This window comes from Actinomadura physcomitrii, from assembly GCF_008923205.2.
Lineage (GTDB): Bacteria > Actinomycetota > Actinomycetes > Streptosporangiales > Streptosporangiaceae > Spirillospora > Spirillospora physcomitrii.
In genome coordinates this window covers 1-56,798 of sequence record NZ_WBMS02000048.1, presented here as the reverse complement: position 1 = coordinate 56,798, position 56,798 = coordinate 1, and the positions used below count along the sequence as shown (strand labels likewise).

The following is a 56,798-nucleotide window of genomic DNA, read 5'->3' as shown; positions in this document are numbered from 1 at the left end:
GAGGCCCACCCGGTACTCGACGATCTGGAAGCACGGCCCGCCGGGCGCGTCGACGGCGCAGCTGCGGCCGGTGCGGCTGTCGTCGCCCGGCGGGGGGCGCGGGAACGCCAGCGGCGGGCGGCCCTGCATCCCGCTGCTCGCCGCGACGACGCGGTGCCGGCCGTCGACGACCTGCGCGAGCGTGTCGTCCACCGGGTAGATGCGCGGGACCGGCAGCGCGCCGGCGTGGATCAGCGTGGAGATGCGCCGGCCCTCGCGGGACAGCTCCTCGCCGAGGTCGCCCTTCACGTCCTGCCTGATCAGCACCGCGAAGATCAGGTACAGGACGGTGGACAGCAGGAACGCCGCGAGCGCCGCCGTCACCGTCACCCGGAACCGGACCCGCGAGCCGTGCAGCGCGACCCGCCACACCCAGCGGGTCAGGACCGCTGCGGCACGGCGGAGCCGAACACCGATGACGACCTCCCGGGTATGTTGCCGATACCCGGTGTTTCTTACCTGAGCAGGGCAAACGCGACCGTGGGCGGCGGGTAAAAGATCGGTCGCCCCGCCAGCCCCCTGCCCGTCAGTCCTCCAGCCCCCAGCGGCGGCGGACGGCCCGGTCCAGCACCCCGAACAGCTGGTCGATGACGATCCCGATCACCAGGATGACGATCATGTAGGAGATCATGTCGGCGGTGTTGTTGAACTCGCGGGCCTGCGACAGCAGCACGCCCAGCGAGGTGGTGCTGCCGATGATCACCAGCAGCTCGCCGGCCATCAGGCTGCGCCAGGCGAACGCCCAGCCCTGCTTGAGCCCCGCGATGAACGACGGCAGCGACGCGGGCAGCACCAGGTGCCGGTACAGCAGGAGCCCGCGCAGCCCCATCACCTTCCCGGCGCGCAGCAGGATCGGCGGGGTGTAGTCGACGCCCGCGATCAGCCCGTTGGCGATGGACGGCGCCGCGCCGAGCACCACCACGAACAGGATCGCGCTCTCGCTCAGCTTGAACAGCAGGATGGCGAGCGGGAACCAGGCGATCGACGGCATCGTCTGCAGCCCGGTGATCAGCGAGCCGAACGCGCGGCGCAGCACCCGGAACTGCGACACGAGCCCGCCGATGACGACGCCGACCGCGATCGACAGCGCGAACCCGATGATCGCGCGCCGCATCGTCAGCGCGACGGCCTTCCAGAACCGCGACGAGGTGACCTGGTCCCACAGCACCGGGAAGGTGTCGCGGGGGCCGGGCAGCACCCACGGCTCCTTCCAGCCGCTCCACACGACCGCCTGCCAGGCCAGCAGCGCGATCACGACGGCGGCGAGCATCGGCCAGGCGGCGGACCAGGTCCGCTGCGCCAGCCGCCGGCCGGTGCCGCCGCCGAGCTCCAGCGCGTCGAGGCCGGCGAGCTCGCGGTTCAGCCGGTCGGCCGCCGGCGCCTCGCCCGCGGCGGTGTCCGCGGCGGTGCCGGGCGCGGTGTCGGGCGGCGGGGCGTCGTTCCTGCTGGTCGTGTCATGCGCCATGGCGTCCGACCTCCTCGCGCAGCCGATCGGTGATGGCGGCGGCGAGCGAGGCCACCTCGGTGGAGTCGATCCGGCGCGGCCGGTCCATCGGGACGGGGAACTCCTCGACGACCCGCCCCGGCCGGCTGCTGAGCAGCACCACCCGGTCGCCGAGCCGGACGGCCTCGCGGACGTTGTGCGTGACGAACAGCACCGACAGGGCGCGCTGCCGCCAGATCCGCTCGATCTCGTCGTGCAGCAGGTCGCGGGTCATCGCGTCGAGGGCGCCGAACGGCTCGTCCATCAGCAGCACGGTGCCCTGCCCGCCGTCGGTGTCGTCCTCGGTGAGGGCCAGGGCGCGGGCGAGCGCGACGCGCTGGCGCATGCCGCCGGACAGCTGGTGCGGGCGCTTGCGCGCGAACCCGCCGAGGTGCACCGAGTCGAGCAGCTCGGCGGCGCGGGGCCGCCGCCCGGCGCGGGGGACGCCGCGCATCTTCAGCGCCAGCTCGATGTTCGCGGTGACGGTCAGCCACGGGAACAGCGCGGGCTCCTGGAACATCAGCGCGACCCGCGCGTCCTCGGTGTCGATCGTCCCGGCGCTGACCTTGTCGAGCCCGGCGACGAGGTTCAGCAGCGTGCTCTTGCCGCATCCGGACGCGCCGAGCAGGCAGACGAACTCGCCGGGCGCGACGTCCAGCGACACCTGGTCGAGCGCGAGCAGCCTGGTCTTGCCGGATCCGAACGCCTTGGAGACGCCACGGAGCCGGACCGCTGCCGCGGTCCGGCTCGGGGCGGCCGTAACGGCCTCTGTCATTTGTCGCTGACCTGTGCCTTCCCGCTCGCCTTGAGCACGTCGTTGAGGGGGCCGAGGCTGTAGATCCCGTTCAGGTCCGTCTTCTGCAGCAGCCCGATCTGCTCGGCGTGCTGGGCGCCCGCGGTCAGCGAGGAGGCGACCGGGTCGACGGTGAAGGTGATCGACTTGAACGCGGAGTCCAGGACGTCCTGCTTGAGCGGCTTGCCGCTCAGCTTGGTGAGCGCGTCGTTGGTGACCTTCTCGGCGTCGGCCTTGTTCTGGTTGATGTAGTCGGTGGCCTCGACGACGCCCTCCAGGAGCTTCTTCACCTCGTCCGGGTGCTTCTTCTCGAACTCCTGGCTGACGATCAGGTTGGTGATGACGAACTTGCCGCCGGGCCACAGCGACGCCTCGTCCAGCAGCTTGACGCCCTTGTCCTCGAGGATCAGCCGGGAGGCGTAGGGCTCGGGGACCCAGGCGCCGTCGATGGTGCCCTGCTGGAAGGTCTGCAGGGTCTGCGCGTTCTCCTGCGGGACGATCTTGACGTCGCCGCTGCCGTCCTTGTTCGCGGTGAGGCCCTGCTGCTTGAGCCAGTAGCGGACGGCGACGTCCTGGGTGTTGCCGAGCTGCGGGGTGGCGATCTTCTTGCCCTTGAGGTCCTGGGCGCTCTTGATCCCCGGCTTGACGATCAGCGAGACGCCGCCGGACGCCGCGCCGGAGATGATGTGCACCGCCTTGCCGTGGGACTGCGCCCAGGCGTTGATGGACGGGTTCGGGCCGACGAAGGTCGCGTCGAGCGCGCCGGAGAACAGCGCCTCGACGGCGGCGGGCCCGGCGTTGAAGGTCGCGGTCTTCGGCGCCTTGCCGAGGTGCTTGGCGAAGATCCCCTTCTCGACGCCGACGAGCGCGGTGGCGTGCGTGATGTTCGGGAAGTACCCGAGCCTGAGCTGGGCGTCCGCACCGGACTTCCCGTCGCCGCCATCGTCGCCGCAGGCACCGAGCGTCCCCGCGCCGGCCAGGACGATCAGTGCCGCGGCCGCCGCGCGCCATCGGAGTCTGCGATGCATTGTCACTTATCCCTACTTATCATGTGTGTTTGACGTGCTTAGTAGATAAGGTCGGCAATGATTCCGTCAAGTCGCTTGCGCGGCACGGTCGTGTAACGGCGGCCGCCGCCGAACGGCGAGCCAGTTGGGCGGCCCGGGGGGCGCGCGGGATAGGCTCGGTGACCGCACCATCTGTCCCGTACCACCAGGGGGTTGCCCGTGTCGTCCATCGAGGCCGTACTCGCCCGGGAGATCCTTGACTCCCGCGGCAATCCGACCGTCGAGGTCGAGGTACTGCTCGCCGACGGGACCGAGGCCCGCGCCGCCGTCCCGAGCGGCGCCTCCACCGGGCAGTTCGAGGCCGTCGAGCTGCGCGACAAGGACGAGCGGTACGGCGGCAAGGGCGTCCGCAAGGCCGTCAAGGCCGTCAACGAGACCATCGACGAGAAGCTCGTCGGCTACCCCGCCTCCGACCAGCGTCTGATCGACCAGCTGCTCATCGACCTGGACGGCACGCCGGCCAAGTCCGAGCTCGGCGCCAACGCGATCCTCGGCGTCAGTCTCGCCGTCGCCAAGGCCGCCGCCGACTCCGCCGGGCTGCCGCTGTTCCGCTACGTCGGCGGCCCGAACGCGCACCTGCTGCCCGTCCCGATGATGAACATCCTGAACGGCGGCGCGCACGCCGACAGCAACGTCGACGTCCAGGAGTTCATGATCGCGCCGATCGGCGCGGCGACCTTCGCCGAGGCGCTGCGCTGGGGCGCCGAGACCTACCACGCGCTGAAGTCGGTGCTGAAGTCGCGCGGGCTGAACACCGGCCTCGGCGACGAGGGCGGCTTCGCGCCCGACCTGCCGAGCAACCGCGACGCGCTCGACCTGATCGTCGAGGCGATCGGCAAGGCCGGCTTCACCCCCGGCCGCGACATCGCGCTCGCCCTCGACGTCGCCGCCAGCGAGTTCCACGCCGACGGCCAGTACGCCTTCGAGGGCACCAAGCGCTCGTCCGACGACATGGCCGCCTACTACGGCGAGCTGCTCGGCAACTACCCGCTCGTCTCCATCGAGGACCCGCTCGACGAGGAGGACTGGACGGGCTGGGAGGGCCTCACCGCCGCCGTCGGCGACCGCGTCCAGATCGTCGGCGACGACCTGTTCGTCACCAACCCCGAGCGGCTCGGCCGCGGCATCGAGGCCGGCGCCGCGAACGCGCTGCTGGTCAAGGTCAACCAGATCGGCACGCTCAGCGAGACGCTCGACGCGGTGTCGCTCGCGCAGACCAGCGGCTACCGCTGCATGATGAGCCACCGGTCCGGCGAGACCGAGGACACCACGATCGCCGACCTCGCCGTCGCGACCAACTGCGGCCAGATCAAGACCGGCGCCCCGGCCCGCAGCGACCGCGTCGCCAAGTACAACCAGCTGCTGCGCATCGAGGAGCTGCTGGACGACGCGGCCCGCTACGCCGGCGCCGCCGCGTTCCCGCGCTTCGCCGCGCAGGGCGCCTGACGGGCCGATGTCCCGGGACGAGCGGGACGACCCCCGGGGAGAGGACTCCCCGGGGGACGGCGCGTGCCGCACCAGCCCGGCGCTGACCGGCCGCGCCGCGATCCTCGCGGTGGTGATGTGCGCGATCGCGCTGAGCCTCGCCTACCCTGTGCGCGAGTACATCGCGCAGCGCAAGGAGATCTCCGATCTCCAGCGCGAGCAGGCCGCCGCACGTAAAAAGGTGGACGAACTCGCCCAACGCAAGCGGCAACTGGGGGACAAGTCGTACATTGAGCGTGAGGCGACGCGAAGGCTCCACTACTGCCGTCCGGACGTGACGTGCTACATCGTGCTGGACGGCGGAGGGGAAGACGGGCGCAAGGCCCGCAGCGACGGTCCGGCGAGCCGGCCGCCGTGGTATGAGACGTTGTGGCGGTCGGTGGAGACCGCCGACAGGCCGCGCTGATCCCGTTCCGCGGCGGGCGGCCGCGACCGGCGGGTGGGGCCGGGCGCGGACGGCCGGCGGCGCGGCAGGCCGACACGGATCGCGGGATCCGCGGGTGGGGACGAATGATCGACGAACGTTGCACAGGGGCATCCGGGGGAGCGCTCCCCAGGGCCGGGACCGGGACCGCCGCGACGGCCCGGACGGTCGGGGCGGCGGCCCCGGCGCGCGAGCCGGCGTCTGAACCGGCGTCCGAGCGGGACGTCGCGGCGGTGGCGGCGCAGCTCGGCCGCGAGCCGCGCGGCATCCGCGGGGTCGCCTACCGCTGCCCGTGCGGGCTGCCGGCGGTGCTGGAGACGGCGCCGCGGCTGCCCGACGGCACCCCGTTCCCGACGCTGTTCTACCTGACCTGCCCGAAGGCGGCGTCGGCGATCGGCACGCTGGAGGGCAGCGGCGCCATGCGCGAGATGCAGGCGCGGCTCGCCGGCGACCCGGCGCTGAAGGCCGAGTACACCGCCGCCCACGAGGACTACCTGCGGCGCCGCGGCGAGGCCGCCCGCGAGGACGGCATCGAGCCGCTGCCGGAGGGGATGCAGAGCGCGGGCGGGATGCCCGAGCGGGTGAAGTGCCTGCACGCCCTGGTCGCGCACGAGCTGGCGGTGCCGGGCGGCAACCCGTTCGGCCGCGAGGCGCTGGCGGCGCTGCCCGAGTGGTGGCGCTCCGGCCCCTGCGTGTGCCCCGCCCCCGAAGACGTTCCCGACGCCGAGGAGGCCAAGTGACGCGCGTCGCCGCCATCGACTGCGGGACCAACTCGGTCCGCCTGCTGATCGCCGACATCGCCGCCGGGCCGGACGGCGGCACGCTCACCGACGTCGAGCGGCGGATGGAGATCGTCCGGCTCGGCGAGGGCGTCGACGAGACGGGCCGGCTGTCGCCCGCCGCGCTGGAGCGGACGTTCACCGCGATGCGCGGGTACGCCGAGCTGATCGAGCGGCACGGCGAGGAGGCCGGCGAGGATCCGATCAAGACCCGGGTGGTCGCCACCAGCGCCACCCGCGACGCCGCGAACCGGGCCGACTTCGTCAGCGGCGTCGTCGACATCTTCGGCGTCGTCCCCGAGGTGATCAGCGGGGACGAGGAGGCGGAGCTGTCGTTCACCGGCGCCACCCGCGAGCTCGCCGCGCTGCGCCCGGCCCGCCCCTACCTGGTCGTCGACATCGGCGGCGGGTCCACCGAGTTCGTGCTCGGCGCCTCCGCGGTCGAGGCGGCCCGGTCGGTCGACATCGGCTGCGTCCGGATGACCGAGCGGCATCTGCGCGACGGCGACCCGCCGTCCCCGGAGCAGATCTCCAACACGGTCGCCGACGTCGACGCCGCGCTCGCCGAGGTGCGCCGGACGGTCCCGGTCGACGAGGCGCGCACGCTGGTCGGGCTCGCCGGGTCCGTCACGACGGTCTCCGGCATCGCGATGGACCTGCCGGAGTACGACTCGGCCCGGATCCACCTGTCCCGCGTCACCGCCGCGCAGGTGCACGAGGTGACCCGGCGGCTGCTGCACGCGACGCGGGCCGAGCGCGCCGAGATCGGCGTCATGCACCCGGGCCGGGTGGACGTGATCGGTGCGGGCGCGCTGATCCTGGACCGGATCATGCGGGAGTACGGGTTCGGCGCGGTCGTGGTCAGCGAGCGCGACATCCTTGACGGGATCGCCTGGTCGCTGGTCTGACGCCCGCGCCCCCGGCCGGCCCCGGTCAGCCCTTCAGGGCGGACAGCAGCGCGGGGATCAGCACCGCGTTCGGGTTCTGCTGCGGGACGTACAGGACCGGCGAGGGGCTGCCGGCCTGCCGGATCCAGACCCGGCCGCCGTCGACGACGGCACCGGAGATCGACGCCCAGCTCAGCGACACCCGGTCGCCGCGCACGCCGCCCGGATGCACGGTGAGGCCCTGCGCCACGTCCACCGACTCGCCGGCCCGCACATGCCCGGCCAGCTCGGCGACCAGCCGCGGCTCCGCGCAGGCCTGGCATAACTGGATCAGTCGCCCCCAGACCGTCTCCGGCTCGACCGTCCCGCCCGCCTCGATGACGACCTCGACGCGCGGGCCGCCGTAGAACGGGTAGCGGCCGGCCTGGAAGATCCACCGGGTGCCGGGCGCCTGGCCGGATCCGGCCGCGATCTGCGCGGCCCAGTAGGCGACCCACTCGACGTGCGGCCACGCCAGCGCCGCCTGCCCGTAGGCGACGCCCCGCTCGTCGGCCTCCAGGCGCACCCCGTGCACGGTGGCCGCGACGCCCTGCAGGGCGGGCGGCCCGCCCCACGAGGGCTGCCCCCCGTACCCGGCGTACGGGTCGGGCTGCTGCCGGTACCCCTGCTCTGACGTGCGAGGACGCGGCGGCCGGTCGGGCTCGGGGTTGAGCCGGTCGGTCCAGGTCCGGCCGTCCCACCAGCGCAGGCTGCCGGTTCCGTAGGGGTCGGGATACCAGCCCGGTTGCGACAAGGCATGCCTCCGCTCGGCAATGGCGCAACGCCGGACGCCCCGCGCCCCCGACCGGCGGAACCGCATCGTACCGAGGGCCGTCGCCGGGGCGTGCGAGGATCGACGGCATGACCGATGCGCGCGCGCCCTACGTGCCACCTGGGACGGGATGGCCCGATGACCCCGCCGCCCCGGACACGCCCGTCGCGCACGGCGCCGGCGAGGTGATCGAGCTCGCCGCCGGCGCGCCGGACCTCGCGGAGCTGTGCGCGCGGCAGTCGGTCTGCCGGGCGTGCGACCGGCTGGTGGCGTGGCGGGAGAAGGTCGCGGTGGAGCGGCGCCGCGCGTTCGCCGCCGAGGAGTACTGGGGGCGGCCGATCCCCGGCTGGGGCGACCCGGAGCCGCGCGTCCTCATCGTCGGGCTGGCGCCGGCGGCGCACGGCGGCAACCGCACCGGGCGGATCTTCACCGGCGACCGGTCGGGCGACTGGCTGTTCGCGTCGCTGCACCGGGTGGGGCTGGCGGCGCAGGCCACGAGCGTGCACGCGGGCGACGGGCAGCGGCTGATCGGCGCGCGGATGGCCGCGACCGTGCGGTGCGCGCCGCCCGACAACAAGCCGACGCCGCTGGAGCGCACGACGTGCCTGCCATGGCTGGCGCGCGAGGTCGAGGACGTCGCGCGGAGCGTCCGCTGCATCGTGTGCCTGGGCGGGTTCGCCTGGCAGGGCGTGTGGCCCGCGCTGAAGCAGGCGGGGTACGACGTGCCGCGGCCGCGCCCGAAGTTCGGGCACGGCGCGGAGGTCGAGCTGGCGCCGCCGCCGTCGGCGGCCCGCCGGGATCCGGTGCTGCTGCTCGGCTGCTACCACCCGAGCCAGCAGAACACCTTCACCGGCCGGGTCACCGAGGACATGCTCGACGCGGTCTTCGTACGCGCCCGCGACTACGACTAGCGCCTACCAGCGCCGTGTCCGGGCGGCGGCGGGTCACATTTTGCCGAGCTTGATCGGCGTGAGGCGGATCTGGCCCTGCTGGCAGACCGGGCCGCCGATCCAGTTCACGCTGAGGTGCGTCGTCTGGTTCGGCGGGATGATGTGCAGCGCCCTGGCGGTGGGCTGGCACTGGGCGCCCTGGTCGTCGCCGTCGCCGGGGATGACACCCCAGTGCAGCTGCTCGTAGGCGGACGCGCCGGCCGGGATCGTGATCGTGCGGGCGGTGCCCTCGCGGACGACCTTCGTCGGCAGCGCGCCGCTCGCGTTGACGAGGCCGAGCCCCGACCAGCCGCCGGTCGTGCAGGCCGTCCCGGAGTTGTTGGTCAGCTGGAGCGTTCCGTACCGCTGCCCCGCGCCCGGGTCGCCGTTGGCGTACGCGGAGGCGTGGAGGTCGGAGGTCGTGCAGTGCCGCGTCCCGGAGGCGCCGTGCGGGCGCGCTCCGGTGCCGCTTCCGGACGTCGTCGAGGTCCCGCTTCCCCCCGCGGGTGCGCTACTGTGTGACGATCCGGCGTTCTCGGTGGACGAGCTGGGGCTGGCGCTGAAACTGGCGTCGCATCCGGTGAGGGCAGCGGCCAGTGCGGCGGCGGCCAGAGTTCCCCAGATGATTCGTTGCATGCTCGCGCATCCCCTTCGCGGTGGCGGGAGTCGTCGACGGTGGGGCAGGGCCTTGGCCAAGCGGGCCTCTGGTGGGTGATGGCCGGCCCCTGTTCCCGGTCATCGCCGAGGTCGCTTGGCGCCCCCGTCCGGCCCTGTCCCGGTCCGTCCTCTCTCTGGTGGGTACGTACGGTGAGATGCCGGGCCGTCCGGGGAAGTTCGCGCCGTTGGACGATCTTTCCGCTGTGACGCGTTCGGCGTGATCCATTGGCGTATGCGGGTATCGGTCCCGTTATGCCTTCCGAGCGCAAGCACATCGTGATCGTCGGCGGCGGCTACGTCGGCATGTACACGGCCCTGCGGCTGCAGAAGCGGCTGCGCGGCGAGCTGCGGCGCGGCGAGATCGCCGTCACCGTCATCGACCCCCAGTCCTACATGACCTACCAGCCGTTCCTGCCGGAGGCGGCGGCCGGGAACCTGGAGCCGAGGCACGTCGTCGCGCCGCTGCGCCGCGTCCTGCCGCGCTGCCGGATCGTCACGGGCTACGTCACGAAGATCGATCACGCCTCGCGCAGCGTGACCCTCCGCCCGGCCGGCACGCGGACCGCCGGGGTGCCGGAGCGGACGATCGGCTACGACCTGCTCGTGGTGGCGCTCGGCTCGATCTCCCGCACGCTGCCCGTCCCGGGCCTCGCCGACTGCGGGATCGGCTTCAAGACCGTCGAGGAGGCCATCTTCCTGCGCAACCACGTGCTGCACCAGCTCGACATCGCCGCGGCCAACCCCGGCGACGAGGAGGTGCGGCGGCGGGCCCTGACGTTCGTGTTCGTCGGCGCCGGGTTCGCCGGCATCGAGGCGCTCGCCGAGCTGGAGGACCTGGCCCGCGACGCGTGCAAGATCTACCCGGACCTGGACGCGTCCGACATGCGCTGGATGATGGTCGAGGCGACCGACCGGATCCTGCCGGAGGTCGGCCCCGAGATGGGCCGGTGGACGACCGAGGCGCTGCGCCGCCGCGGCATCGAGGTGAAGCTGAAGACGATGCTGAAGTCCGCGGAGCAGCGGCACATCGTGCTGAGCGACGGCGAGGAGTTCGACGCCGACACCCTCGTCTGGACCGCCGGCGTGAAGCCGCACCCCGTCGTCAAGGCCAGTGACCTGCCGCTGGACGACAAGAGCCGGATCAAGACGACCGACGAGCTGACCGTCGAGGGCCTCGACGGCGTCTACGCGGCCGGGGACAACGCGGCCGTCCCGGACCGGTCCGGCTTCGCCGAGTTCACCGCGCCGAACGCGCAGCACGCGGTGCGGCAGGCCAAGCGGCTGGGCGACAACATCGTCGCGGACCTGCGCGGCAGGCCCCGCAAGCCCTACGAGCACAAGTACGTCGGGTCCGTCGCGAGCCTCGGCCTGCACAAGGGCGTCGCGAACGTCTACGGGCTGAAGCTGCGCGGGCTGCCCGCGTGGGTCATGCACCGCACCTACCACCTGTCGCGGATGCCGACCGTCAACCGGAAGCTCCGCATCACCGCGGACTGGACGCTCGCGCTGTTCTTCCGGCGCGAGATCGTCTCGCTGGGCGAGCTGGAGTGGCCGCGGCAGGAGTTCGAGCTCGCCGCGGGCCGGACCACCGAGGACAACTAGGAGCCCTGGTCAGCGCGGTGCCGGCCCCGGGCGCCCGCTCGGCGGCACGCGCCCCGGGACGCGTCCGCAAGGCCGTGTCGCGGGGCGCCGCCCCGGTATGATGACGCCGCCCCTGTAGCCCAATGGCAGAGGCGGGCTCCCTAAAAGAGCCATTGTGTCGGTTCGAGTCCGACCAGGGGCACCCGCGCGCGCATCGATCAGCCCCTCGCCGCGGCCGGCGAGGGGCTGATCGCGCGTGGGATCTCTGCGCCAGGGTCGTGGCGGCTGCTCGCGCGCAGCGGCACGACGGCGGGGGCGTCCGTTGGCGGGATCCCACCAGGTCCGTATGGAGTTCGACCGTATGCGGTTGTCCGGCGGCTCGCGCAGCGCGTTCAGTAGTGGCGCGCGCGGCGCGCCCGCTCGTGCTCGCGGACGAGAGCGGCGGCGTAGCCGTGCGAGAGGTTGTGCTCGTCGGCCAGCCAGCTGCTCCGTTCCTCGCAGCGGGTGAAAGAGGGACCGTTCTCGATCGTGGAGAACCACTCGGGGAGGTCACGTCCTGTGACCAACGGGATGCGGGCGATCAGCTTGCTGTGCGTCTCCGGCGAGTGGTTCAGTGACAATTGGCACCTCCAGGTCGCGGGGCTCTTCCTGGCACTCTGCAACACCGGCCCGTATGTGACAACCCCCTAACGGGGACCTATCTTTTACGTTACGTAGATCATTCGTAACGGGGAAGTCCTCCGGAAAACGCGCAGGTGGCCCGCACCGGCGCCGGAGCGCTCGGTACGGGCCGACGCGGGGCCGCAGGGGGCCGCTCGTCAGGAGAGCCGCTCCACGACCATCGCCATGCCCTGGCCGCCGCCGACGCACATGGTCTCCAGCCCGAACTGCTTGTCGTGGAACTTCAGCGAGTTCACCAGCGTGGAGGTGATCCGGGCGCCGGTCATGCCGAACGGGTGGCCGACCGCGATCGCGCCGCCGTTGACGTTCAGCTTGTCGAGGTCGATGCCGAGGTCCTCGGCGGACGGCAGCACCTGCGCGGCGAACGCCTCGTTGATCTCGACGAGGTCGATGTCGCCGATGGTCATGCCGGCCTTGGCGAGGGCCTTGCGGGACGCCTCCACCGGGCCGAGGCCCATGATCTCGGGGGACAGGCCGGTGACGCCGGTCGACACGATCCGGGCCAGCGGGGTGAGGCCGAGCTCGGCGGCCTTGGTGTCGCTCATGATGACGACCGCGGCGGCGCCGTCGTTCAGCGGGCAGCAGTTGCCGGCGGTGACCGTCCCGTCCGGGCGGAACACCGGCTGGAGCTGCGACACCTTCTCGTAGGTGGTGCCGGGCCGGGGGCCGTCGTCCTTGGCCACCACGGTGCCGTCGGGCAGGGTGACGGGGGTGATGTCCTTCTCCCAGAACCCGTTGGCGAGGGCCTTCTCCGCCAGGTTCTGCGAGCGGACGCCGAACTCGTCCTGCGCCTGCCGGCTGACGCCGCGCATCCCGGCGACGTTCTCGGCGGTCTGCCCCATCGCGATGTAGATGTCGGGGACCTGGTCGTCCTGGCGCGGGTCGTGCCACACGCCGGCGCCGCCCTCGGCGGACTTGGCGGTGCGGGCCTGCGCGTCGGCGAACACCGGGTTCTGGGTGTCGGGCAGCCCGTCGCTGCTGCCCTTGGCGAACCGGCTGACGGTCTCCACCCCGGCCGAGACGATCACGTCCGCCTCGCCGGCCTTGATCGCGTGCAGCGCCATCCGGGTCGTCTGCAGCGAGGACGAGCAGTACCGGGTGATGGTCGCGCCGGGCACGTTGTCCCAGCCGAGCAGCACCGACACGACGCGGGCCATGTTGTAGCCCTGCTCGCCGCCGGGCAGCCCGCAGCCGAGCAGCAGATCGTCGATCTGCGACGGGTCGAGCTGCGGGATCTTCGCCATCGCGGCGGTGATCATCTGGGCGGTGAGGTCGTCGGGCCGGATGTCCTTCAGCGACCCCTTGAAGGCGCGTCCGATGGGCGAGCGCGCGGTGGCGACGATGACTGCCTCGGGCATGTGCGGGTCTCCTGTCTCAGCGGCCGTCTCCGGACCCGGCGCGACCGTCGCCGCGGACGGTGTTACTCGCCGGTCACCAGCAATCTAGCTCCCGCGCCGCCCCCGCGCGCAACCCGGGCCCCCGGCTGTGTTGACGGTGAGTCCAATAAGTGTCCGCTTGCGCACCCGCGGGTGGAATCCCGGCGACTCCCGGCGCGTCAGGCGATGTCCGGCGCGACGGTCGTGGACGGCGGCGGGGTGTCGGCCGACGGCGCGGCGCGGCGGCGCAGCAGCCGCGCCCACCGCCCCCGGGGACCCCGGTCGCGGCCCGCGACGGACGCGCCCGACACCTCCGTGCCGGACACCTCCGCGGCCTCGGCCGCCGCCAGGTACACCGGCAGCACGCCCTCGCCGAGCCGCGGATCGGGCAGTGCCTCCAGGTCCGGCTCCAGGCCGAGCGCGTGCGCCATCGACGGCAGCACGGCCGCCGCGGCGGCGGCGTAGCCCCGCGCCGACGGGTGGTAGCGGTCCTCGCTGAACATCGAGATCGGGTCCGCGGCGAACTCGCGGCCCAGCAGGTCGCCGAGCGACACCGACCGCGCGCCCTGCTCCACCACCGCGATCGTCTGCGCCGCGGCCAGCTGCCGGCTCGCCCGCCGAGCGATCCACCTCAGCGGCTGCATCAGCGGCTTGATCGTGCCGAGGTCGGGGCAGGTGCCGACCACCACCTCGCAGCCCGCCGCGCGCAGCCGCACCACCGCGTCCGACAGGTACCGCACGGACGTGCCGGGCGACACCCGGCCCGTCACGTCGTTCGAGCCGATCATGATGACGGCGAGGTCCGGGCGGACCTGCAGCGCCCGGTCGGTCTGGCCCGCCAGCTCGGCGGACCGGGCGCCCGAGCGCGCCACGTTCGTCATCCGGACGGGGCGCTCCGCGATCGCCGCCAGCCCCGCCGCCAGCACCGCCCCCGGCGTCTCCTCCGCGGTGTGCACGCCGAGCCCCGCCCCGGTCGAGTCGCCCAGCATCACCAGGGACAGCGGAGGGCCGGCGAACGCCTCGCCGTACAGGCCGTCCGCCACCGGTGGATCCCCGTTCGGCGTCGCCTGGATGATCTTGCGGGCGAGCTTGGCCTCCGCCACGAGCAGCCCGAACGTGATGCCGCCGAGGGCCGTGATGCCCCCGCCTCCGTAGGCCGCGGCCGCCGCGATCCGGCGCGCCGTGAACGCTCTCAGCATGTTCGTTGACCCTCCGTGATTGAGTTGTACCCCTGCCGGGGCCGTTCGATGCCCGCGACGGCCGATCTCGGCTACCGTCGTTCCTGGGGCACCCCCGACGGCGCGCCGGTCACCCAGCGTCACACACTGCTGAAACAGGCGCGCCACACGTTGAATTCCGACTCACTGAACGACAAGGACGTCGCGGTGCACGTACACGACTCGCTCGTCGAGCTGATGGGCAACACCCCTCTCGTTCGGCTGCGCAAGGTGACCGGCGGCTCGCCCGGCGAGCGCGGCCCGCAGGTGCTGGCCAAGGTGGAGTACTTCAACCCCGGCGGCTCGGTGAAGGACCGCATCGCGGTCCGGATGATCGACGCCGCGGAGAAGTCCGGCGCGCTGAAGCCCGGCGGGACGATCGTCGAGCCGACGTCCGGCAACACCGGCGTCGGGCTGGCGATCGTCGCGCAGGAGCGCGGCTACAAGTGCGTCTTCGTCTGCCCTGACAAGGTCGCCAAGGACAAGGTCGACGTGCTGCGCGCGTACGGCGCGGAGGTCGTCGTGTGCCCGACGGCCGTCTCGCCGGAGCACCCCGACTCCTACTACTCGGTCTCCGACCGGCTCGCCGCCGAGATCCCCGGAGCGTGGAAGCCGAACCAGTACACCAATCCGCAGAACCCGGTGTCGCACTACGAGACGACCGGCCCGGAGCTGTGGGAGCAGACCGAGGGGCGCATCACCCACTTCGTCGCGGGCATCGGCACCGGCGGCACGATCAGCGGCACCGGCAGGTACCTCAAGGAGGTCTCCGGCGGCCGCGTGAAGATCATCGGCGCCGACCCGGAGGGCTCGGTGTACTCGGGCGGCTCGGGCCGCCCCTACCTGACCGAGGGCGTCGGCGAGGACATCTGGCCGGAGACCTACGACCGCGACATCTGCGACGACGTCATCGCGGTCTCCGACAAGGACTCCTTCCTGATGACCCGCCGCCTCGCCCGCGAGGAGGCGCTGCTCGTCGGCGGCTCCTGCGGGATGGCGGTCGTCGCCGCCCTGCGCGTGGCCGCCGAGGCCGGCCCGGACGCGGTCATCGTCGTCCTGCTGCCCGACGGCGGCCGGGGCTACCTCAGCAAGATCTTCAACGACAGCTGGATGGAGGACTACGGCTTCCTGCCGTCCTCCACCGAAGAGGCCCGCGTGGACGAGGTGCTCACCCGCAAGGGCGGGGCGCTGCCGGAGTTCGTGCACGTCCACCCGCACGAGAGCGTGCAGACCGCCATCTCGATCATGCGCGAGTACGAGGTGTCGCAGCTGCCGGTGATGAAGGAGGAGCCGCCGGTGATGGCGGCCGAGGTGATCGGCTCGGTCGTGGAGAGCGAGCTGCTCGACGTCCTGGTGAAGGAGCGCTCCGGCCTGGTGGACGCGGTCGAGGCGCACATGTCCCCGCCGCTGCCGACGATCGGCTCCGGCGAGCCGGTGAGCAAGGCCGTCGGCGTCCTGGAGAAGTCGGGCGCGGCCGTCGTCCTCGTGGACGGCAAGCCGAAGGGCCTGATCACCCGCCAGGACCTCCTCGCCTACCTGGCCGACCCGAACAGCTGACCCCTCGCCCCGTGCCACCGGAGCCCGGGGACGGCCGGACCACCGGTCGTCCTCGGGCTCCGCCAGTGAGACATGCGTCACAACAGGTGTACCGATGTCACTGGACGCCGGGCTGAGTCGCTCTTAGAGCCGCCGGCTTCGCGAACCCGCGCGCAGCGGACGGACATGCCCGCGCGTCCGCGGGCTGAGGAGAGGATCGCCATGCCCAGTCCGATGTCCCGTGCCTTGACCATCGCCGCGGCGGCGGCCGCCGTCCTGGGCGTCACCGCCACCGCCCGGGCGTCGGTGGAACCAGCCGCCTCCTGGACCGTGTCCGCGGGAGGCGCGACCGAGGTGCACGGTACGAGCGGTACCGCCGTCCTGACCAACGACCGGACCGGCGCCAGGATCACCTGCTCGACCGGCCTGACCTTCAGGAGCAGTGTCACCCCGGGCCGCACAACCGGCCAGCGGATCGGCCTGCTGGACGACTATTACATCGACTGCACCGACGGGAACGGCCTGACGCTGAGGTTCGGCGACGCCTACCGGGTCCTGCACAACGCCGACCTGCTGTACGGCACCGGTTACGACGCTGCCGCCGGCCGCGTGACGGGCTACCTCGACATCGATACGAGCGCCCCGCAGATCCCCGCCCTCCTCGCGCAGACCCTGTCGTCCAACACCTGCATGCTGGTCCTGCAGCCGCCCGGGGTCGCCTCGGCCCCGAACCACTACCGGGTGCCGATGATGTACACGAACTCCACCCGCACGCTGACCCTGAGCGCCCCGTTGTCGCTCGTCGCCCCGACCAGTTGCCCCGGCGTGCAGATCACCGACACCTACACCTACTCCGGCACCGTCCAGATCGGCGAACCGCTGACGATCACACCCGCGGCGTCCTGACGCGACCGGCCCCGGACGCGGCGAAGCGCCGGAGACCTTGATGGTCTCCGGCGCTTCGCCTTGGAGGGAACCGGATTGCGAGGCCGCGGCCCGTGGGCGGCATTTCTGACCGGGGCCCCGCAATCCGGCGTCTGCGAGGGCTGCCGTCCTAGGACGGGTAGCCCGTGCCGACGTACTGGTCCTGCATCGGGTCGGGGCGTCCGAGCTTCTTCTCCGGCTCGTCGCCGTGGCCCGGCCACCAGGCCCGGTGGCCCAGCATCGCGGTGATGCCCGGCACCAGGAACGTCGACATCACGAAGGCCGACAGCGCGATGCCCATCGCGACGGAGAAGCCCATCTGCTTGAGCATGGACACCGGCGCCAGCAGCATCACCGAGAAGGTGCCGGCCAGGATGAGGCCCGCCGCGGCGACCGTCGGGCCGCCGTGCCGGACGGCGCGCGACGCCGCCTCCCGGGGGGAGTGCCCCTCCTTGGCCTCCTCGCGCAGCCGCGCGGTCATCAGGATGTTGTAGTCGGTCCCGATGGCCAGCACGAACAGGTAGAGGATGATCGGCAGCTGGAAGATCACGCCTTCCTTGCCCTGGGCGTACTGGAAGACGTACACCGCGGAGCCGAGCGTGGAGGCGAAGCCGAGCAGCACCGCCACGACCAGGTAGATCGGCGCGACCACCGACCGCAGCAGCAGCCCGAGGATCAGCGCGATCAGCACCGCCGCCACCGGCAGGATCACCGACAGGTCGCGGTTGTTGACGGCGTTGATATCGGCGAAGATCGCGGTCTGGCCGCCGACGTAGGCGCGGGTGCCGGGCGGCTCGATCTTGTGCACGGCGGGCGCCAGGTCGTTCTTGACCAGGCTGATCGCGTCGTTGGAGGCCGGGTTCTTCTTCAGCACCAGGTCGACCCGGACGACGCCGTTCTTGCCCGGCTCGGCCGGGTTGACGCGCCCGACGCCGGGCGCGGTCTCGGCCTTCTTCGAGAACTCGGCGATCGCCTGCTTGCCGACCGGCTGCCCGTTGTCGCTCTTGATGAACACCTGGACGGGCTGGGTGAGGCCGGGCGGGAAGCCCCGCTCCATGTCCTTGGTGGCCTGCGCCGACTCGGTGTCCTGCGGGAACCCGGCGGCGAAGTCGTAGTCGGACTTGAAGCCGAGCGCGCCGATGGCGAGCACGACCATGACGCCGCCCGCGGCGAGCGCGGCGACCGCCGGGTGCCGGCCGACGCCGCGGCCGATCGCGCCGGAGACCCGCTCCTTGGGCTGCTTCTTCCAGGCCTTGGACGGCCAGAACACCGCGGTGCCGAGCAGCGACACGATCGCCGGGAACAGGGTCAGCGAGGTGATGCCCATGGTGACGACGGAGATCGCCAGGGCCGGGCCCCAGGCGCTGAACACGCCGAACGTCGCGAGCAGCAGCACCAGGAAGGTGACGGCGATGGCGGCGGCGGCCGAGGAGATGACCTCGCCGACCCGCTCCACCGCGTTGATCATCGCGGTCTTCTTGTCCTCGCCGGCGCGCAGCCGCTCGCGGAACCGGAACATCACGAACAGGTAGTAGTCGGCGCCGATGCCGAACAGCACGATGAGGATGATGGTGCTGAGACTGTCGTCGCCGGAGAAGTTGAACAGCTTCGAGGCGGTGCCGATGAGGCCCATCGCGACCTGCATCGTCAGCATGATCACCACGATCGGCAGCACCGCCGCGATCGGGGCCCGGAAGATCACCAGGATCAGCCCGATGATCAGTACGAAGGTGGCGATGCCGACGATCTCGAAGGACTTGTTGAACGAGTCCTCGTTGTCGACGAAGCCGGCGACGTCACCGCCGACCTTGGCCTCGAGGCCGCCGGCCTTCAGCAGCCCCGGCAGTTGCTTGCGTATCTCCTTGACCGCGTCGCCCTGCTTCTCGCCGGCCGCCTGGTCGGTGCCCTTCATCGGGACGGAGATGACCTGGACGGCCTTGTTGGGCGCCACCAGCTGCGGGCCGGTGAGGAAGTTCAGCACGGTGGCCGGCTTGTGCGCGTTCAGGGACGCGGCGGCCTTGTCGATCACCCGGGTGTCGGCCGGGGTGATCTTCCCTCCGTCCGAGCGCTTGACGACGACGATGGAGGAGGTGTCCTCCTGCTGGGGGAACGCCTTCTGGGCGATCTTGGCCGCCTGGACCGACTCGTACTTGGAGGGCAGGAAGTCGCCCTGGTCGGACTCGGTGGACAGCTTGGGGGACAGCGTGATGATGAGACCCGCGGCCACCAGCCAGGCCACGATGGTCCACCATGGGTGTCTCACGACGAAGCGCGCGAGCCGAGCGAACATGCGTCTTCCTTAGATAAAGGGTCATCTCGGGATACTGGTTAAACGGTAGGGAACGCGCGCGCTCTTGGGGTCAACCCGCGTGCTGAAATGGGGGCTGATACCTGCGGGGGAGTTCCTCCTCCCAGAGGAGGGGTGCCGGGTGGATAGCCTCGTACCCATGGACAACGAGGTTCACCGGGGGTTCGAGACCCTGGCCATCCACGCGGGACAGGAGCCCGACCCCGCCACGGGGGCGGTCGTCCCGCCGATCTACCAGGTCTCCACGTACAAGCAGGACGGGATCGGGGGGCTGCGCGGCGGCTACGAGTACTCCCGATCGGCCAATCCGACGCGTACCGCGCTGGAGGTATGCCTCGCCGAGATCGAGTCGGGGGCGCGCGGGCTGGCGTTCGCGTCGGGGCTCGCCGCGGAGGACGCCCTCATCCGCACCGTCTGCCGGCCCGGCGACCATGTGATCATCCCGAACGACGCCTACGGCGGCACCTACCGGCTGTTCGCGAAGGTCGCCGAGCCGTGGGGCGTGTCGTTCGACCCGGTGCCGCTCGGGGACGCGGCGGCGGTGCGCGCGGCGATCCGTCCCGAGACGAAGCTGATCTGGGTGGAGACGCCGACGAACCCGCTGCTCGGCATCGCCGACATCGCCATGCTGGCGGGCATCGCGCACGACGCGGGCGCGCTGCTCGCCGTCGATAACACCTTCGCCTCGCCGTACCTGCAGCGGCCCCTGGAGCTCGGAGCGGACGTCGTGGTCCACTCCACCACCAAGTACATGGGCGGGCACTCCGACGTCGTCGGCGGGGCGCTGGTCGTCGCGGACGGTGGGCTCGGCGAGCGCCTGGCGTTCCACCAGAACGCGATGGGCGCCGTCGCGGGTCCGTTCGACGCCTGGCTGACGCTGCGCGGGATCAAGACGCTCGGCGTCCGGATGGACCGGCACTGCGCCAACGCCGGGAAGGTCACCGAGATGCTGACCCGGCACCCCGCCGTCCGGCAGGTGCTGTACCCGGGGCTGCCCGACCACCCCGGCCACGAGGTCGCCGCCAAGCAGATGCGGGGGTTCGGCGGCATGGTCTCGTTCCGGATGGAGTCGGAGGAGGCCGCCGTCCGGGTCTGCGAGCGGACGAAGCTGTTCACGCTCGGCGAGTCGCTCGGCGGCGTCGAGTCGCTCATCGAGCACCCGGGCCGGATGACGCACGCCTCGGCCGCCGGGTCGCCGCTGGAGGTCCCGGCCGACCTGGTCCGGCTGTCGGTCGGCATCGAGGACGCGGACGATCTGCTCCGGGATCTGGAGCTTGCCCTGGTGTAACGTTCCATCCGCGAAGAACCGCGGAGAACTGCGGAAACGCCCCCGCCCGAGCGGACGGGGGCGTCGCCGTGCCGGCGGAGCAAAACCCCGAACGCCCCATGCTTCCCGCACGGGAATTGATCAAACATCTATACTCAGCCCGCCAGGTTCGTTCACGAAAGGGCCCGGGGTGCGCAAAGTACTGGTCAGTGGGGCGGCGTTCGCCGCGACGTGTGTCTCCGCCGTAGCCGTGCCGATGGCCGCCCAGGCCACCACTCCCGGGCCGAGCCCGACAGCGCCGGCGCCGTCGGTGTCGGCCCCGTCGGACGTCCCCACGGACGCCCCCGGCTCGCAGACCCCCACCGGCCCGTCCGGAAGCGGCGCGCCCGGCACTGAATCACCGTCCGGCACGCCGTCGTCGCAGGCCCCCGACGGGGAACCGCAGACCTCGGGCGGCGGCGGGACCGACGGCGTCGTCCGCGCCAAGGCCGTCATGGTGACCCCGAAGCTCCCGCGGTTCGCGACGTACAACTACGGGCCGGCCGTGAGCCAGCGCGTCGACGCCTACTGGCAGCCCACGCCGGCCCAGCGGGCCAAGGCCCGCGGCGCCGGGCGCAACACCGCCGGAGCCGCCGGAGCCGCGCAGAGCGCCGCCAGGCCCGGCGTCCTGATCATCCACGGCGGCTACTGGCTGGGCGGCAGCAAGGACAGCTGGAAGTACTTCGCGCGCAAGCTCAGCGACGCCGGCTACGTCGTCCTGTCGGCGAACTACCGGCTCGCGCCGAAGGCGCAGTGGCCCGCGCAGCGCGACGACGCGCTCGGCGCCCTGCGCTTCATGAAGCGGCACGCCCGCACCTGGAACCTCGACCCCGACCGCATCGTGGTGCTCGGCTCGTCGTCCGGCGGGCAGCTCGCGACGCAGATCGGCACCCACGGGACCGGCACGGACCTCGTGCGCGGCGTCGTGGCGCTGTCGCCGCCGAACAACCCGTTCCTGGCCTACAAGGACGGCGCGCTGACCGGCGCCTCGTCCCGGCAGCGCAAGCTGCGCCAGGCCGTCGTCGACCTCGTCCACTGCGTGCCCGGCTCGGCGGAGGCGACCCCGAAGGCCGCGAACTGCTGGAAGCGCGTCGAGGACGCCGACAGCAGCACGCACGCCTCCGCCGGGGACGCGCCGATGCTGCTGCTGCACGCCACCGGCGACTTCGTGCCGGTGGCGCAGAGCCAGGGCCTCGCGAGCGCGCTGCGCGCCGTGGGCGTCCCGGCGAAGGTGCAGACGGTCCAGGGCGTCATGCACGCCTCGGACATGCTGAACGTGCCCGGCATCACGCCTGAGATCATGCAGTGGATCAAGGCGCGCACGAAGGCGCGCCCCTGACCCCGCGGGGGCGCGCCCTGCGGGACGTCACGCGTTCCAGACCATCAGGACGAGGATCACCAGCCAGATCAGCGCGATGACGCCGGAGATGGCGGCGATCCGGCCGCGCTCCACCGGCGCGATCTCGGCCGCGGCCGTCCCGGCCACGGGTGCCTGCTCGGCGGTCTTCGCCGCGCCGGCCTTCGCCTCGGCCGCCTGCTCGCCCTTGTCGCCCTTCTCGTCGTCCGCGGCGGGTTCGGCGGCCCGCGCCGCGGCGGCGGGAGCGGCCGCCGGGCCCGCCTCGTCCAGCAGCTTCGCGGCCTTCCGCTGGTCCCGCTCGACGATCAGCAGCAGCACCAGCGCGACGATGAACAGCGTCATCGACGCCGACAGCCACACGTGCGCGAGCTCGCCCTTCGCCAGCCACAGCCCGAACAGGAAGATCAGCAGCGTGCCGGCGCCGTAGATCTGGGTCGTCCGGTTGAGGTACCGCACCACCGTGGCGTTCCGGTTGCGGATGTGGCGCGGCGTGGACATCGTCGCGGCGGTCAGCGGGCCCAGCGTGAAGATCGCGAACCCGATGTGCAGGATGAGCAGGATGTGGTCGGAGGTCGACATGTGCCGACCCTATTCCTCGCCTCGCCGGGGCGCCGCGCCGCCGCTTACCGGCGGCCCCGGCGCACCCTCAGGTAGTCGCTGACGACGTACTCGCCGAGCCGGTCGGCGTCCGGCGCGAACACCCGGCCGCCGTTGCGGCGCGCGACCTCCTCCACGAACGACACCAGCCGCCGGTCGTCGGCCAGCATGAAGAAGTTCATCGTGGCGCCGCGCCGGGTCATCTTGTCGACCTCGGCGAGCGTCAGCACCAGCGTGTCGGTGGACGGCGGGTAGTCGAACAGCGAGCGGCCGTCCGGCCGCAGGTGCGCGGTCGGCTCCCCGTCGGTGACGACCAGGACGATCGGCTCGAAGTCGGGGTGCCGGTCCAGATGCCGGCCCGCGATCATCAGTGCGTGGTGCAGGTTCGTGCCCTGCACCATGTCCCAGTCGAGCCCGGCCATCTCCTCGGGGTGCAGCGTCCGCGCGTAGTTGGAGAACCCGATGATCTGGATCGCGTCCTGCGGGAACTTGCTGGTGACGAGGGTGTGCAGGGCGAGCGTCGTCTGCTTGGCCGCCGCCCACGTCCCGCGCAGCACCATCGAGTACGACAGGTCCACCAGCAGGCAGACCGCCGCGCCGGTGCGCCGCTCGGTCTCGTGCACCTCGAAGTCGTCGACGCCGAGCCGCACCTTCGCCGGACGCGCCGGACCGCGCCGGTCCACCGTGTCGGCGCCCGCAGGCTCCAGCACCTCGGCCGCGGCGAGCGACTCCACGGACGCCGCCGGGGCCGCGACGAGCCGGGCCGCCGCGCCGGGCGGCGGTCCCTCCATCGCGCTGCGGCGGATCGCGTTGCTCACCGTCCGGACGACGTCGAGGGGCTGCTCGTCGCCGAACCGCCACTCCCGGCTGGACCCGGTCAGCTCGCCCGCCTGGCCGGCGTCGCGCTGGTCGTGGTCGCCCTGCCGGCCGGACGTCAGCTGCGAGAACACCCGGCGCAGCGCCGTCTCGCCGAGCCGCCGCACCGCCTTCGGCGTCAGCTCCAGCTTCCCGCGGTTGCGCCGCAGGTAGCCCTGCTTCTCCAGCTCCTTCTCCAGGCGGCGCAGCGCGTCGAGGTCGTCGACGGCCTGCCGGCCGAGGGCGCGCCGGACGGCGTCCTCGTCGATGTCGTCGAGCCGCGCGCCCGGGTAGTCCTGGCCGAGCGCCGCCTCCAGCTCCGACAGGTCGGCGAGCTCCGCCAGCGCGGTCGTCGCGTCGCCCACCCCGAGCGGGTTGTCGCCGTCCATCTGCTCGGGCTGGCCCCAGCCGAGGTCGGGCCTGCGCGCGCGCAGCGCGTCACCGAGCCGCGTCATCTCCATGGCGAGGCCCGCGTCCTGCATGGCCTGCTCCATCAGCCCCGCCAGCTCGGCGCGCTGCTCCGGGCTGAGCGAGGCGAGCAGCCGGTCCATCGCGGCGGCGCGGCGGGCGAGCTGGTCGACCAGCTCCTCCAGGTTCTCCGGACGGTCCGGGAACATGTCGCCGTACTCGTCCATGAACCGGTCGAAGTCGGCCTGGGTGTGCTCGCCCCGCGCGTCCTTCTCCAGCATCTCGTTCAGCGACGCCATCATGTCCTTGACGCGCTGCATCGCCGCCGGATCCTGGTTCTGCAGGGCCTGCTTCATGCCCTGGAACTGCGCGTCCAGCACCTCGCGGCGCAGCAGGTCCTTCAGCTGCTCGAACGTCTGCCGCGCCGCGTCCGACCGCCACTGGTAGTCCGACAGCCGCCGGATCGCCTGCGAGGTGTCGGACGGCAGCGCGTCCAGCTCCGCCTCCCGCAGCCGCGCGTCGTCGGACGGGTCGGGGAACAGCTCGGCCCGCTCCTGCCCGATCGCGGTGTCGAGCAGCGCCCGCGCCTCCTCCAGCGTGCCGTCGAGACGGCCCCGCTCGCGCAGCGCGCGGCGCCGCTCCCGCACCTCCCGCAGCAGGTCGTCCAGGCCGCGGCGGCCCTGCGCGTTCGGCAGGCCGCGGCGCAGCAGCTCCCGCAGCGCGTCGTCGGGACGGGTGCCGTCCAGCACCGAGTCGCCCATGGCGTCCAGCGCGTCGCGGACGTCGTAGGGCGGTGCGAGCGGGTCGGGACCGTCCTCGTACGCGCCGTACCTGTACCGGCTCATCGAACCTCCTCGGACATGGCGCCTCCAGGACCCGCGCTCAGGTCCGGTACGTCGCCGTCCCGTCGGCCCGGCCGCCCTGCACGTCCTTGGACAGCCGCCGGGTCAGGAACAGCCCCTCCAGGGCGAACTCCAGCGCGGCCGCGGCCTGCTCGGGGGACTCCCCGGACATGCCGAGCCGCTCCATGATCTTGGCGAGGCCGGGCACCTGCCCGATCCGCCGCAGCAGCTCGGTGGAGGGCACCAGCTCGCCCGACTCGACGGTGTCGCCGGAGTCGAACTTGTCCAGCAGCCCGGACAGGTCGGCGGGGCCGAGCGTGCGCCGGTAGGTCTCGGCGATCGCCCGGCGCAGCAAGTGCTCCAGCACCTCCTGCTCGCGGCCCTCCTCGCTGACCTCGAACTCCACCTTGCCCATCAGCGACGGCACCACCGCCGGCAGGTCGCACACCCGCGCGACGGCGCGCTCCTCGCCCGCCAGCGCCGCGCGCCGCACCGCGCCCGCCGCGACCGTCTCCGCGCCCGCCAGCGCGAACCGCGCCGACACGCCCGACCGCGCGTCCACCGCCGTCGACTCCCGGACGAGCCGGGTGAACCGGGCGATGACCTCGATCAGGTGGTCGGGCACCTCGGCGGGCAGCCCCGCGAGGTCGGCGAAGTCGGACTCCTGCCGGATCAGCGCCAGCTCGGCGTCCAGCTCCAGCGGGTAGTGGGTGCGGATCTCCGCGCCGAAGCGGTCCTTCAGCGGGGTGATGATCCGGCCGCGGTTGGTGTAGTCCTCCGGGTTGGCGGACGCGACGAGCAGCACGTCCAGCGGCAGCCGCAGCGCGTAGCCGCGGATCTGCACGTCCCGCTCCTCCAGCACGTTCAGCAGCGCCACCTGGATCCGCTCGGCCAGGTCGGGCAGCTCGTTGATGGAGAAGATGCCGCGGTTGGTGCGCGGGACGAGACCGAAGTGCACGGTCTCCGGGTCGCCGAGGGTGCGGCCCTCGGCCACCTTGATCGGGTCGACGTCGCCGATGAGGTCGCCGACGCTGGTGTCGGGGGTGGCGAGCTTCTCGCCGTAGCGGTCGTCGCGGTGCCGCCACTCGACCGGCAGCTCGTCGCCGAGCTCGGCGGCGAGCCGGCGGCAGCGCACGCACACCGGGTCGTAGGGATGGTCGTTGATCTCGCAGCCGGCCACCACCGGGGTCCACTCGTCCAGCAGCCCGCCGAGGGTGCGGATCAGCCGCGTCTTGCCCTGGCCGCGCTCGCCGAGCAGCACGAGGTCGTGGCCGGCGAGCAGGGCGCGCTCGAGATGGGGGAGAACGGTGTCGTCGAAGCCGAGGATGCCGGGAAAGCGCGGCTCGCCCGATCTCAGCCGGGCGAGCAGGTTGTGGCGGATCTCGGCCTTCACCGACCGCTGGACGTGGCCGCTGGTGCGCAGCTCGCCCAGGGTGGTCTCGCGTGGTGTGGATGAACGCACGCGATCGACACTACGTCGCCGACGCGCGCGATCGCACCTGTGCGCCGCGGATTCCTCGCCCCCCCGTGCCCGGGCGCGGCGCGACCCGGACGTGACCCGAAGGTTGGGGCGGCATCTCCCCCGGGGGCGGACCCCCAGACCCCCGGGCTTTCGCCCGAAGGTTGGGTCGGTATTGCCTCTGGGGGCGGACCCCCAGACCCCCCGGGCTTTCGCCCGAAGGTTGGGTCGGTATTGCCTCTGGGGGCGGACCCCCAGACCCCCCGGGCTTTCGCCCGAAGGTTGGGTCAGATGCGTCCGGCGGGGGAGACTTGCAGATGTGATGCGACCCGGTGAACGGAGTGAGGGAGGCGGCGCCGATGGCGCGATTCGGTGACGGCCTGGCCCTCGGCCCCGATCTGTCCAGTGCCGCCGTGTCCGCGGTCGAGCAGGCGCTCGCGCCGCTGTCCGCGGCGCCCGACCTGGTCTGCGTCTTCATCTCCGGGGACGACCCGGAGGAGATCGCGGCCGCGGCGCGGCGCGCGGCGCTGGCCGCGGCGCCCGCGCTGATGATCGGCTGCAGCGCGTCCGGGGTGATCGGCGGGGGCCGGGGCGTGGAGGACGCGGGCGCGGTCAGCGCGTGGGCGGCGGTGCTGCCCGGCGCGCGGCTGGAAGCGTTCCGGCTGGAGACGCTGAAGGCCGAGGACAAGCTGATCGTGGTCGGCATGCCGGAGGGGCAGGACGACGACGTGGTCGGGCTGCTGCTGGCCGACCCGTACAGCTTCCCGGTGGACGCGTTCGTCGAGCGGTCCGACGACGCGCTGCCCGGCCTCGCGCTCGTCGGCGGCCTCGCCGAGGCGGGCGAGCACGGCGAGGCGCGGCTGTTCGTGGACGGCGACGTGTACGAGGACGGCGCGGTCGGCGTGGTCATCGGCGGCGCCGTCACCGCCGCGACCGTCGTCAGCCAGGGCGCCCGCCCGATCGGCCCGGACATGGTCGTGACGAAGGCCGACGAGAACGTGCTGTACGAGCTGGCGGGCGTGCCGGCGCTGGAGAAGCTGGAGCAGATCGTCCTGGAGCTGCCCGAGGACGAGCAGGAGCTGGCCGGCCGCGGCCTGCTGATCGGCGTCGCGATGGACGAGTACGCCGACGAGCACGAGCGCGGCGACTTCCTCGTCCGCGGGGTGGTCGGCGCCGACACCGACAGCGGCGCGATCGCGATCGGCGACGTGGTGGACGTGGGGCGGACCGTCAGGTTCCAGGTCCGCGACGCGGGCGCCGCCGAGGAGGAGCTGTCGGCGCTGCTGGAGCGGTTCGACCTCGCCCCGGTCGAGGGCGCGCTGCTGATCTCCTGCAACGGGCGGGGCCAGGCGATGTTCCCCGACTCCGACCACGACGCCAAGGTGCTGGACCGGGCGTTCGGCCCGGCCGGGGTCGGCGGGTTCTTCGCCGCGGGCGAGATCGGCCCGGTCGCCGGGCGCAACCACGTGCACGGGTTCACCGCGTCCATCCTGGCGTTCGGCCGGGCGGGGGACCGGTGATGGCGGCTGCGGGCCCGGCCGCGGCTGCGGGCTCGGCCGCGGGGGCGGCCGCACCCGTCCTCGCGGTGGACGTCGGCGGGACGAAGCTGGCCGCGGCGGTCATCGAGCCCGGCGGCCGGGTCGCCGCCTACGACCGCGTCGCCACCCCGAACGGCGAGGGGCTGGACGCCGAGGGCCTGTGGCGGACGCTGCAGGGCCTGCTCGACAAGGTGCACGCCGACGCCGGCTCGCCCGCGCTCGCGGGCGTCGGCGCCGGCTGCGGCGGCCCGATGACCTGGCCCGCCGCGGAGGTGTCGCCGCTCAACATCCCGGCCTGGCGCGGGTTCCCGCTGCGCGAGCGGCTCCGCGGCCGGTACCCGGGGGTGCCCGTCCGCGTGCACAACGACGCGGTCTGCGTCGCGATCGGCGAGCACTGGCGCGGCGCCGGACGGGGGCGCAGCAACCTGCTCGGCATGGTGGTGTCGACCGGTGTCGGCGGCGGCCTGATCCTCGGCGGCCGGCTCGTCGACGGCGCGAGCGGCAACGCCGGGCACATCGGCCACGTGGTCGTCGAGCCGGCCGGCCCGCCGTGCGAGTGCGGCGGGCACGGCTGCCTGGAGGCGATCGCCCGCGGGCCCGGGCTGGTCGCGTGGGCGCGCGGGGAGGGCTGGCGGCCCGGCGGGCAGGACGTCACCGGCGTCGAACTGGCCTCCGACGCGCGCCGCGGGCACCCGGTCGCGGTGGCCGCGATGCGCCGCGCGGGGCACGCCATCGGCGTCGCGATCGCGTCGGCGACCCACCTGTGCGACCTGGACGTCGTCGCGATCGGCGGCGGCGTGTCGCAGGCGGGCGCGCTGCTGTTCGACCCGGTGGAGGAGGCGTTCCGGGCGCACGCGTGGATGGCGTTCGCGCGCAAGACGCAGATCGTCCCGGCGGCGCTCGGGCAGACCTCGGGCCTGATCGGCGCCGCCGCGCTGATCTTCGCGGCGGACCGCTACTGGAACGTGGCGGACTGACCGCATGGGAAGATCATGGGATGAGTGCGGTCTTCATCGACGACGTGCGCGCCGCGCGTGACCTCCTGCGCGACGTGGCGGTGCCCACCCCGCTGATCGCCTCCCGGGTGCTGTCGGAGCTCATCGGCGGGCCGGTGCTGCTGAAGTGCGAGAACCTGCAGCGCACCGGCTCCTTCAAGATCCGCGGCGCGTACGTGCGGATCGCCCGGCTGAGCGCGGACGAGCGGGCCCGCGGCGTCGTCGCCGCCAGCGCGGGCAACCACGCGCAGGGCGTCGCGCTCGCCGCGTCCATGCTCGGCTGCGCGTCGACGGTGTTCATGCCGGTCGGCGCGCCGCTGCCGAAGATCGCCGCGACGAAGGGGTACGGCGCGCGGGTGCGCTTCCCCGGTCCGACCGTCGACGACTGCCTCGTCGCCGCCGAGAAGTACGCCGAGGAGACCGGCGCGGTCTTCATCCACCCGTTCGACCACCTCGACGTCGTCGCCGGGCAGGCGACGATCGGCCTGGAGATCCTCGAGCAGTGCCCGGACGTCGCGACCGTCGTCGGCGCGGTCGGCGGCGGCGGGCTGATGTCCGGCGTCGCGGCGGCGGTGAAGGGCGCCGCGAAGGAGCTCGGCCGCGACTCCGGCGTCAAGATCATCGGGGTGCAGGCCAAGCGCGCCGCCGCGTTCCCGCCGTCGCTCGCGGCCGGGCAGCCCGTCCGCGTCGAGCTGCAGCCGACCATGGCGGACGGCATCGCCGTCGGCCGTCCCGGCGACATCACCTACGGGCTGGTCAGCGAGCTGGTCGACGCCGTCGTCACGGTGACCGAGGAGTCGATCTCGCAGGCGCTGCTGCTGTGCCTGGAGCGCGCGAAGCAGGTCGTCGAGCCCGCGGGGGCGGCCGGTGTCGCGGCGCTGCTGGAGCACTCGTACGCGGTGAAGCCGCCGGTCGTCGTGCTGCTGTCGGGCGGCAACATCGACCCGCTGCTGCTGTCGAAGGTGCTGCGGCACGGCCTGGCGGGCGCGGGCCGGTACCTGGTCGTCCGCTGCCGCCTGAAGGACCGTCCGGGCGCGCTCGTCACGCTGCTGGGCGAGCTGGCCGAGCTGGGCGTCAACGTGCTGGACGTGATGCACGAGCGGGTCGCCGCGCGGCTGCACGTCGAGGAGGCGGAGGTGCTGATGCACCTGGAGACCCGCGGCGCCGACCACTCCGAGGACGTCATAGGCCGCCTACGCGCCAAGGGCTACACCCTGACGCTGAGCTGACCCCCGTTGACTTGTGGCGTGTCGTGGTTATGCGCGTGCCGATAACCACGACACGCGTCCCCCCCCGCGTTTTTTTGGGGGGTTTGTTGGTGGTGGCGCCCCCCCCCCCCCCCCCCCCGCCACAAGTCAACGTTGTTCGGGGGTCAGAGGGCGGGCTTGCCTTCGCCGTAGAGCCACTTGGCGGCCCAGTCGCTCAGGTCCTTGCGGCCGATGTGCTGGGCGAACGCGACGAAGTCCTTCGTCGAGGCGTTGCCGTACCGGTAGCGGGCCGGCCACGCCTTCAGCAGTGTGAAGAACGCCTTGTCGCCGATGGTCTGGCGCAGTACGTGGATCGCCATCGCGCCGCGGTCGTACACCAGGCCGTCGAAGATGTGGTCGCGGCCCGGGTCGGCGACCTTGCCCTTCCACAGGTCGTCGCTCGCCGGGGTCGCGTAGGCGGCGTCGAAGGCCTGCTGGACGGTCTTGCCGCCGTGCGCCGCGCCGTACAGCCACTCCGAGTACGTCGCGAAGCCCTCGTTCAGCCAGATGTCGGCCCACCGCTCCGGCGACACCGAGTCACCGAACCACTGGTGGCCGAGCTCGTGCGCGAGGAGGTCGCCGGACGGGATAGTGCCGGGGTGGCGGCCCAGGTCGTACACCGGACGGCCCTGGGTCTCCAGCGCGTAGCCGACGCCCGCCTTCACCGTGACGCCGCCGGTGGAGGAGTACGGCCAGCGGCCGTACATCCCGGACTCGAAGTCCACGACCTCGGCCGTCTGGTCGTTGAACTTCTTGGCGTCCGCCGCGGAGATGCCCATCGCGCGGTCCGTCGCGGTCAGGTTCGGGACGCCGCTCTTGGTGCGCCCGGTGACCACGTCGTACTTGCCGAACGCGACCATCGCCAGCTCGCTGGCCATCGGGCTGCGCATCTCCCAGCGGGTGGTGGTCAGCCCGCCCCGGGTGCGCTTGCCCGTCAGGTCGCCGTTGGCGAGCGTGGTGAGGTCCTGCGGCGCGGTGAGCGTGAACGAGTACGTCGCCTTGTCGGTCGGCTGGTCGTTCACCGGGTAGACGGTGGCGGCGCCGATCGGCTGGTTCAGCATGATCCCGCCGTCGGCCGTCGGGATCCACCCGGACACGCCCAGCGCCGGGTCGTTGATCGTCTGCGGGACGCCGGAGTAGACGGCGCGGACCTGGAACCGGCGGTGCTCGCGCAGCCCCTTCCGCGGCGTGATCACCAGCTCCTGGGTGCCGGAGCGCGTGTAGGCGGCCTTGCGGCCGTCCACGGTCAGCGACGAGATCTTCAGCGGGCCCTGGAAGTCCAGGTCGAACCGCGACAGGTTCTGCGTGGCGCGCGCGGTGACGGTGGTGACCGCCTGGATCGCCTTGGTCTTCGGGTCGTAGCGCAGCGCGATGTCGTAGTGGGAGACGTCGAAGCCGCCGTTGCCCATGTCCGGGAAGTACGGGTCGCCGGCGCCGGGCGCGCCCGGGGTGAAGCGCACCGCATCGGCGCCGGCTGGGACCGCCGCCACCAAGAGGCCCGCCGCGGCGCCGAGCGCCACGGCGGCAAGCGCTCTGGGAGTTCTGCTCATCGATCTCGTCCTCGGGTGAGACGACACAAGTGGATCAAGAATTTCCCCTGCCAGAGCCGTGTTCAAGCGCGTTTCCATCTCGAATTCGTTGATCGCGGAACGGATTCGCGGTGGAACCGGAACGCGGGCCGGCGGTGCGGGCGGTTCAGGCGGTGCCGCCCGGGCGGGCGGTCACTTGGCGGGACGGCCCCTCTGGTACAGCCAGGCTTCGAAGAACGCGTCCAGCTTCTTGCCGGACACCTGGTTCGCCAGCGCGATGAACTCCTTCGTCGTGCCGGTCGAGTACTTGTGCTCCTTCGTCCACGTCTGCAGCAGCTTGTAGAACGTCGGCTCGCCGATCCGGCCGCGCAGCGCGACCAGCGTCATGCCGCCCCGGTCGTACACCGAGCGGCCGAACATCTGGCGGCGCCCCGGGTTGCCCGGCGGCACGTCCCACAGCTCCCCGGCAGACTCCTCCCGGTACCGCTCGTCGAACTGCTGCTGGACGCTCGGCCCGCCGGACTTCTCGCCCCACAGCCACTCCGCGTACGTCGCGAAGCCCTCGTTCAGCCAGATGTCCTGCCAGCGGCCGACGCTCACGCTGTCGCCGAACCACTGGTGCGACAGCTCGTGCGCGACGACCGTCGGCTGCAGCCCGAACGCCCCGTACACGGGGCGGGTCTGGGTCTCCAGCGCGAAGTCGACCTGCGCGTTGTCGATCAGCCCGCCGGCGGAGTCGAACGGGTACGGGCCGAACAGCGTGGACCACTGGTCGATGACGTCGGCGTTCAGCTTGGCGAACGCGTCCACGTTCACGCCGGGGACGCTCGGGTCCACCGCGGTGATCACCGGTTTGCCGTTCGCCGTCTTGCCGGTGCGGACCGCGAACCGGCCGACGTCCACGGTCGCCAGGTACGTCGCCATCGGCTCCTTGACGTGCCAGGTCGTGGTGGTCGTGGCGCGGCGGTCGGCGGCCGGGACGACCGACGGGCCGCCGTTCGGCGCTCCGCCGCCGGGCGACTCCCCGCCGCCCGGCCCGCCGCCGGGACCGCCGGGGAGGCCGGGCGCGCCGCCGCCCTCCGATCCCGTCACCGGCGTCGTGGGCTCGCCGTTGGCGATCGCCGTCAGCCCCTGCGGCACCGTGACCTCGAAGTCGAACGTGGCCTTGTCGCTCGGATGGTCGTTGGCGGGGAACCAGGTGTGCGCGCCGCTCGGCTCGCAGGCGATGAAGACCCCGTCGGACGTGCGGACCCACCCGTAGGTGCCGAGGATCGGGTCGGAGATGGTGCGCGGCGTCCCCGAGTACTTCACCACGGTGGTGAACTTCGCGCCCTTCGCCAGCTCCTTGGCCGGGGTGACCTCCAGCTCGCTGCCCGCCCGCTGCTGCCGCGCGGGCCTGCCGTCCACGGTGATGGACGAGATGGTGAGGCCGGTGAGGTCCAGGTTGAAGCGGCCCAGCTGCTCCCTGGCCGTCGCCGTGATCGTCGCCGTCGCGGTCAGCTCGGTGGACGCGTCCGGCGTGATGTTCAGCTTCAGGTTGTAGTTCTGGACGTCGTAGCCGCCGTTCCCGTCGCCGGGGACGTACGGGTCGCCGGCGGTCGTCGGCCCGGCGGGGCCGGCTGCGGCGGCCGAGGACGGACCGGACCCCGACTTGCCGTGATTGATGGAGACCTCGCAGGCCGCGGTCAGCGAGCCCGCGACGGCGAGCGCGGCCAGCCCCGCGGTGCCGCGCAGCATGGTGCCGCGCAGTACGCCGCCACGGGGGGCGGCGCCCTGGCCGCGTCGGCGGGGGCTGGGGGTGTTTCCGGCCATATGCACGCGGCCCAGCCTGCCCGGGACGGGCCGTGCCCGGCAACTCCGGCCCGTCCCGCGCGACGTCCTCAGCGGTGCGCATACGGGTCGGGCAGGTGCGCGCCCGCCTTGATGACGACCGTGTGCGCGACCTTGTCGTGCAGGGCCTGCTTGCGCGGGTCCCACAGGATCCACAGCACGTCGATGAGCCCGATGCAGCCGCAGATGCCGCCGAGGACGGTGTAGAACGCCGACCGGCCCGCCGCCTGCCCGGTCGAGACCGCCATGCCGTCTTCCTGCCGGACGACCCTGATCTTCAGCAGCATCTTGCCGAGCGTCTGGCCCCACCTGGCCGTCATCAGCCAGAAGTAGAGGAAGCTCAGCACGACGCTGACGGCGTTGGTGCCGACGCGGGCGCCGTCGTACATGGTGCCGTCGTTGTCGAACACGTTGCCCCAGTCGACGAACGGCAGCGAGATCAGCGCGACGACGATCCCGACGATGATGCCGTCGATGATGGCGGCGCCGAGCCGCGCCCACCGGCTCGCCAGCCCGGCGGACGGGTCGACGTACTCGCCCGGGCCGCCCTGGTAGCGGGGCAGGCCTCCGTAGGGCTGCTGCTGCCCGTATCCCGGCTGCTGCCCGTATCCCGGCTGCTGCCCGTATCCGGGCTGGCCGCCGTGGGGCTGCTGCTCGCCGTAACCGGGCTGGCCGTAACCCGGTTGCTGCTGTCCGTATCCCGGCTGGTCGCCGTACGGCTGCTGGCCTCCGTACGGCGGACCCGTGTACGGGCCCGGCTGTCCCGGCTGCCCGTGTGGTTGCTGCCCGTGCGGCCGGTTCTCCGGCTGGTCCCCGGACTGGGGGTCGTTGGGCGGTTGCGTCATGTCTGAAAGGTTCGCCGCGCCGCGTCCGTCCAAACCTCGCCGCGTCGGCGGAGATCGGAAAGTTCACCGCCCGGATGATCGAGGGTCGCCGCACGGCCGGAGATCGGCTGCGCGCATACCGGTCGGTACCCAGGTCGGCGCGCGCGCCGCCACCGCCCCGCTCCGCCCGCAGCGGCCGTGACCGGCTCCGGACACCGGTGTCCCGAGCCGGTCACGGCCGGGCGGCGGCGGGTACCGCAGCGGGCGGTGCGGCGTCACAGGTTGCCGCGGCGCTCCTGCTCCCGCTCGATCGCCTCGAACAGCGCCTTGAAGTTGCCCTTGCCGAAGCCGAGCGACCCGTGCCGCTCGATCAGCTCGAAGAACACCGTCGGACGGTCCTGCACCGGCTTGGTGAAGATCTGCAGCAGGTAGCCGTCCTCGTCCCGGTCGACCAGGATGCGGCGCTTCTGCAGCTCCTCGATCGGCACCCGCACCTGCCCGATGCGCTCGCGCAGCTCCGCGTCCTCGTAGTAGGAGTCGGGGCTGTCGAGGAACTCCACGCCCGCGGCCCGCATCCGGTCGACGGACGCGAGGATGTCGTTCGTGGCGAGCGCGATGTGCTGCACGCCCGGCCCGCCGTAGAACTCCAGGTACTCGTCGATCTGCGACTTGCGCTTGCTCTCCGCCGGCTCGTTCAGCGGGAACTTCACCTTGCGCGTGCCGTCCGCGACCACCTTCGACATCAGCGCCGAGTACTCGGTCGCGATGTCGTCGCCGACGAACTCCGCCATGTCGGTGAAGCCCATGACGCGGTGGTAGAACTCGGCCCACTCGTCCATGCGCTCGACGTTGCCGACGCAGTGGTCGATCGCCTGGAAGAACCTCTTCTCCTGCGGCTCGACGATCGGGTCCGCGGCCTCGAAGCCCGGCAGGTACGGGCCGGTGTAGTTGGAGCGGTCGACCAGCGAGTGCCGCGTCTCGCCGTAGGCGGCGATCGCCGCGATCGTCACCTTGCCGTGTTCGTCCTCCAGGACGTGCGGCTCCTCCAGGCCCGTGGCGCCCTTGGCGAGCGCGTGCCGGTAGGCGTGCTCGACGTCCGGCACCTCGATCGCCAGGTCGACGACCCCGTCGCCGTGCTCGGCGATGTGCCGGCCGATCGCGGTTCCCGCCTTCACCGGGCCGCGGAACACGAACCGGGCGCTCCCCGACTCGAGCACGTGCACCGCCTCGTCCGGGCTGCCGTTCTCCGGGCCCCGGTAGGCGACCCTGCGCATCCCGAAGGCGGTCGAGTAGTAGTGGGCGGCCTGCTTGGCGTTGCCCACGGCGAACACGACGGCGTCCATGCCCTTGACCGGAAACTCATCCATGCGTCCCAATCTCGGCGGACACCGACAAGGTGCGCAAGAGTCGCCGAAATCACTGCACAATCTGTACAGTCATCAACGGATACGACCGGACGCTCTGTACAGCGTGACCAGGACCACAACAGGGGAGGGCACCGTGCCCGTCGACGAGCTGGACGGCCGCCTGATCGAGATGTTCGCCGCCGAGCCCCGTGTCGGGGTGCTGGAGGCGTCCCGCCGCCTCGGCGTCGCCCGCGGCACCGTCCAGGCCCGCCTGGACCGGCTGTCGCGCGACGGCGTCATCGCCGGGTTCGGCCCCGAGATCGACCCGGCGGCGCTCGGCTACGGCGTCACCGCGTTCGTCACCCTGCAGCTGAGGCAGGCCGGCGGCCACGACCCCGTCGCGCGCCGCCTCGCCCAGGTCCCCGAGGTGATCGAGGCGCACACGATCACCGGCGCCGGCGACATGCTCTGCCGCATCGTCGCGCGCAGCAACGCCGACCTGCAGCGCGTCATCGACGTCATCGTGGACGTCGCCGGCGTGGAGCGCGCCTCCTCGGTGATCTCCCTCGCCACCCAGATCCCCTACCGCACCCTCCCGCTCGTGCGAAAGGTGTCCTCGGGAGCCCTCTCCGGCTCCCGAGGACACCTCGGGCAACGCGATTCTTGACCCCGGCCACCTCAGCGTTGCGATCGCGTGCGAAGCCGGATTCGAGCGAAGCAAGAATCCGATCGCGCAGCGAGGCCCCCGGCCGAGTCGGAGCGATGCGGCGATCGCCGCTTTGCCCGTTGAAGGGAGGGCCCCCAGGGCCCGACCGCCGAGGGCAATGCAATGAGTACGCTCAGCCGCCGTAGGGGGTCGCGTCGAGGATCTCGACGGTCATGCTGCGGCCGTTCGGCAGCGCGTAGGTGGCCTTGTCGCCGACCTTCTTGCCGTTGATCGCCGCGCCGAGCGGCGACTTCGGCGAGTAGACGTCGATGGGCGCGCCGACCTCCTCGCGGGAGGCCAGCAGGAACGTGACCTCCTCGTCGTCGCCCTCGAAGGTGACCGTGACGGTCATGCCGGGGCCGACGACGCCCTCGGTGCGCGGCGCCTCGCCCACGCGCGCGTTCTCCAGGATGCCCTGGAGCTGGAGGATCCGGCCCTCGATCTTGCCCTGCTCCTCCTTGGCCGCGTGGTAGCCGCCGTTCTCGCGCAGGTCGCCTTCCTCCCGCGCCGCCTCGATCTTCTGAGCGATCTCGATGCGGCCCGGGCCCGACAGGTGGTCCAGCTCAGCCTTGAGCCGGTCGTACGCCTCCTGGGTCAGCCAGGTGACGTTGTCAGCGCGGGTCTCGGTCACGGGTACTCCTCATCCACATGTTGCGATCCTCGCCGGCCCTTGCGGGCGGGCGCCACATCGACATGAAGTGCGGCCGGGTGAAACCTCAAGCCTATCCGGTGTGTGCGGGTAAAGGTTCCCTGAACTCGGCGTGTGCAACCGGCCAATCGGGTTTGACCCGCCGAACGGACGATCCGGGCACCGGCCGGCCCGCCGCGGCGTCACGCCTTCCGGCAGCCCTGCAGCTGGGCGGTGGTCGCCTTGTGCGGCGTCGGCAGTGTCTCCGACAGGCCCGCCTTCGACGTCCCGGCAGGGACCGTGACGTCCTTCTCCGCGATCACGGCCATGTTCTCGTCCACGGCCTGCAGCGTGCAGTGCACCACGTCCCCCTTCGGCTTGGCGACGGAGAAGTTCACCTCGATGGAGGCGGGGCGCGCGTCGTAGGTGATCACCTGCGCGTCGATCCCGGGAGTCTGCCCCACATGCGCGGCGAGGAACCCGAAGCCGCCCGCCGCGACCGCGCACACGATCCCGATGATCACCAGGCCGAGCCGGCCGCGCTTGGGCTCGGCGGGCGCCGCGGGCGCCGACACGCTCGTCGTCATGGCGGGGAATCTCCGTGCGGGGTGCGGACGTTGTCAGGGACAATTCTCGTCTGTAGGCGCGGGTGCTCCGAACCGGGGTCCGCCTTCACGGTAAGAACCGCTCGCTGAGAGGAAGAACCCCAGGTGTCCGAGGTCATCGACGATACGACGACGTGCGCCGGGCCGGACGGGGGCGCCGAACCGCTGCGCCTGATGGCCGTGCACGCCCACCCCGACGACGAGTCCAGCAAGGGCGCGGCCACGATGGCCAAGTACGTCGCGGAGGGCGTGGAGGTCCTGGTCGTCACCTGCACCGGCGGGGAGCGCGGCGACATCCTGAACCCCGCGATGGACCGCCCGGAGGTCAGGGCCGACATCGGCAAGGTGCGCGAGGCGGAGATGGCGCGGGCCCGCGAGATCCTCGGCGTCGGCCAGCGCTGGCTCGGCTTCGTCGACTCCGGCTTCCCCGAGGGCGCCCCGCCGCCGCCGCTGCCCGAGGGCTGCTTCGCGCTGGAGCCGCTGGAGACCGCGAGCGAGCCGCTGGTGCGCGCCGTCCGCGAGTTCCGCCCGCACGTGATGCTGACCTACGACGAGAAGGGCGGCTACCCGCATCCCGACCACGTGAAGTGCCACGAGGTGTCGGTGGAGGCGTTCGAGGCCGCCGGCGACCCGGACCGCTACCCGGACGCGGGCGAGCCGTGGCAGCCGCTGAAGCTCTACTACCACATGACGTTCAGCAAGGACCGCATCCTCGCGCTGCACACCGCGATGGAGAAGGCGGGCCTCGAGTCGCCGTACCACGACTGGATCGAGCGCTTCGAGGAGGAGAAGGAGAAGCGCGCGAGGTGGGACGTCACGACCCGCGTCCCCTGCGCGGACCACTTCGAGACCCGTGACCGCGCGCTGCTGGCGCACGCGACCCAGATCGACCCGAACGGGTTCTGGTTCCGCGTCCCGCTGGACGTCCAGCGCGAGGCATGGCCGACCGAGGACTACCATTTGGCCAGGTCCCTGGTCGACACCGAGTTGCCGGAGGGCGACCTGTTCGCCGGCATCCGGGAGAAGGTGTGTCTGTAGTGCTTCCGCTCGCCCACGCCATTCCGCTCAACAACGACACGGTCAGCCCCGGCTTCCTCGGCTTCGGGGTGTTCCTGGCGCTGCTGGTCGCACTGGTGTTCCTGGTCCGCTCGATGAACAAGCAGATGAGGAAGATCCAGGCGCCCCGCGAGGCCGATCTCAAGCAGCAGGAATGGGAGCGGGCGCAGGCCGCCAAGGCCGCGGCGGCCGCCGACCGCGGCGCCGGCGACGAGTCCGCCGGCACCGCCTAGCCCGGCGCGGCCCGGCCATCCCCCCATGAGCGACGCGCGCACCGGGCCCGCCGTTCTCGACGCCGTGCCCGCCCCGCGGCCGTCCGGGGTGGACGCGCTGCTGCGGTCGCGCGGCGGCGCGGCCCGGGTCACCTTCTTCGAGCTCTTCTCCGACCTGGTCTTCGTCTTCGCGGTGACCCAGCTGTCGCACCGGCTGCTGGAGCACCTGACCGCCCGGGGCGCCGCCGAGACGCTGCTGCTCCTGCTCGCGGTCTGGTGGGCGTGGATGTACACCTGCTGGACCACCAACTGGTTCGACCCGGACCATCCGGCGGTCCGGCTGGTGCTGGTCGGCGTGATGATCGCCGGGCTGTTCATGGCGGCGATGCTGCCCGGCGCGTTCGGCTCCGGCGGCGTGTGGTTCGCGTCCGCCTACGCGGCCATCCAGGTCGGCCGGACCGTCTTCGTCGTCGCCGCCACCTGGACGCACGAGCTCGGCCGCAACTTCCAGCGCGTCCTGTTCTGGCAGGCGGTGTCGGCCGTGCTGTGGATCGGCGGCGCCCTGGTGGACGCGGCGGACGTCCGCGCCGGGCTGTGGGTGCTCGCCGTCGCCCTGGAGTACCTGGCGCCCTGGCACGGGTACGCGACGCCGCTGCTGGGCCGGTCCAGCACCGCCGACTGGACGATCGACGGCGGCCACATGGCCGAGCGCTGCCAGCTGTTCGTCATCATCGCGCTCGGCGAGTCGGTGCTGGTCACGGGCGCGACACTGGGCGGGCACACGCCGACGGCGGGGGTCGCGGCGGGGTTCGTGTCGGCGTTCGCCGGCGCCGTCGCGCTGTGGTGGATTTACTTCGACCACACGGCGGAGATGGCCGCCGAGCGGATCGCCGAGTCCCCCGACCCGGGACGGCTGGGCCGGTCCGCCTACACCTTCATCCACATCGTGATGGTCGCGGGCATCATCGTCGGCGCCGTCGCGGACGAGATGGTGATGGCGCATCCCGGCGGGCACATGACCGCCGGTTTCGCGGCCGCCGCGGCCGGCGGCCCGGCCCTGTTCGTGTTCGGGCACGCCCTGTTCAAGCGGGCCGTCTTCGGAGAGTTCACCCGGGCCCGGCTCACCGCGCTGGTCGCGCTCGCGGGGCTCGCGGCGATCTCGCCCGCGCTGGACCGGCTGACCCTGCACGTCTGCACGACGGCCGTGGTCGCCGCGCTCGCGCTGTGGGACGTGCGCGCCTACCGGCTGCGCCGCCGCGACCTCGCCGTGCCGGGGATGCGGCCCGTCCCGTTCGACGGGACCGCGGAGACCGGCGGCGGGACCGGCGAGGCGCCCGCGGGACGCTGAGCCGGCCGGTTCCGGTCCGGCGCGTCGGGGGAAGGACCCCGACGTGCGCGCGAAATTCGAGGAGTCCTACCGGGCGCTCCCGCCGGACGCGGCCCGGCTGCTGCGGCTGCTGGGCCTGCAGCCCGGCGACGACTTCGGCGCCGCCGCCGCTGCCGCCCTCGCCGGGATCCCGGAGGACGGCGCCCGCGACCTGCTGGACACGCTCGCCGATCGCGGCCTCGTCGCCGGCGCGGGCGGCGGACGGTTCCGGCTGCCCGGGCCCGTCCGCGACTACGCGCGGGAATGGGCCGCCCGGGAGGACGGCGAGGAGGAGCGGGACGCGGCGCTGCGCCGCGTCCTGGACCACTACCTCGCCGGCCCCGCCGCGGGGGAGGCGGAAGTCGAGGCGGAGGGACTGGCGCTGCTGCACCGGGAGCGCTGGGCGGAGGCCGCCGAGACGCTGGAGGAGGGCCTGCGGCTCGCCGAGCGGGACGGCGACCGCCGCACGGTGCTGCTGGCCAGGCACAACCTCGGCCGCGCGCTGATGGAGAGGGGCGACCTCGACCGCGCCATCGGGCTGCTGGGCGCGCTGCCGGACGAGTTCGCCGCGGTGTCCGACGACCAGGACCGCGCCCGCGCCCTGACCACCCTCGGCGAGGCGTACCTGCGCGCGGGACGGCCCGTCGCGGCGACCAACTTCTTCGGGCAGGCGCTGGAGATCGTCCGGGCGGAGGAGGCGCCGGAGCGGGAGGGCGACGCGTTCGTGCACCTCGCGGACGCGGCGCGGCAGCGCGGCGACACCGCGGCCGAGGGCGCCGCCCTCGACCGCGCGATCGCCCTCTACGGCCCGGTCGAGGCGGGCAAGGCCGAGGCCCTGGCCCGCCGGCGGGAGGGGCTCACGCCTTCCGATGGTCCCAGCTGACGACGGTGTCGGGGTCCATGACGACGAGGACGCGCTTGGACATCGCCTGCTCGATGCCGGCGGCCATGGCGGGGTCGATGGGCTCGCCGATCTCCGGGACGGGCAGGCCCGCCATGCGGGAGCCGACGACGTAGCCGACCTTGTGCAGCTCGTCGCGGTCCTCGATGACCAGGCCGCGGCCGTACAGCGCGACGCCGCGCAGCTCGTTGTACTCGACGCCGTCCTCGACGAGGCAGGTCATCGTGGGGTTGCGGCGCAGGTTCACGACCTTCTGCGACGAGTGGTACGTGGTGAACGCGATCTTGCCGTCGAGCAGCGCGTAGAACATGGTGACGAGGTGCGGCTCGCCGTCCTTGCCGATGGTGGCGACCTGGACCTTGAAGTTGCCCGCGAGGTAGGCGGCGACCTCGTCCGGAGTCATCTTGATCTTGTCACGCTTGCTTCCGGCCACGCGGCTCTCCCTTGCTCGCATCGGTCCAGGACGCGGTCAGAATAACCAAGCGCTTGCATGAGTCCGCACCCGGCACCATGGGGTCATGTCGGTACGCGATCTGATCGTCCTCGGGTCCGCCAGCGCGGTCCCCACCAAGGCGCGCAACCACAACGGGTACCTGCTGCGCTGGGACGGCCAGGGGCTGCTGTTCGACCCGGGCGAGGGGACGCAGCGGCAGATGGCGCACGCCGGCGTCGCCGCGAACGACGTCACGTGGATCTGCGTGACGCACTTCCACGGCGACCACTGCCTCGGCGTGCCCGGCATCGTCCAGCGGATCGCGCGCGACGGCGTGGAGCACCCGGTGAACGCGGTGTTCCCGGCGAGCGGCGCGCAGTACTGGGAGCGGCTGCGGTACGCGTCGGCGTTCCACGACACCGAGGTCGTCCGCGAGTGGCCGGTGTCGGGGGAGCGGACCGAGCTCGACCTCGAGGACGCTCCGTTCTCGCTGGTCGCGCGGCGGTTGTCGCACCCGGTGGAGGCCTACGGGTACCGGGTCGAGGAGCCGGACGGCGTGACGATGCTGCCCGAGCGGCTCGCCGCGAAGGGCGTACGAGGGCCGCTCGTCCGCGAGCTGCAGGAGCGCGGACGGGTGACGGCGCCGGATGGTGCGACGGTCACCCTGGACGAGTGCAGCACGCGGCGCCCCGGGCAGAAGGTCGCGTTCGTCATGGACACCCGCCGCTGCGACGGCGTGCGCGACCTCGCCGCCGGCGTCGACATGCTCGTGATCGAGTCGACGTTCCTGGACGAGGACTCCCCGCTCGCGGCCAGGTTCGGCCACCTCACCGCGGGGCAGGCGGGCCGGGTCGCGGCCGACGCCGGCGCCGGGCACCTGGTCCTCACGCACTTCTCCGAGCGGTACCGCGCCGAGGACGAGCACCGCTTCGAGGACGAGGCCGCCGCCGCGTTCGGCGGCGCGATCTCACTCGTCCACGACCTGGACCGGATCCCGCTGCCGCCCCGGCGGGCCGCAAAACCTCGCCCGCCACAGTGAGACCGCGGCTCAACATGGGCAGGACTCCGGGCATGGCTGAAGAAGTCGATGTCGTCGTCATCGGACTCGGTCCCGGCGGGGAGGACGCGGCGGGCCGGCTGGCCGAGGCGGGCCTGTCCGTGGCGGCCGTGGAGTCCCGGCTGGTCGGCGGGGAGTGCCCGTACTACGCGTGCGTCCCGACGAAGATGATGGTGCGCGCCGCGGGGCTCATCGCCGACGGCACCCGCATCCCCGGGATGGCGGGCGACTCGATCATCAGGCCGGACTGGGCGCCGGTGGCCGCCCGGATCTGCGACGAGGCGACCGACTCGTGGACGGACACGGCCGCCGCGGACCGCCTCACCGGCAAGGGTGCTCAGCTCGTGCGCGGGGAGGGCCGCATCACCGCGCCCCGCGAGGTGACGGTCGGCGACCGGGTGTTCCGGGCCCGCCGCGGCATCCTGCTCAACACCGGCACGGCACCGTCGGCGCCGCCGGTCGACGGGCTCGCGGACGTCCCGTTCTGGACGAACCGCGAGGCCGTCCAGGCCACCGAGGTGCCGGAGTCGCTGCTGGTGCTGGGCGGCGGCGTGGTCGGCGTGGAGATGGCGCAGGTCTTCTCCCGCTTCGACAGCCGCGTCACGATCGTCGAGGCCGGCGACCGGCTCGTGGTGAACGAGGAGCCGGAGTCCAGCGACCTGCTGCGGCAGGTGTTCGAGCGCGAGGGCATCGGCGTGCGGACGGACGCGAAGGTCACCGCCGCGTCGTACGCCGGCGGCCAGTTCCGCCTGCACCTCGGCGAGGAGACCCTGACCGCCGACCGGCTGCTCGTCGCGACGGGCCGCCGCCCGAACCTGAAGGGCCTGGGCCTGGCCGCCGTCGGCCTGGACGAGAACGCCCGGCACATCGACGTGGACGGGCACATGCGCGCCGCCGACGGTGTCTGGGCGATCGGCGACATCACCGGCAAGGGCGCGTTCACGCACATGTCGATGTACCAGGCGTCCGTCGCGGTCCGCGACATCCTCGGCGAGGAGGGGCCGCAGGCCGCCTACCGGGCCGTGCCGCGGGTGACGTTCACCGATCCGGAGATCGCGTCGGTCGGGCTCACCGAGGCGCAGGCCCGCGACCAGAACCTGCCGGTCCGCACCGGCATCGCGCCGATCCCGGAGTCGACGCGCGGCTGGATCCACAAGGTCGGCAACGACGGCTTCATCAAGCTCGTCGAGAGCACCGAATGGGGCGTGCTCGTCGGCGCGACCGCGATGGGGCCGGCCGGCGGCGAGGTCCTCGGCGCGCTGGCCGTGGCCGTGCACACCGAGGCCCCCACCGCGGCCCTCCGCGAGATGATCTACGCCTATCCCACCTTCCACCGCGCGATCGAGACCGCGCTCGCCGCGCTGGAGGGCTAGCGGGGGCGGCCGGTGTTCCGGCGCATCGCGCGCGGCAGCGCGGTCGCGGCCCGGCCGACCCGGAAACTGACCGAGCCGCGGACGGAGTCGAGCTCGTGCTGCGCGCGGGCCCGCTCCCTCGACGGCCACCGCCTCCCAGACGGCGGCGGACACGCCGGGGGTGTGCTCGGAGCGGTAGTCGTCGCAGGCGACGACGCCCTCGGTAGGGAGCATGACGTGCGCGGCCTGGATGTCGCCGCGCACGTGCTCGTACAGGTGGGACGCGTCGACGTGCACGAACCGGCAGCTCTCCGGCCGCACATGGTCGAGGATCGCCGACGTCGGCGCCTGCACGATCTCCGGCCGACCGCCTCCCAGTCCCGCTTCTCTTCGAGCAGGCCGCGGAGAACTTCATCGAGGGCGGCGGACCGCTGCTGGAACACCGCTTGAGTGATCTCGCCCCGTCGATGGCGCTCCTGCAGCTCCTCCTGCCTGAGGCGAATGGCATCGGGTTCCGGAGCCCGAGCCCACGGCGCTTGCCTCAGGGCGCCGGGTCGCGCCGTGGCGAGCGAGTCCAGGACGAGTTCGGTCACCTCCGCCTCGATCCATTCGCCGCGCACGGCGCTCCCGCCGCACCCGCCATCGCTCCCCGGCCGGCACGCATACCGGTACGTCCTGCTTCGTGGCACAGCCCGCCATGACGCACCCGCGGCGGCGTCCGTCGGCCTCCTTGCCGCATAGGAGGAATCCCGACAGCAGATACTTCCGCGGCGTGCGCCCGTTGCCCGCCAGGCTCCTGCCTCCCGGCGCTCGGCGGCGTGGTTCGTACCGTGCGCGGACGGCCTCCCACTCGGCCCGGCTGATGATCGGCTCCCAGCAGCCCAGGACGGGAGAGCCGTTCGGGCCGATGACGATCTCGCCGTCCAGCATCCGCAGCCCCGCCAGGCGCGGACTGGAAATGATCTGCTTCACCGTCTGGGTCCGCCACGGGCCGCCGTTCCCGGTAGGAAGGCCGGACCGCGCGAAGATATCCGTCATGGCACCCCACGACCGTCCCTCGGCGCAGGCGGCCACCGCGGCGCGAATCACGGCGGCCTCTTCTGGAACGACTTCGATGGCGCCGGGAGCGCCGTCGACGAGGCGGTAGCCGAAGGTGCGCCCGCCCGTGTGCGGGATCCCGCGCTGTGCCTGGGCGGCATGCCACCGTTTCGTCCGTTCGGAGCGTCTGACGTTCTCGCCCATCACCACCGAAACGTCGTGCAGGCCCGACTCCTCGCTGCCCGCCGCGTAGAGGTCGTGGCATCCTCGCCAGTCCACGAGCATGCGTCCGGGGCGGAGCGAAACGCGGTCACGAACCGCTCCCACTGCACCGGTGTTTTGTGGATCCGGTCGACATCGACCGCGATCACCCCCTGGACAGGCGCTCCGTCGGCGGTTCGATCGCGGTGCAGGTCCCCGAGCATGGCCTCGAATCCGGGGCGGTGCACGTCGCGGCTCGCCGACCTGTCGTTGTCGGTGTAGCGCTTGATCACAATGCCGCCGTTGTCGCGCGCCATCGCGGCGCATGCGGCGTGCTGAGCCTCGACGCCCAGCGCGGCGGCGAGAGTTCGTCGTTTGCCTGAAAGGTCGCTGATACGTGCGTATCCGATGAAAGACGTCTCGGCCATCTCGCCTCCCGAACCGACGTGCGGACGCGCCGGACGCTACCGTCCGGCTCCGACGTTTCACGGAGGGTGGCCGAAGAGGGGTGGTCGCCGTGTGAGAGGGTTGGAGGGTGAATCGACTGGCTCAGGCTACGTCGCCCTATCTCCTTCAGCACGCCACCAATCCGGTCGACTGGTGGGAATGGGGAAAGGAGGCGATCGCGGAGGCTAAGCGGCGGGACGTGCCCATACTGCTCTCAGTGGGGTACGCATCCTGCCACTGGTAGCTCCGCCATCCACATGCTGCCATGTCATGGCCCACGAGTCCTTCGAGGACGGGGAGACCGCGCGGCTCATGAACGAGATGTTCGTGAGCGTCAAGGTGGACCGGGAGGAACGCCCCGACATCGACGCGGTCTACATGGAGGCCACGCAGGCGATGACCGGCCAGGGCGGCTGGCCGATGACCGTGTTCATGACGCCCGACGGGCACCCGTTCTACTGCGGAACGTACTTCCCGCGGCAGCAGTTCCAGGCGCTGCTGCAGGCCGTCCACAAGGCGTGGACGGAGCAGCGCGACGAGGTCGTCGGGCAGGGGCAGCAGGTCGTCGCGGCGCTGACGTCGCGCGGGACGGGCCTCGCGGGCGGTGAGGCCCCCGGCGCCGAGCGCCTCGCGCACGCCGTTCGGGCGCTGGCGCAGTCCTACGACGCGGCGCGCGGCGGGTTCGGCGGCGCGCCGAAGTTCCCGCCGTCGATGGCGCTGGAGTTCCTGCTGCGCCACCACGCCCGCACGGGCGACGCGGAGGCCCTCGCGATGGCCGGGCACACCCTCGAGGCGATGGCCCGCGGCGGGATGTACGACCAGCTCGGCGGCGGGTTCGCGCGGTACTCGGTGGACGCGAGCTGGGTCGTCCCGCACTTCGAGAAGATGCTCTACGACAACGCGCTGCTGGCGCGGGTGTACGCGCACTGGTGGCGGCTGACCGGGTCGCCGTTCGCGCGGCGCGTCGCGCTGGAGACCTGCGACTGGATGCTGCGCGACCTGTGGACCCCCGAAGGCGGCCTGGCGTCGGCGCTGGACGCCGACAGCGAGGGCGTCGAGGGCAGGTACTACGTCTGGACGCCCGAGCAGCTGCGCGAGGTGCTCGGCGAGGACGACGGCGCCTACGCCGAGCGCCTGTTCGAGGTGACGGGCACGTTCGAACACGGCACGTCGGTGCTGCAGCTCCTCCGCGACCCCGACGATCCCGAGCGGTACGAGCGCGTCCGGACGCTGCTGCTGGAGGCCCGCGCGCACCGGGTGCCGCCGGCGCGGGACGACAAGGTCGTCGCGGCCTGGAACGGCCTCGCCGTCGCGGCGCTCGCCGAGTGCGGGGCGCTGTTCGACCGGCCCGACCTCGTCAGGGCGGCCGAGGACGTCGCGCGGCTGCTCATCGGCGTGCACGAGAGCGGCGGCCGGCTCGTCCGGACCTCGCGCGGCGGCGCCGCCGGCGAGAACGCGGGCGTCCTGGAGGACTACGCGGACGTCGCGGAGGGCCTGCTCGCGCTGCACGGCGTGACCGGCGACCCCGCGCACATGCGGCTGGCGGGCGAGCTGCTGAACACCGTCCTCGAACGGTTCGCGGACGGGTCGGGCGGCTTCTACGACACCGCCGACGACGCCGAGCGGCTGTTCCGGCGCCCGCAGGATCCGACCGACAACGCCGTCCCGTCCGGGCAGTTCGCGGCGGCGGGGGCGCTGCTGTCGTTCGCGGCGCTGACCGGGTCGGACTGGCACCGGCAGGCGGCGGAGGCCGCGCTCGGCCCGGTCGGGCCGCTGGTCGGCGAGCACGCGCGGTTCGCGGGCTGGGGCCTCGCGGTCGCCGAGGCGCACGCGGCCGGACCGGTGGAGATCGCGATCATCGGCGGCCGTGACGACGAGCGGACCCGCGCGCTGCACCGCACCGCGCTGATGTCGCCCGCGCCGGGCGCGGTGGTGAGCGTCGGCGAGCCCGGCGCCGAGGGCGTCCCGCTGCTGGAGGGCCGCGAACCGGTGGACGGCGCGCCCGCCGCCTACGTCTGCCGGATGTTCACCTGCCGACTGCCCGTCACGACCCCGGCCGAGCTGACCCGCGAACTACGTGGGCAATTGGATTAACCGTCCATTTTGTGGCAGCGTGACCTTGCTCTCGTACCCGCATGGTGTTACCAATGGGTAGCGGAGACGGGGCTGACCTCATGGGGCGGGGCGGGCAGGGCTGCCCGCTGATGCGCCGGGTATCTGGACGGTTGCCGCTCCTCTAGGTCATAGTCGTGGGAGCCGGGAAGGCCGACCTAAAAGGAGCGTGGCAGTGCGGAAGCCGAACCGCCGGATCCTACCGACGATCATCGGCGTTTCGGTCCTGACCACGCTCGCCGCCAACACCGCGGTCCTCATCGCCCGCGGCCACGACGGCGATCCCGCCCCCTCCCCGCAGGAGAAGCAGGCCCGCTACGTCGCCGCGTCCGGCAGCACCCGCCTGTCGCCCGGCGCGGTCGCCCCCCTCGGCAAGCGCCTCACCCCGCACGTCCTCGTCGCCGCCCCGTCCGCGCTGCCCGCCGCGACCATCGCGAAGATCCGCGCCGCCAAGGGCGTGAAGGGCGTCGAGGTCGTCGACGCCGTGCAGGGCATGGTCGCCGGCAAGCGCGTCGGCCTGATGGGCGTCGACCCGTCCACGTTCCGCAACTACACGCCGAAGCCGACCGCCCAGTCCGACGCGCTCTGGCGCAACGTCGCCTCCGGTGACGTCGCCATCTCCTTCACGATGGGCAGCGACGGCGGCGTCAAGCTCGGCTCCCAGGTGCCCGTCGGCGGCAAGCAGCACCAGTCGAACCTGCGCGTCGGCGCCTACGCGACGATGGGCATCGGCGACGTCGACGCGGTCGTCTCGCACGCCACCGCGCAGGCCCTCGGCATGCCCACCGGCAACGCGATGCTGATCAGCGTCCCGAAGACCACGCCGGCCGCCTTCATCAAGAAGCTGAAGAAGGTGCTGCCGAAGCACGCCAAGGCCGTCGCGGTGAACCCGCAGCTCGACTTCCCGAAGGCCGGCTCCGGCAACGCGCCGACCTCGCACGGCCAGGTGATGACCGCCGCCCAGGTGCAGACGGTGATCAAGGCGGCGTACTCGCGGATCGGCTGGCCGTACGTGTGGGGCGGCGAGTCGGAGGCCGAGGGCGGCTACGACTGCTCCGGGCTGATGCAGTACGCGTTCGCCCGCGCCGGCATCCGCCTCCCGCGCGTCGCCGCCGACCAGGCCCGCGTCGGCTGGGTCATCCCGTACAGCAAGGCCGTGCCGGGCGACATGCTGATCTGGGCCAACGACCCGACCGCGCCCGGCTACATCTCCCACATCGCCCTGTACATCGGCAACGGCAAGATGGTCGTCGCCCCGCGCACCGGCCTCGACGTGATGATCCAGAACGTCTACACCCGCAACCTCAAGGGCGCCGTCCGAGTAAGCCCCAAACTAGCCGCCCGACTCGCCGGCTAGCTGTGCTTTCCCAGGGGGGCGACCCCCACCCGGCGCGCTGCCCCCAGCCCCGGCAGCCCGAGCCTTAACCCCGGCAGCCCGAGCCTCAGCCCCGGCAGGGTTGAACCTCAGCCCCGGCAGGGTTGAACCTCAGCCCCGGCAGGGTTGGACCCCAGCCCCGGCAGGTTGAACCCCAGCCACCTCACGGGCGGGCACGCGGAGCGAGCGCTAGCGAGCGCAGCGGGCCTGCCCGACGACTGACAGGCTGTTTCGCGCGGAGCGCTAGCGGAGCGGGAAACAGCCTGTCAGTCGTGATGGGGGTTCCAGGGGGTCGCCCCCTGGGAAAACAGGGTCGCCCCCCTGGGAATTACAGCGGGCAGCCTTGGCTCAGGAACTCCAGGTTGTGGTCGACGAGGGCGGGGATGTCCTCGATCGTGGCTTCGCCGTCCAGCCACTGGTACATGGCGGCCTGCATGACGCCGATCACGGCCCAGGTGAACGCCTGGACGTCGCCGTCGGTGGTGGGGCGGCCGGTCCGGGCGGAGATCGCCTCGCTCAGCATGGCCGCGGTGCCCTCGCGCATCGACTCGAAGGTGCGGCTGCGCAGTGCGGGCACGTGCGCGGTGAGCTCCAGCCGGGTCCGGACGACCTCCAGATCCTCGGCGATCATCTGCGGGAGGATCTCGCGGAGCGTGGCGCGCAGCGCCTCGATCGCGGTCAGGTCGGGCGGCTGGCGGCGGAAGATCTCCGCCATGATCGGGTCGTACTCGTCGGTGACCACGACGTCTTCCTTGGCGGGGAAGTACCGGAAGAACGTGCTGGGGGAGATCTCCGCGGCGGCGGCGATCTGCTCGACGGTGGTCTGGTCGTAGCCCTGCTCGCTGAAGAGCCGGAGGGCGTGGTCCTGGATCGCCCTCCGGGTCCTCAGCTTCTTGCGCTCCCTCAGCGGCAGCCGTGCGAGCCGTTCGTCCAGGCGGTCGAGGGCGTGCTCAGGGTGCGACGTGCTCATGCGCCGATTCTGGTTCATCCGCGGCGGCGTCCGCACCCCGGCGTCCCGGCTGGAAGGCCAGCAGGAGGACGGCGACGGCCAGCGACCCGGCGGCGCAGGCGGCGAGCACCGCGTCCATGCCGTGCACGTAGGCGTCGCGGGCGGAGGCCAGCAGGGCGCCGTCGTGGAGCCTGCCGGCGACCGCGACGGCGCCGCCGACGGAGTCGTGCGCGGCGTCCGCCGCGCCGGCGGGGAGGCCTCCGGTCGCGACGCGGTCCCGGTAGACGGCCGAGAGCAGGCTGCCGAGGCCGGCGACGCCGAGGGTGCCGCCGGTCTGGCGGAGGGTCTGGACGAGCCCGGACCCGCGTCCGGCCTGGTCGGCGGGGAGCGCGGCCATCAGCGCGTCCATGGCGGGGACGAGGGACAGCCCGCAGCCGAGGCCGATCAGCAGCAGCCACGGGACGATCGAGCCGTAGGAGTCGCCGGCGCCGGTGAACGCGCCCCAGCCGAGGCCGGCGGCGAGCACGGCCAGCCCGGTGGCGATGACCGGCTTGTGGCCGGTGCGGGGGACGATCCGGTCGGTGGTGAGCCCGCCCGCCATCAGGCCGAGCAGCATCGGGATGAGCCGCAGCCCGGTGCCGAACGCGTCGTTGCCGAGGACGGCCTGCAGGTACTGCGGGAACACGAACAGCAGCCCGCCCATCAGCAGGTTCGCGGCGATGGCGGCGACCATCGCCCAGCTGAACCGGGCGTCGCGGAACAGCCGGACGTCCATCATCGGGTGCGGTGCGCGCCGCTCCCACAGCACGAACGCGGTGAGCAGGACGGCGGCGAGGGCGAGGACGCCGAGCACGACGGGGTCGCCCCAGCCGCGGACGGGGGCCTCGATGACCCCGTACACGAGGGCGACGAGGCCGCCCATCGACAGCAGCGAGCCGGGGCCGTCCGCCCGGGGAGCGGCCGGGTCCCTGGTCTCGGGGATGGTCAGCGCGAGCGCGATGCCGCCGACCAGGACGATCGGCACGTTGAGCAGGAAGATCGAGCTCCACGAGTAGTGCTCCAGCAGCCAGCCGCCGACCAGCGGGCCGAGCGGCAGGCCGAGCGCGGTCGCCGACGACCAGACCGCGACGGCCCGGGTGCGCTCCTCGGCGGGGAAGATCGCGGGGAGCATCGACATCGACAGCGGGGTGACGATCGCGGCGCCGAGGCCCATGAAGGCGCGCGCGGCGATGACGCCGCCGGTGCCGCCGGACAGGGCGCCGGCGAGGGAGGCCGCGCCGAAGACGGCGAGCCCGGCGAGCAGGGTGCGCTTGCGGCCGAGGCGGTCGCCGAGCAGCCCGGCCGGGAGCAGCAGCGCGGCGAACACCAGCAGGTAGGAGTCGACGATCCACTGCAGTTCGCTGGTGCCGGCGTGCAGCTTCTCCGAGAGCGTGGTCAGCGCGACGTTCAGGATCGTCATGTCGAAGCCGAGCGCCAGCATGCAGAGCGCGAGAGCGCCGAGTCCCCACCAGCGCCGTTCGTATCCCACCCTCATGACTTTCACCTCCAAATAAGAGTCCATCGAAGTTGAGAGTAACTATCAAAAGATGGTGAATGTCAATCGAGGTGAGGTCTGGCGACCCCGGCGGTGGCGTTGTAATTTTGATTACATGAATACGAGTGAAGCCGCGGACCGGCTGCGCGGCTGGTTCGCCGGGCGGCTGCCCGACGGATGGTTCGAGGGCGCGCCCGAGGTCGTCGTCGACCGCGAGGAGGTCAGCGTGGTCGGCCGGCTCCCCGAGCCGGACGCCGCGGGGGACGACGTCTCGGAGACCGAGCGGTCCGCGCTGCTCGCCGGGCACGTCCAGCGGTTCCGGGAGGAGACCCGCGACCAGCGCATCGCCATCGCGCGCGAGGCCGAGCACGCCTTCGGCCACAAGGTCTCCTGGGGCGTCGAGTGCGGCGGCCACCGGGAGATGTTCACGACCCTGTCGGTGCCCGTCATGACCCGGCTCCGCCAGCCCGAGCGCCGCGTCCTGGACACCCTCGTCGAGGCCGGGGTCGCGCGCAGCCGCAGCGACGCGCTCGCCTGGTGCGTCCGGCTCGTCGGCAAGAACACCGACGAGTGGCTCGGCGAGCTGCGCAGCGCCCTGGAGCACGTCGAGCGCGCCCGGGCCGCCGGCCCGAACCCCTGACCGGCCCGCGCGGGCATTACGCGATCACGACGTCCACGGGGTGTGATCATGGTGCCGACCTGGCCTAATGTGCGTTGAAAGCGCGGAGCGGCCGCGCCGGGGCACCGCCGGGGAGGGGGACGGAGCGTGCGGACGCTGCGCTGCCTGGACGGCTCGGTGCTGGACGTCGTGCCGGTCGCCTCGCTGGACCGCGGCGGCACCCCGTTCGAGGTCACCCTGGAGCTGCGCCGCGACGGCGACCGCTTCGGCGCCGTGGGGGAGCGGTGCGGCTACTTCCTGGCCGACCTCGCCCGCCGGGTCGAGGCGGCCCGCGCCGACGGCTCGCCGCAGGCGGCCCGCTGGCCCGACCCCGACGACCGCTTCCCCGACCCGCCCGCCGCCGGAGGCGGCGGCCGCGAGCCCGAGCTGTTCGCCTTCCGCTACCGCGACCGCGGCGACGTGATCAGCACCGGCGAGCTGCGGTGCGCGCTGCGGACGTCGTCGATGTGGCTGGGGCGCCGGCAGTCCGCCGCCGGGCGGTGGCGGGTGGCGCGCCGGGCGGTGATCGAGGCGTGGGGCGCGAGCGGGCGCGGCGTCCGCGCCGTGCTCACCTCCGCCGAGCTCGCCCGGTTCCTCGCAGCCGTGCTGGCCGACGCCGATCGGGCGGGAACGTCCGGGATGTCGGGAGTCTCCGGAGCATCCCGGGCGGCCGGCCCCGCTCGCCTCGGCCGTGCCCCCCGGCCCGCGCGCTAGCCTGACATCACCGGAACGGCGGGAAAAGTGTCGCGGTCGGGCCATAATTGAGCGTCCGTTCCCGTCCGGGAGGATCGCTCGAAGGGATGCCCACATGGGGGTTCGGCGCACTGGGACGTCACGGCGCGAGCAGACCGCGAAGGGCGGCGCCGCCCGCGACGGCGGCGCGCGCCGCGGCCCGTCCGCCGGCGCCCGGCTGACCGCCGCGCTCCGCCGCAGCGGTCCGTACGCGGCCGTCCGCGACGCCGTCTACCGCATGTACGAGCACCGCGTCGAGGCGTCGCTGCCCACCGACATCACGCCCCGCCACGTCGGCGTCATCCTCGACGGTAACCGGCGTTGGGCCAGGTCGATGGGGCTGGCCGACGTCAACCACGGGCACCAGCGCGGCGCCGACAAGATCTCCGAGCTGCTGCAGTGGAGCACCGAGGCCGGCGTCGAGCACGTCACGCTCTGGCTGCTGTCCACCGACAACCTGAACCGTCCCGCGAACGAGCTCGACCCGCTGCTGGAGATCATCGAGAACACCGTCCGCGAGCTCGCCGACGAGGGCTGGCACGTCAAGCCCGTCGGCGCCCTCGACCTCCTGCCCGATAAGACCGCCCGCGTCCTGAAAGACGCGGGTGAGGCGACATCGGGCGCTCCCGGGCTGATTGTGAACGTCGCCGTTGGGTATGGAGGTAGGCGTGAGATCGCTGATGCGGTGCGCTCACTGCTCATCGAGCAGGCGAGCCGTGGCACCAGCATCGAGGAACTCGCCGAGGGCCTCGAGGTGGAGCACATCGCCGAGCATCTCTACACGCGCGGCCAGCCGGACCCGGATCTGGTCATCCGCACCTCGGGGGAGCAGCGCCTGTCCGGCTTCATGCTCTGGCAGAGCGCCCACTCGGAGTTCTACTTCTGCGAGGTCCACTGGCCGGACTTCCGCAAGGTCGACTTCCTGCGGGCGATGCGTTCCTACGCCGCGCGGCACCGGCGCTACGGTACCTGACGGGCCTCCTGTCGCCTTCGTCGCAGAGTCCACCGCCCCAGGCCGCCGTCCCCTGACCGGGGTCTCCGGCCGTACGGGGGCGGACTGTCGCGCCACCGGTACATCCCCCATGATCAGGGAGATCGAGTGGCCACAACCTCGCCGCGCCGTCCCGAGTCCGGGAACCCAGCCGGAACGCCCGTTCCGGACCGGCGCACGTACGTCCTCGACACCAGTGTCCTGCTCGCCGACCCGGGGGCGATGACCCGGTTCGCCGAGCACGAGGTCGTACTTCCCATCGTCGTCATCTCCGAGCTCGAGGCCAAGCGCCATCACCCGGAGCTCGGCTACTTCGCGCGGCAGGCCCTGCGCACCCTCGACGACCTGCGCCTGGAGCACGGCCGGCTGGACGAGGCCGTCTCGGTGCAGGGGCCGAACGGGGACCAGGGCGGGACGCTGCGCGTCGAGCTCAACCACTCCGACCCGAGCGTGCTGCCGGACGGCTTCCGGCTCGGCGACAACGACACCCGCATCCTGTCGGTGGCGGCGTGGCTGGCCCGCGAGGGCCGCGACGTCGTGCTGGTCTCCAAGGACCTGCCGATGCGGGTGAAGGCGTCCGCGGTCGGGCTCGCCGCCGAGGAGTACCGGGCGGAGCTGGCGGTGGTGGAGTCCGGCTGGACCGGGATGCGCGAGGTGGAGGTGCCGTCGGCGGCCCTGGAGGAGCTGTACGAGACGGGCGGCGCGGACCTGGAGGAGGCGCGGGACCTGCCCTGCCACACGGGGCTGCGGCTGCTGTCGGAGCGCGGGTCGGCGCTCGGCCGGACGCTGCCCGACAAGTCGGTGAAGCTGGTGCGCGGCGACCGGGAGGCGTTCGGGCTGCGCGGCCGCTCCGCCGAGCAGCGCATCGCGCTCGACCTGCTGATGGACGAGGACGTCGGGATCGTCTCGCTCGGCGGGCGGGCCGGCACGGGCAAGTCGGCGCTCGCGCTGTGCGCGGGCCTGGAGGCCGTGATGGAGCGGCGGCGGCACCGCAAGGTCGTGGTGTTCCGGCCGCTGTACGCGGTCGGCGGGCAGGAGCTCGGCTACCTGCCGGGGTCGGAGAACGAGAAGATGTCGCCGTGGGCGCAGGCCGTCTACGACACGCTCTCGGCGGTGACCACCCCGGAGGTCATCGAGGAGGTCGTGGACCGTGACATGTTGGAGGTCCTGCCGCTCACCCACATCCGGGGCCGCTCGCTGCACGACTCGTTCGTGATCGTGGACGAGGCGCAGTCGCTGGAGCGCGGCGTGCTGCTGACCGTGCTGTCGCGGATCGGCGCGGGCTCGCGGGTGGTGCTGACGCACGACGTGGCGCAGCGCGACAACCTGCGGGTCGGCCGGCACGACGGCGTCGCCGCGGTGGTGGAGAAGCTGAAGGGGCACCCGCTGTTCGCGCACGTGACGCTGACGAGGTCGGAGCGGTCGCCGATCGCGGCGCTGGTGACCGACATGCTGGGCGACGTCGGCGCCTGACGGGCGCGGACGGACGCACCGGGCGCCCCGCCGGCCCTCCGCGAGGAGCGGCCGGTGGGGCGCCGCCGTCCCTGCCTGTGGACGGCCCTGTGGACGAACCTGTGGAAACCTCTACGGAACGTGATCCTTAAACGCCGTACCGTGGAGTTGTGATGAAGGTCACACAACCCAATCCGATGCGAAGAAACCGCAGGTCGCGACGGGTTTTCAGGGAAGCGAACGGCGAGTTGACAAGCGCACCACGCGCAGCTTTCGTCTCGTTTCGGTTGCGGACCAGGGTTCGGGCTCGGGCATTGTGTGTCCTCGTAAGCACCCCCGGAACGGTGCCGCCCGGCAGCGCACCCCCTGAAAAAGCGCGCGGGCGAGAGCCGTTTCAGGCCCGGAGCCGTCCGCAGCCCGGACGGGCCGCCGGGCCGGGGTGGAAGCAGCTCGCCCGCGTGCCCATGCGCGTGCGACCGTCGGAAGGACCGCCTTGTTCGGAGACCGTCCCGGGTCCCCTAGGCGAGACGAACGACAGAGCTTTGCCCCCGAGGAGCCGTGGTCGCACGCGGCCCCGGCCTCCGCCGAGACCCCCCGGCCCGGCGGCGCCGAGGCCTTCCCGCCCGCGCCCGGCGACGAGGACGTCAGGGTCGCCGGCCCGCAGCCCGCGCTCGGCGCGGCCCCCGCGGGCGACACCCTCGGCTTCCAGCCCGTCCCGCAGGACGGGTCCCCGGCGGGCGCGACCGGTGCCACCGGCGTCCTCGCCATGGGAGCCCCCGGAGCCGATGGGGTTCATGGGATCGCCGGCGAACCGGACGCCGGCGAGCCCCGCGACGAGATCGTCTTCGGAGCCGGCTCCAACGCCGGTCCCGCCGGACCTTCCGGCGCCGGCGGCACCGCCCGCCGCAACGGCCCGCGCCGGCTCGGCGGGCCCCGCCCCGCGTCCGGCCGGTCGTCCGGCGGGCGCCCGCGCCGCTCCGGCGGCGGCCGGGGCGGCCTGAAGGTCGCCGCGGTGGTCGCGGGCGCGCTGGTCGTGGTCGGCGGCGGTGGCGCCGCCGCGTTCGCGATGACCGGCGGGTCCGGTGACGACGGCGCCAAGACCGTCCAGCCGCAGAAGCTGGCGGACGCCGCCGCCGCGCCCAAGGTCGACCCGATGGTCATGGAGCAGATGCGCCGCAAGGAGGCCTACGAGCGGGCCTCCCGCGCCACCCGCGAGGACCCGTCCAAGGGCCCGAAGCTGCAGGTCAAGGGCAAGCCGATCCCCACCCCGACCCCGACGAAGTCGAAGAGCTCGGGCAGCGGCGGCGGCCCGTCCGGCGACCCGGTCCCGGCCGGCGAGGCGCAGCAGATCGCCAAGAAGCTGCTGCCGAGCTACGGCATGAGCGGCTCCGGCCAGTTCGGCTGCCTGGTGAACCTGTGGAACAAGGAGAGCCACTGGAACACCCACGCGGCCAACCCGTCCGGCGCGTACGGGATCCCGCAGGCGCTGCCCGGCTCGAAGATGGCCAGCGCCGGCCCCGACTGGCAGAACAACGCCACGACCCAGATCAAGTGGGGCCTCGGCTACATCAAGGACCGGTACAGCACGCCCTGCGGTGCGTGGTCGCACTCGCAGTCCAGCGGCTGGTACTAGACCGCATCACAACATCGGAGAGAGGGGGGCGGCCCCGGGGGGGGGCCCCCCCCCCCCCGCGGCCCGCGGCCCCCGCGCCCGCCCGCCGGCGGACCCGCCCCCCCCCCCCCGCCCCCCCCGCCGCGGCGGGCCCCGCCTCGGCCCCCGGGGGCCCCCCCCCGCCCACGGCCGGGCGGCGGCGGGTACCGCAGCGGGCGGTGCGGCGTCACAGGTTGCCGCGGCGCTCCTGCTCCCGCTCGATCGCCTCGAA

General features: G+C 72.7%; 50 protein-coding genes, 1 tRNA gene and 2 pseudogenes (1 of these 53 running past the window's edge). 28 read left to right on the top strand and 25 right to left on the bottom strand.

Features of this window, described 5'->3' with window-relative positions; translation table 11 throughout:
* The 4 genes from F8568_RS39210 to F8568_RS39195 form a co-directional block, all read right to left on the bottom strand.
* On the bottom strand, positions 1–411 hold the beginning of the coding sequence (locus F8568_RS39210) for a sensor histidine kinase (RefSeq protein WP_151598682.1). Its footprint begins 984 nt before the window's first position; 411 of the gene's 1,395 nt are visible here — the first part of the coding sequence; it begins with the start codon at positions 409–411; its stop codon lies beyond the left edge, outside the window.
* Between the two features lie 154 nt (positions 412–565).
* Positions 566–1,504, bottom strand: a complete 939-nt coding sequence (locus tag F8568_RS39205) for an ABC transporter permease (protein ID WP_151598681.1) — start codon at positions 1,502–1,504, stop codon at positions 566–568.
* Positions 1,494–2,297 (bottom strand): ABC transporter ATP-binding protein, encoded by an 804-nt coding sequence (locus F8568_RS39200; protein ID WP_151598680.1) that lies wholly within the window; start codon positions 2,295–2,297, stop codon positions 1,494–1,496. Before F8568_RS39200 ends, F8568_RS39205 begins: the two co-directional genes overlap by 11 nt.
* Positions 2,294–3,343, bottom strand: coding sequence for an ABC transporter substrate-binding protein (locus tag F8568_RS39195; RefSeq protein WP_151598679.1), 1,050 nt, complete (start codon positions 3,341–3,343; stop codon positions 2,294–2,296). Before F8568_RS39195 ends, F8568_RS39200 begins: the two co-directional genes overlap by 4 nt.
* Before the next feature lie 198 nt (positions 3,344–3,541).
* On the opposite strand from F8568_RS39195, the gene eno reads away from it, so the two are divergent.
* From eno to F8568_RS39175, 4 genes are all read left to right on the top strand, one after another.
* On the top strand, positions 3,542–4,828 hold the full coding sequence (eno, locus tag F8568_RS39190; protein WP_151598678.1) for a phosphopyruvate hydratase: 1,287 nt from the start codon (positions 3,542–3,544) through the stop codon (positions 4,826–4,828).
* 7 nt (positions 4,829–4,835) lie between these two features.
* On the top strand, positions 4,836–5,273 hold the full coding sequence (locus F8568_RS39185) for an FtsB family cell division protein (protein ID WP_151598677.1): 438 nt from the start codon (positions 4,836–4,838) through the stop codon (positions 5,271–5,273).
* Positions 5,274–5,377: 104 nt separating this feature from the next.
* Positions 5,378–6,031, top strand: a complete 654-nt coding sequence (locus F8568_RS39180) for a DUF501 domain-containing protein (protein WP_151598676.1) — start codon at positions 5,378–5,380, stop codon at positions 6,029–6,031.
* Positions 6,028–6,978 carry a Ppx/GppA phosphatase family protein gene (locus F8568_RS39175; protein WP_151598675.1) on the top strand — a complete coding sequence of 317 codons (951 nt, stop codon included), beginning with the start codon at positions 6,028–6,030 and terminating at the stop codon, positions 6,976–6,978. The genes F8568_RS39180 and F8568_RS39175 overlap by 4 nt, the downstream gene beginning before the upstream one ends.
* 25 nt (positions 6,979–7,003) lie before the next feature.
* Here the strand turns inward: F8568_RS39175 and F8568_RS39170 are convergent, their stop codons facing one another.
* Positions 7,004–7,750: a DUF2510 domain-containing protein gene (locus tag F8568_RS39170; RefSeq protein WP_202125863.1), complete on the bottom strand. Its 747-nt coding sequence runs from the start codon at positions 7,748–7,750 to the stop codon at positions 7,004–7,006.
* Between the two features lie 107 nt (positions 7,751–7,857).
* On the opposite strand from F8568_RS39170, the gene F8568_RS39165 reads away from it, so the two are divergent.
* Positions 7,858–8,679, top strand: a complete 822-nt coding sequence (locus F8568_RS39165; protein ID WP_151598673.1) for a uracil-DNA glycosylase — start codon at positions 7,858–7,860, stop codon at positions 8,677–8,679.
* Positions 8,680–8,712: 33 nt separating this feature from the next.
* Here F8568_RS39165 and F8568_RS39160 read toward each other — a convergent pair whose 3' ends face one another.
* Complete coding sequence (locus F8568_RS39160; RefSeq protein ID WP_151598672.1) at positions 8,713–9,333, bottom strand: DUF4232 domain-containing protein; 621 nt, start codon at positions 9,331–9,333, stop codon at positions 8,713–8,715.
* Positions 9,334–9,606: 273 nt separating this feature from the next.
* Here F8568_RS39160 and F8568_RS39155 point away from each other — a divergent pair, with 273 nt between their 5' ends.
* Complete coding sequence (locus F8568_RS39155) at positions 9,607–10,956, top strand: NAD(P)/FAD-dependent oxidoreductase (protein WP_151598671.1); 1,350 nt, start codon at positions 9,607–9,609, stop codon at positions 10,954–10,956.
* A 108-nt stretch (positions 10,957–11,064) separates the two neighbouring features.
* A tRNA-Leu gene (locus F8568_RS39150) sits at positions 11,065–11,137 on the top strand.
* Between the two features lie 190 nt (positions 11,138–11,327).
* Here the strand turns inward: F8568_RS39150 and F8568_RS39145 are convergent.
* The 3 genes from F8568_RS39145 to F8568_RS39135 form a co-directional block, all read right to left on the bottom strand.
* Positions 11,328–11,555 (bottom strand): DUF4287 domain-containing protein, encoded by a 228-nt coding sequence (locus tag F8568_RS39145; protein WP_151598670.1) that lies wholly within the window; start codon positions 11,553–11,555, stop codon positions 11,328–11,330.
* Between the two features lie 198 nt (positions 11,556–11,753).
* Entirely contained in the window at positions 11,754–12,974 is a 1,221-nt protein-coding gene (locus F8568_RS39140; RefSeq protein WP_151598669.1) for an acetyl-CoA C-acetyltransferase, read from the bottom strand.
* Between the two features lie 197 nt (positions 12,975–13,171).
* Positions 13,172–14,191, bottom strand: coding sequence for an SGNH/GDSL hydrolase family protein (locus F8568_RS39135; protein WP_151598668.1), 1,020 nt, complete (start codon positions 14,189–14,191; stop codon positions 13,172–13,174).
* Positions 14,192–14,377: 186 nt separating this feature from the next.
* Between F8568_RS39135 and F8568_RS39130 the strand changes: the two genes are divergently transcribed.
* Together F8568_RS39130 and F8568_RS39125 are read left to right on the top strand one after the other, a co-directional pair.
* On the top strand, positions 14,378–15,766 hold the full coding sequence (locus tag F8568_RS39130) for a cystathionine beta-synthase (RefSeq protein WP_151598696.1): 1,389 nt from the start codon (positions 14,378–14,380) through the stop codon (positions 15,764–15,766).
* Between the two features lie 201 nt (positions 15,767–15,967).
* Positions 15,968–16,651, top strand: coding sequence for a hypothetical protein (locus F8568_RS39125; protein ID WP_151598667.1), 684 nt, complete (start codon positions 15,968–15,970; stop codon positions 16,649–16,651).
* A 148-nt stretch (positions 16,652–16,799) separates the two neighbouring features.
* Here the strand turns inward: F8568_RS39125 and F8568_RS39120 are convergent, their stop codons facing one another.
* A complete protein-coding gene (locus F8568_RS39120; protein WP_151598666.1) occupies positions 16,800–18,959 on the bottom strand; it encodes an MMPL family transporter in 2,160 nt (719 codons plus the stop codon).
* 157 nt (positions 18,960–19,116) lie between these two features.
* Here F8568_RS39120 and F8568_RS39115 point away from each other — a divergent pair, with 157 nt between their 5' ends.
* A complete protein-coding gene (locus F8568_RS39115; protein ID WP_151598665.1) occupies positions 19,117–20,265 on the top strand; it encodes a cystathionine gamma-synthase in 1,149 nt (382 codons plus the stop codon).
* Positions 20,266–20,434: 169 nt separating this feature from the next.
* Positions 20,435–21,622 carry an alpha/beta hydrolase gene (locus F8568_RS39110; protein ID WP_328601219.1) on the top strand — a complete coding sequence of 396 codons (1,188 nt, stop codon included), beginning with the start codon at positions 20,435–20,437 and terminating at the stop codon, positions 21,620–21,622.
* Between the two features lie 27 nt (positions 21,623–21,649).
* Here F8568_RS39110 and F8568_RS39105 read toward each other — a convergent pair whose 3' ends face one another.
* Genes F8568_RS39105 through F8568_RS39095 form a run of 3 tightly spaced genes read right to left on the bottom strand, consistent with a single transcriptional unit; the run spans position 21,650 to position 25,804 of the window.
* A complete protein-coding gene (locus F8568_RS39105) occupies positions 21,650–22,219 on the bottom strand; it encodes a hypothetical protein (RefSeq protein ID WP_151598664.1) in 570 nt (189 codons plus the stop codon).
* A 44-nt stretch (positions 22,220–22,263) separates the two neighbouring features.
* The gene (locus F8568_RS39100) at positions 22,264–24,345 is read right to left on the bottom strand and encodes a vWA domain-containing protein (protein ID WP_151598663.1); all 2,082 of its coding nucleotides are present in this window, start codon (positions 24,343–24,345) and stop codon (positions 22,264–22,266) included.
* 37 nt (positions 24,346–24,382) lie between these two features.
* Positions 24,383–25,804 (bottom strand): sigma 54-interacting transcriptional regulator, encoded by a 1,422-nt coding sequence (locus F8568_RS39095; protein WP_151598662.1) that lies wholly within the window; start codon positions 25,802–25,804, stop codon positions 24,383–24,385.
* Positions 25,805–26,160: 356 nt separating this feature from the next.
* On the opposite strand from F8568_RS39095, the gene F8568_RS39090 reads away from it, so the two are divergent.
* Genes F8568_RS39090 through ilvA form a run of 3 tightly spaced genes read left to right on the top strand, consistent with a single transcriptional unit; the run spans position 26,161 to position 29,563 of the window.
* Complete coding sequence (locus F8568_RS39090) at positions 26,161–27,321, top strand: FIST signal transduction protein (protein WP_151598661.1); 1,161 nt, start codon at positions 26,161–26,163, stop codon at positions 27,319–27,321.
* A complete protein-coding gene (locus tag F8568_RS39085; RefSeq protein WP_151598660.1) occupies positions 27,321–28,316 on the top strand; it encodes an ROK family protein in 996 nt (331 codons plus the stop codon). Before F8568_RS39090 ends, F8568_RS39085 begins: the two co-directional genes overlap by 1 nt.
* 20 nt (positions 28,317–28,336) lie before the next feature.
* Positions 28,337–29,563, top strand: coding sequence for a threonine ammonia-lyase (gene ilvA, locus F8568_RS39080; protein WP_151598659.1), 1,227 nt, complete (start codon positions 28,337–28,339; stop codon positions 29,561–29,563).
* Positions 29,564–29,706: 143 nt separating this feature from the next.
* Here ilvA and F8568_RS39075 read toward each other — a convergent pair whose 3' ends face one another.
* The 4 genes from F8568_RS39075 to hppD form a co-directional block, all read right to left on the bottom strand.
* The gene (locus tag F8568_RS39075) at positions 29,707–31,131 is read right to left on the bottom strand and encodes a M1 family metallopeptidase (RefSeq protein ID WP_151598658.1); all 1,425 of its coding nucleotides are present in this window, start codon (positions 31,129–31,131) and stop codon (positions 29,707–29,709) included.
* Between the two features lie 171 nt (positions 31,132–31,302).
* Positions 31,303–32,922 carry a M1 family metallopeptidase gene (locus F8568_RS39070; protein ID WP_236009931.1) on the bottom strand — a complete coding sequence of 540 codons (1,620 nt, stop codon included), beginning with the start codon at positions 32,920–32,922 and terminating at the stop codon, positions 31,303–31,305.
* Positions 32,923–32,990: 68 nt separating this feature from the next.
* Positions 32,991–33,785 (bottom strand): RDD family protein, encoded by a 795-nt coding sequence (locus tag F8568_RS39065; RefSeq protein ID WP_151598657.1) that lies wholly within the window; start codon positions 33,783–33,785, stop codon positions 32,991–32,993.
* A 254-nt stretch (positions 33,786–34,039) separates the two neighbouring features.
* A complete protein-coding gene (gene hppD, locus F8568_RS39060) occupies positions 34,040–35,131 on the bottom strand; it encodes a 4-hydroxyphenylpyruvate dioxygenase (protein WP_151598656.1) in 1,092 nt (363 codons plus the stop codon).
* 133 nt (positions 35,132–35,264) lie between these two features.
* On the opposite strand from hppD, the gene F8568_RS39055 reads away from it, so the two are divergent.
* Positions 35,265–35,777 (top strand): Lrp/AsnC family transcriptional regulator, encoded by a 513-nt coding sequence (locus F8568_RS39055; protein WP_328601218.1) that lies wholly within the window; start codon positions 35,265–35,267, stop codon positions 35,775–35,777.
* 172 nt (positions 35,778–35,949) lie between these two features.
* Here the strand turns inward: F8568_RS39055 and greA are convergent, their stop codons facing one another.
* Positions 35,950–36,447, bottom strand: a complete 498-nt coding sequence (gene greA, locus F8568_RS39050) for a transcription elongation factor GreA (RefSeq protein WP_151598654.1) — start codon at positions 36,445–36,447, stop codon at positions 35,950–35,952.
* Positions 36,448–36,647: 200 nt separating this feature from the next.
* Positions 36,648–37,031, bottom strand: a complete 384-nt coding sequence (locus F8568_RS39045) for a DUF4307 domain-containing protein (protein ID WP_151598653.1) — start codon at positions 37,029–37,031, stop codon at positions 36,648–36,650.
* 192 nt (positions 37,032–37,223) lie between these two features.
* Between F8568_RS39045 and mca the strand changes: the two genes are divergently transcribed.
* From mca to F8568_RS47280, 4 genes are read left to right on the top strand one after another with little or no spacing between them, the layout of a single operon-like run.
* The gene (mca, locus tag F8568_RS39040) at positions 37,224–38,087 is read left to right on the top strand and encodes a mycothiol conjugate amidase Mca (RefSeq protein ID WP_151598693.1); all 864 of its coding nucleotides are present in this window, start codon (positions 37,224–37,226) and stop codon (positions 38,085–38,087) included.
* Positions 38,078–38,338 (top strand): hypothetical protein, encoded by a 261-nt coding sequence (locus tag F8568_RS39035; RefSeq protein WP_202125861.1) that lies wholly within the window; start codon positions 38,078–38,080, stop codon positions 38,336–38,338. Before mca ends, F8568_RS39035 begins: the two co-directional genes overlap by 10 nt.
* Before the next feature lie 25 nt (positions 38,339–38,363).
* On the top strand, positions 38,364–39,665 hold the full coding sequence (locus tag F8568_RS39030) for a low temperature requirement protein A (RefSeq protein ID WP_151598652.1): 1,302 nt from the start codon (positions 38,364–38,366) through the stop codon (positions 39,663–39,665).
* A 43-nt stretch (positions 39,666–39,708) separates the two neighbouring features.
* Complete coding sequence (locus F8568_RS47280; RefSeq protein ID WP_151598651.1) at positions 39,709–40,566, top strand: tetratricopeptide repeat protein; 858 nt, start codon at positions 39,709–39,711, stop codon at positions 40,564–40,566.
* On the opposite strand, the gene F8568_RS39025 is transcribed toward F8568_RS47280, so the two are convergent.
* Entirely contained in the window at positions 40,541–41,017 is a 477-nt protein-coding gene (locus F8568_RS39025; protein ID WP_151598650.1) for a pyridoxamine 5'-phosphate oxidase family protein, read from the bottom strand. The two genes, F8568_RS47280 and F8568_RS39025, sit on opposite strands and share 26 nt — an antisense overlap.
* A gap of 85 nt (positions 41,018–41,102) precedes the next feature.
* On the opposite strand from F8568_RS39025, the gene F8568_RS39020 reads away from it, so the two are divergent.
* On the top strand, positions 41,103–42,056 hold the full coding sequence (locus F8568_RS39020) for a ribonuclease Z (protein ID WP_151598649.1): 954 nt from the start codon (positions 41,103–41,105) through the stop codon (positions 42,054–42,056).
* 32 nt (positions 42,057–42,088) lie between these two features.
* Complete coding sequence (locus F8568_RS39015) at positions 42,089–43,447, top strand: dihydrolipoyl dehydrogenase family protein (RefSeq protein WP_151598648.1); 1,359 nt, start codon at positions 42,089–42,091, stop codon at positions 43,445–43,447.
* Between the two features lie 186 nt (positions 43,448–43,633).
* Here F8568_RS39015 and F8568_RS51290 read toward each other — a convergent pair.
* From F8568_RS51290 to F8568_RS39000, 3 genes and pseudogenes are all read right to left on the bottom strand, one after another.
* Positions 43,634–43,780: pseudogene (locus F8568_RS51290) on the bottom strand (class I SAM-dependent methyltransferase); the annotation flags it as partial.
* A 57-nt stretch (positions 43,781–43,837) separates the two neighbouring features.
* Positions 43,838–44,668 carry a recombinase family protein gene (locus tag F8568_RS51285; protein WP_407924509.1) on the bottom strand — a complete coding sequence of 277 codons (831 nt, stop codon included), beginning with the start codon at positions 44,666–44,668 and terminating at the stop codon, positions 43,838–43,840.
* Complete coding sequence (locus tag F8568_RS39000; protein ID WP_151598646.1) at positions 44,668–45,093, bottom strand: recombinase family protein; 426 nt, start codon at positions 45,091–45,093, stop codon at positions 44,668–44,670. The genes F8568_RS51285 and F8568_RS39000 overlap by 1 nt, the downstream gene beginning before the upstream one ends.
* 107 nt (positions 45,094–45,200) lie before the next feature.
* On the opposite strand from F8568_RS39000, the pseudogene F8568_RS38995 reads away from it, so the two are divergent.
* Together F8568_RS38995 and F8568_RS38990 are read left to right on the top strand one after the other, a co-directional pair.
* Positions 45,201–47,206 (top strand): annotated as a pseudogene (locus tag F8568_RS38995) (thioredoxin domain-containing protein).
* A gap of 193 nt (positions 47,207–47,399) precedes the next feature.
* Positions 47,400–48,581 carry a C40 family peptidase gene (locus F8568_RS38990; protein WP_151598645.1) on the top strand — a complete coding sequence of 394 codons (1,182 nt, stop codon included), beginning with the start codon at positions 47,400–47,402 and terminating at the stop codon, positions 48,579–48,581.
* A 346-nt stretch (positions 48,582–48,927) separates the two neighbouring features.
* Here F8568_RS38990 and F8568_RS38985 read toward each other — a convergent pair whose 3' ends face one another.
* A complete protein-coding gene (locus tag F8568_RS38985; protein WP_160573924.1) occupies positions 48,928–49,569 on the bottom strand; it encodes an acyl-CoA-like ligand-binding transcription factor in 642 nt (213 codons plus the stop codon).
* Complete coding sequence (locus tag F8568_RS38980) at positions 49,550–51,082, bottom strand: MFS transporter (RefSeq protein WP_202125859.1); 1,533 nt, start codon at positions 51,080–51,082, stop codon at positions 49,550–49,552. Before F8568_RS38980 ends, F8568_RS38985 begins: the two co-directional genes overlap by 20 nt.
* A 115-nt stretch (positions 51,083–51,197) precedes the next feature.
* On the opposite strand from F8568_RS38980, the gene F8568_RS38975 reads away from it, so the two are divergent.
* The 5 genes from F8568_RS38975 (at position 51,198) to F8568_RS49045 (ending at position 56,548) form a co-directional block, all read left to right on the top strand.
* Positions 51,198–51,722 (top strand): hypothetical protein, encoded by a 525-nt coding sequence (locus F8568_RS38975; protein WP_151598643.1) that lies wholly within the window; start codon positions 51,198–51,200, stop codon positions 51,720–51,722.
* A 126-nt stretch (positions 51,723–51,848) separates the two neighbouring features.
* The gene (locus F8568_RS38970; RefSeq protein WP_328601217.1) at positions 51,849–52,454 is read left to right on the top strand and encodes a hypothetical protein; all 606 of its coding nucleotides are present in this window, start codon (positions 51,849–51,851) and stop codon (positions 52,452–52,454) included.
* Positions 52,455–52,548: 94 nt separating this feature from the next.
* Positions 52,549–53,445: an isoprenyl transferase gene (locus F8568_RS38965; protein ID WP_151598642.1), complete on the top strand. Its 897-nt coding sequence runs from the start codon at positions 52,549–52,551 to the stop codon at positions 53,443–53,445.
* 126 nt (positions 53,446–53,571) lie between these two features.
* Positions 53,572–54,936, top strand: coding sequence for a PhoH family protein (locus tag F8568_RS38960; RefSeq protein WP_151598641.1), 1,365 nt, complete (start codon positions 53,572–53,574; stop codon positions 54,934–54,936).
* A 472-nt stretch (positions 54,937–55,408) separates the two neighbouring features.
* Positions 55,409–56,548 (top strand): aggregation-promoting factor C-terminal-like domain-containing protein, encoded by a 1,140-nt coding sequence (locus tag F8568_RS49045; RefSeq protein WP_236009925.1) that lies wholly within the window; start codon positions 55,409–55,411, stop codon positions 56,546–56,548.
* The last annotated feature ends 250 nt before the right edge of the window (positions 56,549–56,798 follow it).

Bases quoted from the DNA above. Each gene is read 5' to 3' on its own strand.
- F8568_RS39205 (WP_151598681.1), bottom strand. From the start codon at position 1,504: ATGGCGCATGACACGACCAGCAGGAACGACGCCCCGCCGCCCGACACC.
- F8568_RS39200 (WP_151598680.1), bottom strand. From the start codon at position 2,297: ATGACAGAGGCCGTTACGGCCGCCCCGAGCCGGACCGCGGCAGCGGTC.
- F8568_RS39195 (WP_151598679.1), bottom strand. From the start codon at position 3,343: ATGCATCGCAGACTCCGATGGCGCGCGGCGGCCGCGGCACTGATCGTC.
- F8568_RS39185 (WP_151598677.1), top strand. From the start codon at position 4,836: ATGTCCCGGGACGAGCGGGACGACCCCCGGGGAGAGGACTCCCCGGGG.
- F8568_RS39180 (WP_151598676.1), top strand. From the start codon at position 5,378: ATGATCGACGAACGTTGCACAGGGGCATCCGGGGGAGCGCTCCCCAGG.
- F8568_RS39165 (WP_151598673.1), top strand. From the start codon at position 7,858: ATGACCGATGCGCGCGCGCCCTACGTGCCACCTGGGACGGGATGGCCC.
- F8568_RS39160 (WP_151598672.1), bottom strand. From the start codon at position 9,333: ATGCAACGAATCATCTGGGGAACTCTGGCCGCCGCCGCACTGGCCGCT.
- F8568_RS39155 (WP_151598671.1), top strand. From the start codon at position 9,607: ATGCCTTCCGAGCGCAAGCACATCGTGATCGTCGGCGGCGGCTACGTC.
- F8568_RS39140 (WP_151598669.1), bottom strand. From the start codon at position 12,974: ATGCCCGAGGCAGTCATCGTCGCCACCGCGCGCTCGCCCATCGGACGC.
- F8568_RS39135 (WP_151598668.1), bottom strand. From the start codon at position 14,191: ATGCTGAGAGCGTTCACGGCGCGCCGGATCGCGGCGGCCGCGGCCTAC.
- F8568_RS39125 (WP_151598667.1), top strand. From the start codon at position 15,968: ATGCCCAGTCCGATGTCCCGTGCCTTGACCATCGCCGCGGCGGCGGCC.
- F8568_RS39120 (WP_151598666.1), bottom strand. From the start codon at position 18,959: ATGTTCGCTCGGCTCGCGCGCTTCGTCGTGAGACACCCATGGTGGACC.
- F8568_RS39115 (WP_151598665.1), top strand. From the start codon at position 19,117: ATGGACAACGAGGTTCACCGGGGGTTCGAGACCCTGGCCATCCACGCG.
- F8568_RS39105 (WP_151598664.1), bottom strand. From the start codon at position 22,219: ATGTCGACCTCCGACCACATCCTGCTCATCCTGCACATCGGGTTCGCG.
- F8568_RS39100 (WP_151598663.1), bottom strand. From the start codon at position 24,345: ATGAGCCGGTACAGGTACGGCGCGTACGAGGACGGTCCCGACCCGCTC.
- F8568_RS39090 (WP_151598661.1), top strand. From the start codon at position 26,161: ATGGCGCGATTCGGTGACGGCCTGGCCCTCGGCCCCGATCTGTCCAGT.
- F8568_RS39085 (WP_151598660.1), top strand. From the start codon at position 27,321: ATGGCGGCTGCGGGCCCGGCCGCGGCTGCGGGCTCGGCCGCGGGGGCG.
- ilvA (WP_151598659.1), top strand. From the start codon at position 28,337: ATGAGTGCGGTCTTCATCGACGACGTGCGCGCCGCGCGTGACCTCCTG.
- F8568_RS39075 (WP_151598658.1), bottom strand. From the start codon at position 31,131: ATGAGCAGAACTCCCAGAGCGCTTGCCGCCGTGGCGCTCGGCGCCGCG.
- F8568_RS39070 (WP_236009931.1), bottom strand. From the start codon at position 32,922: ATGGCCGGAAACACCCCCAGCCCCCGCCGACGCGGCCAGGGCGCCGCC.
- F8568_RS39065 (WP_151598657.1), bottom strand. From the start codon at position 33,785: ATGACGCAACCGCCCAACGACCCCCAGTCCGGGGACCAGCCGGAGAAC.
- hppD (WP_151598656.1), bottom strand. From the start codon at position 35,131: ATGGATGAGTTTCCGGTCAAGGGCATGGACGCCGTCGTGTTCGCCGTG.
- F8568_RS39045 (WP_151598653.1), bottom strand. From the start codon at position 37,031: ATGACGACGAGCGTGTCGGCGCCCGCGGCGCCCGCCGAGCCCAAGCGC.
- mca (WP_151598693.1), top strand. From the start codon at position 37,224: ATGGCCGTGCACGCCCACCCCGACGACGAGTCCAGCAAGGGCGCGGCC.
- F8568_RS39030 (WP_151598652.1), top strand. From the start codon at position 38,364: ATGAGCGACGCGCGCACCGGGCCCGCCGTTCTCGACGCCGTGCCCGCC.
- F8568_RS39020 (WP_151598649.1), top strand. From the start codon at position 41,103: ATGTCGGTACGCGATCTGATCGTCCTCGGGTCCGCCAGCGCGGTCCCC.
- F8568_RS39015 (WP_151598648.1), top strand. From the start codon at position 42,089: ATGGCTGAAGAAGTCGATGTCGTCGTCATCGGACTCGGTCCCGGCGGG.
- F8568_RS51285 (WP_407924509.1), bottom strand. From the start codon at position 44,668: ATGGGCGAGAACGTCAGACGCTCCGAACGGACGAAACGGTGGCATGCC.
- F8568_RS39000 (WP_151598646.1), bottom strand. From the start codon at position 45,093: ATGGCCGAGACGTCTTTCATCGGATACGCACGTATCAGCGACCTTTCA.
- F8568_RS38985 (WP_160573924.1), bottom strand. From the start codon at position 49,569: ATGAGCACGTCGCACCCTGAGCACGCCCTCGACCGCCTGGACGAACGG.
- F8568_RS38980 (WP_202125859.1), bottom strand. From the start codon at position 51,082: ATGAGGGTGGGATACGAACGGCGCTGGTGGGGACTCGGCGCTCTCGCG.
- F8568_RS38975 (WP_151598643.1), top strand. From the start codon at position 51,198: ATGAATACGAGTGAAGCCGCGGACCGGCTGCGCGGCTGGTTCGCCGGG.
- F8568_RS38965 (WP_151598642.1), top strand. From the start codon at position 52,549: ATGGGGGTTCGGCGCACTGGGACGTCACGGCGCGAGCAGACCGCGAAG.